The 52,128-nt window shown below is 45.9% G+C and carries 57 protein-coding genes; 47 read left to right on the plus strand and 10 right to left on the minus strand.

The annotated features are described in order from the left end of the window. Positions 1-185 precede the first annotated feature (185 nt). Complete coding sequence (locus ICN40_RS04710; protein WP_216242497.1) at positions 186-1,178, plus strand: site-specific integrase; 993 nt, start codon at positions 186-188, stop codon at positions 1,176-1,178. A 77-nt stretch (positions 1,179-1,255) separates the two neighbouring features. Here ICN40_RS04710 and ICN40_RS04715 read toward each other — a convergent pair whose 3' ends face one another. Both ICN40_RS04715 and ICN40_RS04720 read right to left on the minus strand, forming a co-directional pair. Then, positions 1,256-1,393: a hypothetical protein gene (locus ICN40_RS04715; protein ID WP_216242498.1), complete on the minus strand. Its 138-nt coding sequence runs from the start codon at positions 1,391-1,393 to the stop codon at positions 1,256-1,258. Between the two features lie 455 nt (positions 1,394-1,848). Beyond that, entirely contained in the window at positions 1,849-2,250 is a 402-nt protein-coding gene (locus ICN40_RS04720; protein ID WP_216242499.1) for a hypothetical protein, read from the minus strand. 87 nt (positions 2,251-2,337) lie between these two features. Here ICN40_RS04720 and ICN40_RS04725 point away from each other — a divergent pair, with 87 nt between their 5' ends. The 9 genes from ICN40_RS04725 to ICN40_RS04765 all read left to right on the plus strand — a co-directional run bounded on the left by ICN40_RS04725 (position 2,338) and on the right by ICN40_RS04765 (position 7,502). After that, positions 2,338-2,784, plus strand: a complete 447-nt coding sequence (locus tag ICN40_RS04725; RefSeq protein WP_216242500.1) for a YdaS family helix-turn-helix protein — start codon at positions 2,338-2,340, stop codon at positions 2,782-2,784. Next, complete coding sequence (locus ICN40_RS04730; RefSeq protein WP_216242501.1) at positions 2,781-3,275, plus strand: hypothetical protein; 495 nt, start codon at positions 2,781-2,783, stop codon at positions 3,273-3,275. The genes ICN40_RS04725 and ICN40_RS04730 overlap by 4 nt, the downstream gene beginning before the upstream one ends. A gap of 207 nt (positions 3,276-3,482) precedes the next feature. Next, complete coding sequence (locus ICN40_RS04735; protein ID WP_216242502.1) at positions 3,483-3,719, plus strand: hypothetical protein; 237 nt, start codon at positions 3,483-3,485, stop codon at positions 3,717-3,719. Beyond that, positions 3,712-3,930 (plus strand): sigma factor-like helix-turn-helix DNA-binding protein, encoded by a 219-nt coding sequence (locus ICN40_RS04740; protein WP_216242504.1) that lies wholly within the window; start codon positions 3,712-3,714, stop codon positions 3,928-3,930. Before ICN40_RS04735 ends, ICN40_RS04740 begins: the two co-directional genes overlap by 8 nt. A 40-nt stretch (positions 3,931-3,970) precedes the next feature. Then, positions 3,971-4,645, plus strand: a complete 675-nt coding sequence (locus ICN40_RS04745; RefSeq protein ID WP_216242505.1) for an adenylosuccinate synthase — start codon at positions 3,971-3,973, stop codon at positions 4,643-4,645. Then, entirely contained in the window at positions 4,646-5,887 is a 1,242-nt protein-coding gene (locus ICN40_RS04750; RefSeq protein WP_216242506.1) for a replication initiation protein, read from the plus strand. It abuts the gene before it with no gap. Positions 5,888-6,289: 402 nt separating this feature from the next. Beyond that, a complete protein-coding gene (locus ICN40_RS04755; RefSeq protein WP_216242507.1) occupies positions 6,290-6,607 on the plus strand; it encodes a hypothetical protein in 318 nt (105 codons plus the stop codon). Beyond that, entirely contained in the window at positions 6,604-7,218 is a 615-nt protein-coding gene (locus tag ICN40_RS04760) for a DUF6036 family nucleotidyltransferase (protein WP_216242508.1), read from the plus strand. The genes ICN40_RS04755 and ICN40_RS04760 overlap by 4 nt, the downstream gene beginning before the upstream one ends. A gap of 86 nt (positions 7,219-7,304) precedes the next feature. Next, the gene (locus tag ICN40_RS04765) at positions 7,305-7,502 is read left to right on the plus strand and encodes a YqaE/Pmp3 family membrane protein (RefSeq protein ID WP_216242509.1); all 198 of its coding nucleotides are present in this window, start codon (positions 7,305-7,307) and stop codon (positions 7,500-7,502) included. A gap of 18 nt (positions 7,503-7,520) precedes the next feature. Here the strand turns inward: ICN40_RS04765 and ICN40_RS04770 are convergent, their stop codons facing one another. The 3 genes from ICN40_RS04770 to ICN40_RS04780 are packed head-to-tail and all read right to left on the minus strand — an operon-like array spanning position 7,521 to position 9,811. Continuing rightward, on the minus strand, positions 7,521-9,044 hold the full coding sequence (locus tag ICN40_RS04770) for a PcfJ domain-containing protein (protein WP_216242510.1): 1,524 nt from the start codon (positions 9,042-9,044) through the stop codon (positions 7,521-7,523). A 4-nt stretch (positions 9,045-9,048) separates the two neighbouring features. Next, positions 9,049-9,285: a hypothetical protein gene (locus ICN40_RS04775; RefSeq protein WP_216242511.1), complete on the minus strand. Its 237-nt coding sequence runs from the start codon at positions 9,283-9,285 to the stop codon at positions 9,049-9,051. Further along, positions 9,278-9,811 (minus strand): lytic transglycosylase domain-containing protein, encoded by a 534-nt coding sequence (locus ICN40_RS04780; RefSeq protein ID WP_216242513.1) that lies wholly within the window; start codon positions 9,809-9,811, stop codon positions 9,278-9,280. The genes ICN40_RS04775 and ICN40_RS04780 overlap by 8 nt, the downstream gene beginning before the upstream one ends. Positions 9,812-9,908: 97 nt before the next feature. Here ICN40_RS04780 and ICN40_RS04785 point away from each other — a divergent pair, with 97 nt between their 5' ends. The 20 genes from ICN40_RS04785 to ICN40_RS04880 all read left to right on the plus strand — a co-directional run bounded on the left by ICN40_RS04785 (position 9,909) and on the right by ICN40_RS04880 (position 31,103). Continuing rightward, the gene (locus ICN40_RS04785) at positions 9,909-10,190 is read left to right on the plus strand and encodes a hypothetical protein (protein WP_216242515.1); all 282 of its coding nucleotides are present in this window, start codon (positions 9,909-9,911) and stop codon (positions 10,188-10,190) included. 2 nt (positions 10,191-10,192) lie between these two features. Beyond that, entirely contained in the window at positions 10,193-13,375 is a 3,183-nt protein-coding gene (locus ICN40_RS04790; protein ID WP_216242517.1) for a zincin-like metallopeptidase domain-containing protein, read from the plus strand. 58 nt (positions 13,376-13,433) lie between these two features. After that, positions 13,434-13,820, plus strand: coding sequence for a single-stranded DNA-binding protein (locus tag ICN40_RS04795; RefSeq protein WP_216242520.1), 387 nt, complete (start codon positions 13,434-13,436; stop codon positions 13,818-13,820). Next, positions 13,813-14,382 (plus strand): phospholipase D family protein, encoded by a 570-nt coding sequence (locus tag ICN40_RS04800; RefSeq protein ID WP_216242521.1) that lies wholly within the window; start codon positions 13,813-13,815, stop codon positions 14,380-14,382. Before ICN40_RS04795 ends, ICN40_RS04800 begins: the two co-directional genes overlap by 8 nt. A 149-nt stretch (positions 14,383-14,531) precedes the next feature. Next, complete coding sequence (locus ICN40_RS04805; RefSeq protein WP_216242523.1) at positions 14,532-16,727, plus strand: DNA topoisomerase; 2,196 nt, start codon at positions 14,532-14,534, stop codon at positions 16,725-16,727. Positions 16,728-16,732: 5 nt separating this feature from the next. Next, on the plus strand, positions 16,733-17,491 hold the full coding sequence (locus tag ICN40_RS04810) for a toxin co-regulated pilus biosynthesis Q family protein (RefSeq protein WP_216242525.1): 759 nt from the start codon (positions 16,733-16,735) through the stop codon (positions 17,489-17,491). Beyond that, positions 17,488-19,236 (plus strand): type II secretion system protein GspD, encoded by a 1,749-nt coding sequence (locus ICN40_RS04815; RefSeq protein ID WP_216242527.1) that lies wholly within the window; start codon positions 17,488-17,490, stop codon positions 19,234-19,236. Before ICN40_RS04810 ends, ICN40_RS04815 begins: the two co-directional genes overlap by 4 nt. Continuing rightward, on the plus strand, positions 19,236-20,063 hold the full coding sequence (gene pilP, locus ICN40_RS04820) for a type IV pilus biogenesis protein PilP (RefSeq protein ID WP_216242529.1): 828 nt from the start codon (positions 19,236-19,238) through the stop codon (positions 20,061-20,063). The genes ICN40_RS04815 and pilP overlap by 1 nt, the downstream gene beginning before the upstream one ends. Before the next feature lie 2 nt (positions 20,064-20,065). Beyond that, positions 20,066-20,668 carry a hypothetical protein gene (locus ICN40_RS04825; RefSeq protein ID WP_216242531.1) on the plus strand — a complete coding sequence of 201 codons (603 nt, stop codon included), beginning with the start codon at positions 20,066-20,068 and terminating at the stop codon, positions 20,666-20,668. A 28-nt stretch (positions 20,669-20,696) separates the two neighbouring features. Next, entirely contained in the window at positions 20,697-21,257 is a 561-nt protein-coding gene (locus tag ICN40_RS04830) for a hypothetical protein (protein WP_216242534.1), read from the plus strand. Then, the gene (pilO2, locus tag ICN40_RS04835) at positions 21,254-22,519 is read left to right on the plus strand and encodes a type 4b pilus protein PilO2 (protein WP_216242535.1); all 1,266 of its coding nucleotides are present in this window, start codon (positions 21,254-21,256) and stop codon (positions 22,517-22,519) included. The genes ICN40_RS04830 and pilO2 overlap by 4 nt, the downstream gene beginning before the upstream one ends. After that, positions 22,509-24,146 carry a GspE/PulE family protein gene (locus ICN40_RS04840; RefSeq protein ID WP_216242537.1) on the plus strand — a complete coding sequence of 546 codons (1,638 nt, stop codon included), beginning with the start codon at positions 22,509-22,511 and terminating at the stop codon, positions 24,144-24,146. The genes pilO2 and ICN40_RS04840 overlap by 11 nt, the downstream gene beginning before the upstream one ends. Further along, positions 24,146-25,357 carry a type II secretion system F family protein gene (locus tag ICN40_RS04845; protein WP_216242539.1) on the plus strand — a complete coding sequence of 404 codons (1,212 nt, stop codon included), beginning with the start codon at positions 24,146-24,148 and terminating at the stop codon, positions 25,355-25,357. The genes ICN40_RS04840 and ICN40_RS04845 overlap by 1 nt, the downstream gene beginning before the upstream one ends. A gap of 117 nt (positions 25,358-25,474) precedes the next feature. Further along, positions 25,475-25,954 carry a type 4 pilus major pilin gene (locus tag ICN40_RS04850; RefSeq protein ID WP_216242541.1) on the plus strand — a complete coding sequence of 160 codons (480 nt, stop codon included), beginning with the start codon at positions 25,475-25,477 and terminating at the stop codon, positions 25,952-25,954. A gap of 30 nt (positions 25,955-25,984) precedes the next feature. Further along, the gene (locus tag ICN40_RS04855; RefSeq protein ID WP_216242543.1) at positions 25,985-27,025 is read left to right on the plus strand and encodes an ATPase, T2SS/T4P/T4SS family; all 1,041 of its coding nucleotides are present in this window, start codon (positions 25,985-25,987) and stop codon (positions 27,023-27,025) included. A 9-nt stretch (positions 27,026-27,034) separates the two neighbouring features. Then, positions 27,035-27,523: a hypothetical protein gene (locus ICN40_RS04860; protein ID WP_216242544.1), complete on the plus strand. Its 489-nt coding sequence runs from the start codon at positions 27,035-27,037 to the stop codon at positions 27,521-27,523. An 80-nt stretch (positions 27,524-27,603) separates the two neighbouring features. After that, complete coding sequence (pilV, locus tag ICN40_RS04865; protein WP_216242545.1) at positions 27,604-28,893, plus strand: shufflon system plasmid conjugative transfer pilus tip adhesin PilV; 1,290 nt, start codon at positions 27,604-27,606, stop codon at positions 28,891-28,893. A 256-nt stretch (positions 28,894-29,149) separates the two neighbouring features. Further along, positions 29,150-29,686, plus strand: coding sequence for a lytic transglycosylase domain-containing protein (locus ICN40_RS04870; protein ID WP_216242546.1), 537 nt, complete (start codon positions 29,150-29,152; stop codon positions 29,684-29,686). 126 nt (positions 29,687-29,812) lie between these two features. Further along, the gene (locus tag ICN40_RS04875) at positions 29,813-30,838 is read left to right on the plus strand and encodes a hypothetical protein (RefSeq protein WP_216242547.1); all 1,026 of its coding nucleotides are present in this window, start codon (positions 29,813-29,815) and stop codon (positions 30,836-30,838) included. 67 nt (positions 30,839-30,905) lie between these two features. Then, the gene (locus ICN40_RS04880) at positions 30,906-31,103 is read left to right on the plus strand and encodes a hypothetical protein (protein ID WP_216242548.1); all 198 of its coding nucleotides are present in this window, start codon (positions 30,906-30,908) and stop codon (positions 31,101-31,103) included. Positions 31,104-31,144: 41 nt separating this feature from the next. Here ICN40_RS04880 and ICN40_RS04885 read toward each other — a convergent pair whose 3' ends face one another. From ICN40_RS04885 to ICN40_RS04900, 4 genes are all read right to left on the minus strand, one after another. Further along, a complete protein-coding gene (locus ICN40_RS04885; protein ID WP_216242549.1) occupies positions 31,145-31,594 on the minus strand; it encodes a hypothetical protein in 450 nt (149 codons plus the stop codon). Between the two features lie 151 nt (positions 31,595-31,745). Further along, a complete protein-coding gene (locus tag ICN40_RS04890) occupies positions 31,746-32,504 on the minus strand; it encodes a hypothetical protein (protein WP_216242550.1) in 759 nt (252 codons plus the stop codon). Between the two features lie 16 nt (positions 32,505-32,520). After that, positions 32,521-32,883 (minus strand): hypothetical protein, encoded by a 363-nt coding sequence (locus ICN40_RS04895; protein ID WP_216242552.1) that lies wholly within the window; start codon positions 32,881-32,883, stop codon positions 32,521-32,523. 54 nt (positions 32,884-32,937) lie between these two features. Next, positions 32,938-33,531, minus strand: coding sequence for a hypothetical protein (locus ICN40_RS04900; protein WP_216242554.1), 594 nt, complete (start codon positions 33,529-33,531; stop codon positions 32,938-32,940). Positions 33,532-33,985: 454 nt separating this feature from the next. Here ICN40_RS04900 and ICN40_RS04905 point away from each other — a divergent pair, with 454 nt between their 5' ends. From ICN40_RS04905 to ICN40_RS04985, 17 genes are all read left to right on the plus strand, one after another. Next, positions 33,986-34,378: a hypothetical protein gene (locus tag ICN40_RS04905; RefSeq protein WP_216242557.1), complete on the plus strand. Its 393-nt coding sequence runs from the start codon at positions 33,986-33,988 to the stop codon at positions 34,376-34,378. Continuing rightward, entirely contained in the window at positions 34,368-36,239 is a 1,872-nt protein-coding gene (gene traI / locus ICN40_RS04910) for a TraI/MobA(P) family conjugative relaxase (protein ID WP_216242559.1), read from the plus strand. The genes ICN40_RS04905 and traI overlap by 11 nt, the downstream gene beginning before the upstream one ends. Before the next feature lie 114 nt (positions 36,240-36,353). Beyond that, on the plus strand, positions 36,354-37,271 hold the full coding sequence (trbB, locus tag ICN40_RS04915; protein ID WP_216242582.1) for a P-type conjugative transfer ATPase TrbB: 918 nt from the start codon (positions 36,354-36,356) through the stop codon (positions 37,269-37,271). Further along, positions 37,252-37,569 carry a hypothetical protein gene (locus ICN40_RS04920; RefSeq protein ID WP_216242560.1) on the plus strand — a complete coding sequence of 106 codons (318 nt, stop codon included), beginning with the start codon at positions 37,252-37,254 and terminating at the stop codon, positions 37,567-37,569. Before trbB ends, ICN40_RS04920 begins: the two co-directional genes overlap by 20 nt. Positions 37,570-37,602: 33 nt before the next feature. Continuing rightward, positions 37,603-38,136, plus strand: coding sequence for a hypothetical protein (locus ICN40_RS04925; RefSeq protein WP_216242562.1), 534 nt, complete (start codon positions 37,603-37,605; stop codon positions 38,134-38,136). Between the two features lie 21 nt (positions 38,137-38,157). After that, complete coding sequence (locus tag ICN40_RS04930) at positions 38,158-40,086, plus strand: type IV secretory system conjugative DNA transfer family protein (protein WP_216242564.1); 1,929 nt, start codon at positions 38,158-38,160, stop codon at positions 40,084-40,086. 2 nt (positions 40,087-40,088) lie between these two features. Next, positions 40,089-40,622 (plus strand): S26 family signal peptidase, encoded by a 534-nt coding sequence (locus ICN40_RS11900; protein WP_374222780.1) that lies wholly within the window; start codon positions 40,089-40,091, stop codon positions 40,620-40,622. An 85-nt stretch (positions 40,623-40,707) separates the two neighbouring features. After that, on the plus strand, positions 40,708-41,040 hold the full coding sequence (locus tag ICN40_RS04940) for a TrbC/VirB2 family protein (RefSeq protein WP_216242568.1): 333 nt from the start codon (positions 40,708-40,710) through the stop codon (positions 41,038-41,040). Next, positions 41,040-41,348, plus strand: a complete 309-nt coding sequence (locus ICN40_RS04945; RefSeq protein WP_216242570.1) for a hypothetical protein — start codon at positions 41,040-41,042, stop codon at positions 41,346-41,348. Before ICN40_RS04940 ends, ICN40_RS04945 begins: the two co-directional genes overlap by 1 nt. Next, on the plus strand, positions 41,338-41,661 hold the full coding sequence (gene trbD / locus ICN40_RS04950) for a conjugal transfer protein TrbD (RefSeq protein ID WP_216242571.1): 324 nt from the start codon (positions 41,338-41,340) through the stop codon (positions 41,659-41,661). The genes ICN40_RS04945 and trbD overlap by 11 nt, the downstream gene beginning before the upstream one ends. Beyond that, positions 41,661-44,120: a transporter gene (locus ICN40_RS04955; protein WP_216242572.1), complete on the plus strand. Its 2,460-nt coding sequence runs from the start codon at positions 41,661-41,663 to the stop codon at positions 44,118-44,120. The genes trbD and ICN40_RS04955 overlap by 1 nt, the downstream gene beginning before the upstream one ends. A gap of 129 nt (positions 44,121-44,249) precedes the next feature. Continuing rightward, positions 44,250-44,960, plus strand: coding sequence for a hypothetical protein (locus tag ICN40_RS04960; RefSeq protein WP_216242573.1), 711 nt, complete (start codon positions 44,250-44,252; stop codon positions 44,958-44,960). A gap of 2 nt (positions 44,961-44,962) precedes the next feature. Then, positions 44,963-46,336, plus strand: a complete 1,374-nt coding sequence (gene trbL, locus ICN40_RS04965) for a P-type conjugative transfer protein TrbL (protein WP_216242574.1) — start codon at positions 44,963-44,965, stop codon at positions 46,334-46,336. A gap of 1 nt (position 46,337) precedes the next feature. After that, positions 46,338-46,619, plus strand: coding sequence for a hypothetical protein (locus ICN40_RS04970; protein WP_216242575.1), 282 nt, complete (start codon positions 46,338-46,340; stop codon positions 46,617-46,619). Between the two features lie 8 nt (positions 46,620-46,627). Next, positions 46,628-47,305: a VirB8/TrbF family protein gene (locus tag ICN40_RS04975; RefSeq protein WP_216242577.1), complete on the plus strand. Its 678-nt coding sequence runs from the start codon at positions 46,628-46,630 to the stop codon at positions 47,303-47,305. Positions 47,306-47,310: 5 nt separating this feature from the next. Continuing rightward, complete coding sequence (locus ICN40_RS04980) at positions 47,311-48,249, plus strand: TrbG/VirB9 family P-type conjugative transfer protein (RefSeq protein WP_216242578.1); 939 nt, start codon at positions 47,311-47,313, stop codon at positions 48,247-48,249. 56 nt (positions 48,250-48,305) lie between these two features. Continuing rightward, the gene (locus ICN40_RS04985) at positions 48,306-49,670 is read left to right on the plus strand and encodes a TrbI/VirB10 family protein (protein ID WP_216242580.1); all 1,365 of its coding nucleotides are present in this window, start codon (positions 48,306-48,308) and stop codon (positions 49,668-49,670) included. A 285-nt stretch (positions 49,671-49,955) separates the two neighbouring features. Here the strand turns inward: ICN40_RS04985 and ICN40_RS04990 are convergent, their stop codons facing one another. Further along, the gene (locus ICN40_RS04990) at positions 49,956-51,824 is read right to left on the minus strand and encodes an acyltransferase family protein (RefSeq protein ID WP_216242581.1); all 1,869 of its coding nucleotides are present in this window, start codon (positions 51,822-51,824) and stop codon (positions 49,956-49,958) included. Positions 51,825-52,128: the final 304 nt, after the last annotated feature.

The following is a 52,128-nucleotide window of genomic DNA, read 5'->3' on the forward strand; positions in this document are numbered from 1 at the left end:
TTCGAGTCCGCCCCGAGGCACCACAAAAACTAAATAGTTGGGAAACAAATTGCCAACTATTCGTGTTTATAAGCCTATCAGGCTAAAATACAAATAAAATACGAAACAGATTAGTAACTTTTCGTAACTTGACTGCTAAAAAATTACTAAATTTTTTACTAAGTCACAAAACACACATCAAGGCAATGGCCACTCCAAAAAAGACTTCTAACGGGAAATGGCATATTCAATTTATGGTCGGCGCGTGTAGAGAATCTGGCACCTTCGACACTAAGTCCGAGGCAGCCATTTGGGCCGCTAGAAGGTCTACCGAGTTAAGACTTTTGGGCCGAGGTAAAGGCGGTGAAATTAAAACTTTAGCCGATGCTTTTGACCGTTATACCAAGGAGGTGTCGGCCAACAAAAAAGGTGAGCGGTGGGAGCGCATTCGGCTGGCCGCATTTCAAACACCACTACATTACCCCTTGAACAGTAATAAAAAGCTTAATTCAATCAATAGCAGCGATATTGCCGCATGGCGTGACGCAAGGCTGCTCAAGGTTAATAAAACGTCTGTAGCGCGTGAAATGACGCTTTTAAGCTCTGTTTTTGAAGTTGCCCGTAAAGAGTGGCTTTGGGTTGATAAAAACCCCTGCATTGACGTACGCAAGCCTCCCAAAGGTCAACACCGTGAGCGAATTATCACGGGGCAGGAGATAAGGGGCATTCTTCGAGCATTGGGGTACCAGCGTCGAGTAACTTCAGTAGGTTGCTCAATAGCGCATTGTTTTTTACTGGCCCTGCAGACGGGAATGCGTGCTGGAGAGTTGTGCGCCTTAAAGTGGCCGGATATTAGTATTGCCGGCGCTAGGCTGCACACAAGTAAAACTGGTGCCGGTCGGACGGTGCCATTAACACCGGCAGCTTTTAAAACGATTGAACGTATGCGCGGATTTGATGGTGATAGCATTTTTAGTGTCAGTCCGCAAACTCTAGACGCACTCTTTAGAAGGGCGAGGACAAGGGCAGGGCTTGAGGGGTTTACTTTTCATGACAGTCGCCACACGGCGGCCACCAGACTTGCACAAAAGCTTCACGTCCTAGATCTTTGCAAGGTTTTTGGGTGGGCTAGCACCACCAGGGCTTTGACCTATTACAACCCAAATTCCGAAGACTTGGCATTAAGAATGTCGCGCTAGTAGACTGCTTTGACTTTGGAGATTCCATCATTCCGTTAGATGTTATTTCCTATGCCTTATTTGCTGGAAAGGGCGGGTTAAAAACCACCCTTAGTCAAGGGTCCGCGACCTAATTGCTGCTGCGCTTGCTTTTGTTTTTCTTCATCTGATTTTCCGCAGGCTGATAAGCCTACAAAAATACTAATCAACAAAAAACAAGATAGTAATTTTTTCACTCAACTTCTCCTCTTTAGTTTTTACCTGCTTCTTTAACGCTTTAACGGATATATCGGTTTACAGAAAGCACTACATAGAGCCATATAACATAAGGCTTAGCGGGACCTTTCCCACTCCAATATATCTGAAATACACCACTTTCCTTTTATCGATTTTGGAAATGCTGGATCTTTTTCAAGTTTAGTTAAGGTTGATCTACTCACTTCAAATCGCTCCATTAGCTGAGTTCTATTTAACCTGGCGCCAGTTAGTTGCGCAAGATAGGTAACGGCACTCGTTAACTGTTCTAGCCTTTGGAGTACTAATTTATCAATCTCTTGATTTTGTGTAACCGCTTGAGTTCTCATTTCTTCATTTCCGTGGGACGATGAAGAAATGTAGCATTTAACTATAGATAAAACAATAGCTATTAACTATACAAATTAAAAATTCACAAAATAAATATTTCCTTTGACTATGCAGCGTTCCTCGACTTTTCTTTTTCCTTACTCGGCGCTCCGATCATAGCCTCTATTAATTGGATCATCGTTGCCTTAATTACCCCCTTTTGCTCTATGGAGAGCATTTCGTATCTCTGCAGGGTCTCTGTAAGCGGTTCTAAGCTTTGTTTTGCAATTTCATGGTCATTGTCCATGTGCCCCCGTTCAAGGCCCAAGGCCTCTTCTATCTCCCTGGCCAACTTATTGCCCATGTGCTTTTGCATTCCTGTCGTACTACTTGGTGACTTATTAAGTAGTTGATTTAGGGTGTTGTCGCGGGTAGATCTTCCAAGGGCCCTGGTTAGGTTGGTTACACCCCCATACTTTTTGACCAATTCAACGAGGTTGGCCAATCGCATTTCATCTGAAGTTTTCATATAAACATTTCACTTTATATAGCCTTTTGCATGGTGTAGCAAAAAACTATTGCATTAACCATAGTCAATGACTACACTATGGAAACTATGAAACTAAATGAATATCTTTCGAGTCAAGGTCATGGGGCTATTTCTGCTTTGGCAAAAGCAATAAATGGCTATCCGTCGGACATTTCTTCCTACATACGCGAAGCAGCCCCTAAACCTATACCAACTAAAACCTGCGTGGCAATTGAAAAAGTAACTCAGCGCGTGGTAACAAGGCAGGAGTTAAGACCCAATGATTACTGGTTACATTGGCCTGATTTGGCTCCTCCCGAGATCAGTATCCCTCCAATTCCAGAGGCCTGCAAAGATTCTCTTCCCGTATTAAGAAGTCTGGGCCGCCTGCAAGACGATCGCGCTATTGCCCACTTTCTAAATCTTCCAAAATCAGTTCGATGCCAACTGTTTAACAAAACCCCTCTTTCTCAGCAGATAACCGAAGAAATGTGCCTAAAAGCAGGGCAGGCATTTGCGGGGGCTGCGAAATGAGCTATGGATACCTAGAGCTTTATCAATCCCTTTCTCAACTCGATTTATCCCGTGTAGCAAGAAAGGCTCGTACTGATATTGATGATGTGCGCCAGGAGGCTAGGCTGTTATGTTGGTCTATAGCTTCAGGCACAAGTAGTTTCTGTCGGGAAAAAGGGTCTCAAAAGCAGTACATCATGGGCTGCTTATGGGGGCTTGCAAAACATGAGCATTTTCAATCACAGCAGGCCGCAAATGAGACAACAGATTTTATTTTGGAGACTCTTGAGGATGTGAGTCCCACGCCTTTGGAAAAGCTTCTAGAGCTTGAAGATATAAAGGCGGGATGTTATTTGCCGGAAACCGCGCAATTAACGGCAAATATGAGTCTTGAGGAATCACTTTGGTTTTCAGGAATGTCTTTTGCAGCCATCAGTAAGTACACAGGTATTGGCAAAACGACTCTTCACAAGCGGATTACTCAGAAATTTCAGCCGAAAGGTTTGAAGTGATTTTTTTCAATCCTGCAAAAGAAGAAAACCCGCCTAAGCGGGTTCTGTTACTGCGAGCAAGTAAAACAAAAACTAATAGCCTGGACAGCTTGGTTCAAATTTTACTGCTCGTAGTTTCTCTTTGCAAATCTTTTTTGCACAAAAGGAAACTATGGCCACTACATCGAGCGTAATAACCCCTAATTTAGCCGCGGAAGGGGGCTTGAAATGAAAGTTCAAGTCACCGTAACCGGCTTAAATCAAAAACAAACCTTCACCGGTGTGTATCCATCGACTTGTGATGCGATTTTGAGCGCAATGGATGCTCACTCCTGGGCGTTATCCGCCAGCGCCAAAACGGTTCAATCGAAAGATGACTTTCCATTAAGCCCTAAAAAGGCATGGCACGTCCTGCCACTAAATTCTCCCGCAATTCATTTTATGGAGGAAAGCAGTAATGACTAAACCTCAAAGCTCCAAACAATTTATTTCCCCGGCTCATGGCATCAATGATGCGGTTTGTTGCCCTGGTGGTGCAACTGTCAGAGAGGTTGCAAAGGCTCTCGGCGTTAGCAGGGGGACTGTACTCAATCTTGAAAAGTCGGGCATCGCCAAGATCAAAAAAGCTATCAAGTCTCATCTGCCAATTGGTGCAGATCTTTCGGATTTTTATTAATGCTACACGCATTCTTTCTAGTTGGAGATAAATAATGGAATTGAATCATGGAGAGCTTTGCGCGGTAGCTGTTGCTTGGCTTCAACGCCCAGCAAGTCGCACCGGTCCCGGCTGCACTGTTGCCATTTCGGAAACAGCGAACTGGATCAACAGTGAAATCCCGGATGCTATTGGCTGGAGACCATATATACATTCGCATGGTGGATCGGTGGTTGTCGAAGTTAAAACTTCCCGTGCCGATTTTCTGGCTGACAGGCGCAAACCGCACCGCATCGACGGTGCAATTGGAATGGGAACTTATCGTTATTTTCTTGCTCCAGAAGGCATCATTCAAACGGGTGAGTTGCCTTTGAAATGGGGGTTGGTGGAGATCAACACGCGTGGCCACCTTAAGGTGCGCGCCGGGCATCTTCTGCGTGACTTACAAAAAGAAGATGTGTGGCGGCACGACCATAACCAATACGCTGAAATTTGTACGTTAGCAATGACCCTGAACCGTATTGGCAATCCCCAAAAGTTCCAAAATCAGATGAGGGAAATGAGTAGTCAGGTAAGTAAGCTAGCTAAGCGAAACGACGACCTAATCAAGCGCAATCGAGATCTTTCGCGTGAGATTAATCTGCTTAGAAGCGAAGGGTGTGAGTGTGGGCCCACGCGAACAGGAAGTACTTATTGTGGTGAAGGCGTTCTGCAAGATATTTTGCGTGGCAACTAATTGACACGCTTCTCAGCCCTCGCTGACGCTTACCAATCTGGTAACGAGCGCTTTCTTGAACAAGGGGGCGCTCTGAATCGTGTATTGGTTGAAGCACCGTTTTATCCACGGGTTTCAGATAATAAAACGGCTACGCTTACGCGTCCCAGACATCTTGCAGTGCGATTTCCGTACATGCAAATTAATCGCCGGGACATGGTTAGTTGGCTGATCTTTGACCTTGATCATGCCAACCCCTCTATCTGGGAAGACTCAGGCCTTCCGGCCCCTAATCTGATTGTCCAGAATCGCAAGTCACGGGGCGCTCATTTGTATTACGCAATCAAACCGGTTTGCACTTCACTAGAAGCTAGAACCAAGCCGATTGATTACATGAAGTCGATTTACTCAGCTATGGCCACAAAGCTAAAGGCTGATATTGATTTTCATAGTGGGCCAGTAGCGAAAACGCCAGGGCATCCTTGGTGGGCTACAACAGAGTTGCATAACCACGAATATGAACTTGGTCAATTGGCTGATTACGTGGATCTTCCGCTACTTTCTCCCTGGGCGAAAAATCCTAACATTGATTTGGTTTCGCATTCACGCCACTGCATCATGTTTGAGTGGCTTCGTCACTATGCCTACAGCATTGTGAAGCACGAGCAAGCGCAAGGAACCTTTGAGGGCTTTACCAGAATGCTGGAAGCCTTTGCCCACAATAAGAATAGTTTTTATGGCCTTGGCTTTTGCCAAAACCTTTCTCAGTCTTCTCTAAAGGCTACTGTTAAGTCAGTAGCTAGGTGGACATGGGAGCGTTATACCGGCTCCGGTCGCTGTCATAGAGGAGTTATGCGCCTAGACCCCGCGCTGCCATTAGAAGAGCGTAAACGTCTCTCAGCACTACGTACGCATGAGCAAAGGCGTAAGGCTACCGAGGCCAAGATCAGAGCAACTGTGCGGCATTTACAGCGTGAAGGGGTAGCAGTTACTCAAGCAGCTATTAGCCGTTTTAGTAAGTTGGCCAGACAGACGATCGCCAACTACGCGGCAGTTATCACAGAGGCACTTAAACCTACTTCAATCTCTTTTTTAAAGCCGCTGAAGGAGATATTGCTCAGACCTAAAACAGTTAAATATGGTGTACATCAGGTAACTGGCTTTTCCCAAAAGCGGCAAACCGCAGAGCATGGGGTGGAGGGGTGCTTTAAACATGTCCCAGATGTTCCGCCAAAGTTCCAAGCGCCACTTCCTGACGATTGATTTCAAACTGAACTTTGGTGTTGTTTGCTGGCATAAATGCGAAAGTTGCAGAATTGGCAAACTGAACGGCTTTGCATTGAAGGCTTTAGGTTAAAGTTTGTAAGGCAAGCAGGGCGGTGGTTAACGGTCTCATCGTTATCCACGGCACGCGCGTCAGGTGTCGATGAGCGGTGGGCATACTTTGGTATCGGCTTGCCGATTGTCCATCACCCTTTATGGGTGTGGGCAACAAAGTTGTCCAGGGCGAACGTGATTTACTAATGTGGTTAGTTGACGAGTTTTTGCGGATTTTTTTATTTTCGTCCATTAAGCTCGTAAGACTTTGATTTACTTAGACTCTTTAATTGCCTAAATCGGACTACTTTTTTGATGATTACCTTTTTATTCATGTAGGATTGCACTATGAATGCGTTAACGAATACCTCCCCAAGAGATCAAGAAGACTTGATCTTAAATAAGTGTGTCGCTGTTTCACTTGGACGGCTGGATAAGGCTGCGGATGCCCAAGAGGCTAATGTATTTCGGGTGGCGAGTTTAGTCTTGCAATCGACCTACCCAAATCACGCGACAAAATTAGCTAAAGTGGCCACGGTTTATTTTGATAGCCATCCAGGCGAGCTGGTTCAGAGCGCTCAAGTAATACGCAATCGCTGGGTAGTGAGCCTTCCCCGTTTACGGGATATGTTGTCTAGCAAATTTAAGTATGGGGTTCATGCGTGAGTAATAAACCTATTATCTTGCATACTGACACCCCGCTTGCAAAAGGTGTAGTGACACTATTGCATGAATTGGAAACCCGTCTAGAGCTCTCTAAACCACTTGGCGTATTTGTTGCTGGTGGGGTTGCAGCACACTTTTATACCGCCGCCCGATCAACCTATGATGTGGATGCTGAATTTAGTTCTCGCGTACTCATCCCGCAGGATTTGGCGGTAGAGGTCGACATGGGTGAGAAGGGTGTGCAAACCCTATTTTTTGACACCAACTACAACTCAACTTTTGCATTGATGCATGAAGATTATTTGAAGGACTCAGTACCACTGGATATGGGCCTTGAATTTATTAAGGTTCATCTGTTATCACCCGTGGATTTGGCCGTGAGTAAGATTTCTCGCTTGTCCGATAATGATAAGCAGGACATTGTTGATTTAGTACGCTCTGGTTGCACGAATGCCTCCGCGATTGAAAAACGCGCCAATGAGGCTGTCGGTGGTTACATCGGCAATATGACGGCCGTGCAACATAATATTAATAGTGCTGTAAGCCTTGCAAAGCAGTCTGAGCCTAAGATTTATAAGGCTCCAAAGAAGGATTTGGATTTCGGTCGGTAGAAGCCCTAGGTACCGAATTGACAAAGCATAATCTTTGGTTGTTGGGCCTTGGCCCTTGTTGTTTTACAACTTAGGAGATTCTTTCTATGCGCTTGATTATTGCCCTTTTTCTTCCTTGGCTCACCTTCTTTACGATAGGTAGACCGATTGCGGGGATTTTTTGTTTGCTACTGCAAATTAGCCTCATCGGCTGGCTCCCAGCAACCATCTGGGCCGTATATGCTTTGAGCCAATTTAAGACTGATCAGAAAATAGAAAAAGCGCTTGGTCAAAGGGCTTCTTAAAGTTGCCGCGCTTAGTGGTCACGCAAAACCCAGAATTTTTTGCTCATATAGACGCATTAGCTTCACGCAGGCTCTTTCGGTATTGGCGTCAACAAGTGCATTGCAGTGGCCACGAATCTGCCTCACGGAAATAGCACCAACTCTTTTATCAAGATGCAACTCTAAGGTTGCCCGTTCTTTACCGTCGATACTAAAGATAAGGCTGCTTCCGCTTTTTGCAGATGGTGCATACGTTGAGACGCAGTGATGCAAGGCCTTTCCTTCATCATAAAGGTCAAGCTCACTTTCTAGCGCAGTAAATTGATAGCCATCAATGGCTACTGACTTAATTAAGGCATTGTCCCATTTGTCGGCAGCCATCTCCTCACGTTTTGCTTGGTTTAATTGTTCATGCCATTGGTCGGTACGAGTTCTCATGGTTTGCAGAGTCATGTCTTTTGATAGCAGCCTGTCTTCCGGTAAATTCAAAACCCAGTCTAAGATGATTTGAAATTCGTTGATTTTTTGCTTCTGTTTTCTTGGATCCTCAATTAAAGCCTTGAGCAGCCTAATCATGTGCTTCTCATGCCTAGGCGCAAGACAGCAATTGATCCCATTGTCATATTCATCTATAAGTGCCTCATTTAGAATTGGAGCGTCATTTAGCATTCGAATGACTGGATGCAGCAACCCAAACGGCAGTCGTATAGTTGCCTTGGCCATTAAATTGATCAAAGGGATTGCTGGGTAAATAGTATGGCCACGAAATGTAAAGCATTCGTTGTACCTTGCCGTTTGATTCACTAAATAACGCCAACCACCAGGGGACAGGCCATGACCAATTAGCTTTTCCTTAAGCATGGCTGAGGCGTTATCGGTGTACTTGCTATCGACAACGTAACGCAAGAGCGGTGCTAGCTGCGGGAGTTCTTTATAGGCCGCCGCTATTGCGCGGTGATGGGAGATGGCGCTTAGGTTTGCCAGCGTGACATTGCTATAGCCAAAAATCCGATTAGCCAACGTCACTTCTTCTATTGGGTATAAAAAGCGATTTAAGGCGTAGTAATGCGAAATATTTGCTTTCTTTGTCCTAAATTTATAACTGGCACACTCAGAAAGCGCATGCGCTGGGCTCCTACGACCATCTTCTTTAAGGCTCTGAATTCTATTCAATGGAAAACCCCCAAACATCCCACTCCTTCCGGGTGCTTCTAACTCCAAAATAACTAAGTCATAAATGAGCGAGTAGTAGTCATAAAAATTGCCGCTACCCCAGCTGTTGAGAGCAAAGTTTCTGCGTTGCCAGCCAACCTTTTCCTTAAATGTGAGTGTGACGACATCAAATTCCAATCCTTTGTACTTACCCGTTCTTTTATTGACGCGGATCTTGCAACCCCCATTTTTATAGTATTTATATTGATCGTCTTCCCAGTAGTCGGTACCAATCAGATTATTCGGAACAAGGATTTCCTCGAATATCTTTCGATACACCAATCCTATTTCCGTATCGTCACCAAACTGAGGGATTGGCTTAAAGAGCAGAGTTGTGGCCGCTTTTGACATGCTGCTATTTTTTCAAGCAGGTGGATGATCGCCATAAGCCTATTACGCTAGTGGCCATAAAGACCACTTGCTGAGTCAGGATCCCATAAAGACCGCTTTCTACCGCAAAGCCAATCATGACCATGTTGGCCATTAAAAAACAGATCCATCCATAACTGGCGTACCTACCATTGATGGCGACTAAAAATGCCCCACCAATTCCAAGGATGGAGCCTATCCATTCAAAACTAATATCACTCATCTTTTGCCCTTGTAAATAAGCTAAATCCTTTTGGAGTCAAGCTGCTCACCATAGGTGTTTGCGCTGCGTAGGCTATGCCTGGGCGAGCCACGAAATTTAGGTTGCCAGCCTGGGCAAAGACCTCCCTGGCGTATTTAAGACCTTTGATGCTATTGACCTGACCAGTGTTATAGGCAGAAAGAGTGCCCATCAGGCTACCCCCTGAACTCTTCCATCCGCTCAATAAGATGTCCTGAGCAATTTTGAGGTTCGTGCACGGGTCAAGGACTTGCTCAACCGTGAGCTGGTATTTGGCCAAGTGCTGGCTATTGACTTGACCTAGCCCCATATCGACTGATTGCCCAGCCTTGATCATTTGGGTGGCTAGCACGACCGCCTCTTCTTTGGAGGCTGGTTGGATGGATTTGCCCAAGGTGTTGTTATGAAGGGCATGCGGGTTCCCGCCGGACTCGTGTTTGATGATCGCCGCCATGGTCGAGGTAGCCACATAGGGGGCGCAGGTCTGCATTAGGTCGATTAAAGCCATGCCTGTAATGCGCGTCTCGTTCAGGGGGTGAACGCCCCGCGCATTACTTATAAGCCCGCTAAGCGGCTCAAAACCCTCAATCTTTAAAGGAGCCTTTATGGCCAATGATTTAGAGAATCAGTCCGCAGATACCCCGGAGGACGTATTGCCGTATGCATTTATCGAAGACGCCATTAGTGAAGGAGATGCTTTGGAGTCTGTTGGGCAGGAGGATCCTGATGCTGACGGCGGTGCGGGGATGTCCGCTCTTGTAGTTTCCCCCGCTTCGATGGAAAGCTTTAAAGCCCTCACCGATGAAATGTCAAAGGCAATAATGGCTAATGCCAATGTAAAAATGATATTGGCAAATCCACTTGTTAACGCACGAGTTGGGGGTTAGTCATGGCTACAGATAATCAGATCGAAGTCCGGCCAGAAATTACAGGCGGAGACCTTTTGGAGTTTGGCACGCAACTTCTGGCCATTCACAATCTAGAGAATGAGTTAAACACCAGCGTTCGTGTATTTTCGGTAGCTGGAATTAGTGAAAATGGTGAAAAGCCATTTGAGATAACAAGCATTGAAGTTTTGAGGAATTACACGGCAGACCAATTAATCACGATTCCAATTGATCTGGATCCAGTCAAAGAAAGGGTGACTGGCTTGAGTGCTGACAATGCCGCTCCAGCACTCCAGCAGCCTTTAAAGGAAGATTTCCGCACCAGACTAACCAATAAACTCATTGATCAACTTGAAGCGGGCATTGCCCCATGGCAAAAACCATGGGATGCAAGAGTGGATTTAATGCCTCAAAACCCAATTACGGGCAACCCATATAGAGGAATCAATAATCTAGCCCTTACGCTAGAAGGGCGCACCGATCCAAGATGGATGACCTATAAACAGGCTTTAGCAGCGGGCTACCAAGTCAATAAGGGCGAAAAAGGCTCTCAAATTGAATATTGGAAGCATTCAGAGCAGCGGCCAAAGCTTGATGCTTCCGGAGCGCCTGTCATTGGTTCTGACGGAAAACCTGAGACTATTAATGTCACCTTGCCTCGGCCTAAGGTATTTTCCGCAGTGGTTTTTAATGCGGAGCAAATGAGTGGTGTGCCTGAGTTGGTTCGAACGGAGCGCACTTATCAATGGGTCCCGGAAGAGCGTGCGGAGCAAATTCTTAAAGCCTCTGGCGCAACAATCACCCATGAACAAGCTGATAGGGCTTTTTATCGTCCTAGCAATGATTCAATACATATGCCAGGGCGGGATCAGTTTCCAACTGGCGAGGCTTATTACGGTACCGCCTTGCATGAGCTTGGGCATTGGACTGGGCACAGCAGTCGGCTAGATCGTGATTTAACTGGCGCTTACGGTAGCGTAAGCTACGCTAAAGAAGAACTGCGAGCAGAGATTGCAAGCTACTTCTTAGCCGATCGTCTAGGTATTCCTCATGACCCCGGGCACCATGCTTCGTATGTTGCTTCTTGGGTTGAGGTTCTTAAGCAAGACAAGAATGAAATTTTTAAGGCTGCAGCTGCAGCGGAGAAGATCACGGAGTATGTGATTGGACTTGAGCAAGAGCGTGAAGTCACCCAGGAGCAGGGTATTGCTAATGAGGTGGCAAAACAGCCCCATGAGTTAACGCTTGAGGAATTTTCAGAAATTGCTCAAGTCACTGCATTAGAAAATCATGGCAGAAAATTTGAAGTCACTGCTTTAGGTGGCCATGCCCTCTCTGATGCCTCTGATGCTTTAGGGGCGGTTTTCGATGTGCATGCAATGCACGTTAACAACGCCCTATATCAAAATGACTTAGAGCGTGGCCAAGGCATTACAGATGCCTCACAACGTACTATTAGCATGCCTCCAGAAACTGTTTTATCTCAATATCCAAATCTCCAAGAAAAGTTCCCCGCGCTGTTTGCTGGCGATAAAAATGCCTTACCGATCGCTCCAAAAGCATTCTTTAAGGAAGGTGGTAAGGCCGCTGCACAAGGGTTAAGGTATTCTGAAAATCCTTACGAGAAAGGCTCTGAGGAGCATTTGAGTTGGTCCCAGGGCCACAATGATATGCGGGCAAAAAATGCCTCTATTAGGGAAAAAACCTCTGGCTTGGTGTCGCCTAACAATGAATTGCCTAGCAATCCTCAATCAAACAATATCGCCTCAGAAAACACCGTTTTAGCCGTTAGCTTTAAAGACAAAGAAGCGGCAAAGGAAGCGGGTGCTCGTTGGGATAAAGAGCATAAATTTTGGTACGCCCCTAAAGGAGTTGATTTAAGTAAGCTAGAAAAGTGGCTGCCAAAACAAGATGCGGTACCTCCTGTTGGAGCGTCAAACCCGGAAGTTGAGTTTGGTGACGCATTACGGGCTAATGGTTTGGTTCTCGATGGTCTGCCAATCATGGATGGCAAGATGCATCGTGTGCCAGTTGAGGGCAAGGGACCCCAATCAAAAGATGGCGCTTACGTTGGTTACTTGGATGGCAAGCCCAGCGGTTTTATCCAAAATCATTCGACAGGGGTAACGCAAAAGTGGACCCAGAAAGGAGTTGCTATGACTCCTGAGCAACGTGCACACTTACAAGCGCAAACCCAAATCAACAAAGAGCTACGCGCTCAAGAATTGATTGCTGAGCACGCTAAGGCTGCTGATTACTCTAAATATAAGTGGAATAAGCTAAGTCCTCCCTCTCCTTCGGAAGAGTTAACCCCTTATCTTGTACGTAAGGCTGTCCCAGCCTTCGGCATAAAGTTTGACGGCGACAAGGCAATTGTTCCAGTACGTGATTTTTCAGGAAACCTGAGGTCCTTGCAAACGCTTCCAGCGGTAGAGGGTGAGCATAAATTATTCGTTAAAGGGGGTGAAAAGAAGGGTAATTTCCATGCAATTATTCCTACTCTTACACCAGAAATCAAAGACTTTTCAGCCAACTATGATGCATTAAAAGAAATCCCTAAGGGCGAAACGATTTTCGTGGCCGAAGGCTATGCCACTGGAGCTAGTGTTGCCTTGGCGACAAACAAGCCGGTTGTTATTGCTTTTGATTGCGGAAACCTTGATCCAGTCGTAGCGGGTCTAAAGGGGAGGTTCCCAACTAATCCCATTTTTATTGCTGCAGATAACGATAGAGGTAAAGAGCACAACGTAGGCTTAGAGCATGCCGCTATTGCTGCGGAAAAGCATCAGGTCGGAGTGATCTACCCGGACATGTTGGGCGCAAAGGGATCTGACTTTAATGATCTTGCCGCCGTCCATGGGTTGTCCGAAGTTAAAAACCAAGTCGAAGCAGGCATTGCTAAAACTATGGGTGTGAGCCGACATGATGTGGAAGGTCTTGTTAAGGCGCACATGGGCGATAAGGCACAAGCCGTTGAGCCAAAAGAGAACGGTAAATATAGTGGGACCTCCCTTGGCAACATCGGATACCACTCTGCTCAACAAACGGGAAAGTCGCAAGCGGTAATTCATAAGGTAGCGGATCTCAATCAAGTTCCTAAATCAAATAAAGATATTTCCGTGAATTACCACCAGGGCAAAGGGGTAGTCAGACCTGCAGCCAAGGATTTAGATTTGGGTCGATAGCTATACGCCAGCCCATAAAGGCTGGTTTTTTTGTTTAATTTATTAAAAGGAGTTTTTCATGGCAATTTCCGCAGAAATTAAAGGCAATTTATTGCAAGATCCAGAGCAGCGTCTAGTTCAGGTTAAAGGGGAGGGTAGAAAAATTACCGAATTACGTGTCTGGGCTGATGTTTATAAAAAAGAGGGCGATTCTCTTATTCAGGATGAAGATAAATCTGAGCCAGTAAACGTCACGATTTGGCAAGAGCATTTGGGAGAAGATGCAATGCGACTACTCTCAAAGGGTATGCGAGTTGTTGTCAAGGGTGCGCTCCACATTCAAACTTGGCAGGATAAGGAGAATCAATCCAATAAGTATCAGGTTCATGTTGAGGCTGAATCCGTGTCATTGGCGCTTAATCGCGTTGAAGAAATCAAGATGCGCCAAAAGGAAGTTAATGCTTAAGTTTCGGCAGCTTTTTTTAATTTCCGCGCTAGCAGCTTGCAGCTTTTCGCAAGCTGCCTTTAGCCAGGCTTTCAATGTCCCTGCCCAGGGCCAGCTAGAGGTTGCCTTTAGTCCTAACGAGGGAAGTGAAGCCTTAGTAATCAAGGCGATTAATTCTGCTCAGAAAGAGGTCTTGGTGATGGCGTATTCTTTTACGTCAGCGCCAATTACCCATGCTCTTTTGAGTGCACAAAAAAGGGGTGCGCAAGTTCGCATGGTCGTCGATTACAGGGACAACGTAACTGAGGACCGTTCCGGTAAATCTAGGGCTGCACTGTCTGCTTTGGCAACCGCTGGCGCGGATGTGCGCACTATTTCAATCTATCCAATTGCGCACGACAAGGTTTTAATCGTGGATCGCAATACGGTAGAGCTCGGTTCTTTTAACTACAGTGCTGCAGCAGCTTCTAGGAACTCTGAAAACGTATTGGTGAACTGGAACAACCCTCAGTTAGCAACAGTGTTTTTAAAGCACTTTGAACGCAATTATGGCCAGTCTCAGGTTTTCAAGGTTGGGTATTAGTACTTAATGAAATTTTCACAGTACTAAGTAATTTAAAAAGAAGGATGGGAAAGGGGGTTCACCCCCTTCCTTTTGGTCGTAATTAAGTTTAAAAAGTGGGGTGAACGCCCTGCGCATTATAGGTATAGCCACTTTTGGAATATACCTATATGCGTCTCATCATTGCCGAAAAACCTTCTGTAGCCGCTGCCATTGCCGATGCTTTGGGTGGCGGCAAAAAAGGCCCGGGTTTCTACGATCTACCATCAGTTAATACCAAGGTTACTTGGTGTTATGGCCACTTGCTTGAGCAAGAGTTGCCAGAATATTACGTAGAAGGTGGAAAAGTATTGTCAAGCCACCTTCCGGTAATTCCTGACACTTTTAAGCTTTCACCTAGACCTAAGGCATCCGACCAAGTGAAGGTCATAAAAGGTCTTCTCAAAGAGGCTGACGAAGTTGTTAATGCGGGTGATGCAGACCGAGAGGGGCAGCTTCTGGTTGATGAGCTTTTCCCTTTCTTGGGCTGGAATGGCAAAACAACGCGACTTTGGCTTTCTAGTCTTGATGCTGAGAGCGTTAAGTTGGCTTTAGCCAAAATCAAGCCCAATAGCGATTACAGCCGACTATATGATTCTGCACTTGCTCGGCAGCGTGCTGACTGGCTTATTTCACTCAATGCTTCCATAGCCCTTTCCCGTAATTTGCAGGCCATGGGTGAACAAAGTGCTTGGAGCGTTGGAAGAGTGCAAACGCCAACTTTAGCCCTGATTGTTGATCGAGACATAGCTATTCGGAACTTCACAAAGCAAGATCATTACTTATTGGATGTGTCTTTAAGTGGCGATGTTGGCAATGTCACTGCAGGGTGGCAAATTCCAGAGGATTTGCTTAATGAAAATGGTTTGCTATTGGATCGCACTATTGCCCAATCTGTTGGCCTGCAAGCTACTGGTGCCAATTTAGAGCTTACTGAATTTACAGCTAAATCTGGGACGCGTAGCGCTCCATTGCCTTATAGCCTGGGGACATTGCAAACTGCTGCCAGTAATGTTTATGGCTTATCTGCATCCCAAACACTGGCTGCTGCCCAAGCCCTTTACGAGGCCAAGCTAACAACTTATCCAAGAACAGACTGCTCTTATTTGCCGGGTGAGATGTTCTCCAAAGCCGCTGAAATCCTAGGCTCTTTAGGCCTTATTAATGCTGGCGTAGATCCCAAAAGAAAGCATGCGGCATGGAATACCGAAAAGGTTGAAGCGCACCATGGAATTGTTCCAACAGGCCTCTCGCCAGAAGATGTTGCGCTAGATCCTGCTGCCTTAAAAGTATTTGAACTTATTAAGAAGTCCTTTACACGTCTTTTTATGGCTCCAGAAGCCTTTGAGACCAGACAAGCAGTTTTTGCACTAGTCTCCGACTCTTCAAAAGTCTTTGCTGCGAACTCCCGTCATGTTATTGAGGCTGGTTGGACTAAGTTAGAGCAAGAAAATAGTGACGAAGGCGAAGATCCACTCGCTTCTAAGGGTGGCGCTCTGCCGTTAATGACAAAAGGTCAAATATTTACTTGCACCAAAGCTGAAGTTCTCAGTAAAGAGACTGCACCGCTTAAGCATTACACCGATGGCACGTTAATTGCTGCCATGAAGTCAGTCCATAAGTTGATTTCTGATGCCAAGCTCAAGGCTCGGCTAAAAGAAACCTCTGGGCTCGGAACAGAGGCGACACGGGCATCCATGTTAGAGACTCTAATTCTAAAAGAGTATGTTGATCGTAGAGGCAAGAATCTCATTGCCAGCCCTAAAGGCTTGCAGTTAATCGAATGGTTGCGAAAAAGTAGTGAGACAGCCATTTTTGCTCAGGCAGCTACTACTGCCTTGCAAGAAGATGCATTGGCCGACATCGCCGTGGGCCGCCTTACTTTAGATTCATTCATGGAAGGTGTAAAGCAAACTGCAACAACTTTATGCGGTGCGCTACTAAACTCATCGTTTATAGATCCTTCAACTGTTAGCTTTAGCGCATGCCCGGCTTGCGGCGGCAGTAAGTGCGTAAAACGCACAAGCAAGGCCGGGAATGCTTATCACGCGTGCATAGAGTGTCAAGCACGATTTGCTAATGACACCGGTAAGCCTGGCCAGCGATTCGAAGATAAACCTCAGGGCGCAACCTCCCAGCCATCTAAAGCTACCAAGCCAGCCCCTAAGGGCCCAAGCTGTGATTCTTGCAAGACGCCTACGGCCACCTTAAAGACTAAGGCCGATAAGCCGTATTTCCGCTGTGCGACCTGCAAAAGTGCTTGGTGGCCCAATTCTAAGAATCAAAAATCCCTGGGCACTAAATGGCCTCAACGCGAAGGAGTCTGAAGGTAATGAGTTCACCAATCAAATCACGCCGTAAAAACGGATTTGGTATTTCTATGGTCCTGTTGGCAGCATTGAGTGCGCTCGGCAGCTCTAATGTTGTTTTTGCTGGATCCAATAGCAAGCCTGCGGCAATATCGAAAGCGCCAGAGCCAACGCTTGATATGGCTCCCTATACTGGTTCTGGCAAGTTGCCGGTCGGCATGGCCCTTGAAAAATTATTGCCTACGGTTAGCGCAATTTATCTAAACAACAACTTAAGCATGACTAAGGTTGTTAACTGGAAAGTGGTCAATGGAACCGTCGGGCAGGCTCTCGATGAGATTTTCCACCCATTACAGCTCGAATGGTATTTATCGGCTGATAACTCCCTAACAATCACCAAAGCAGCCATTGGTTCGGAGCAAATAATTACCACGATTCGTACTGATGGCAGTTCTACGTTGGTTAGCGAGAAGGTAAAGGCATTTATTGATGGCGCGCCTGCTCCATCAGTTGAGGCCCCGACACCTATCTGGTATCTAAAAGAAGGAGAGACCATTCGCGCTGAACTGGTTCGATGGGCTAAAGAATCGGGTTGGTCGCTAGTGTGGCATCTCGATAAGGATTGGATGGTTCCAGCTAATTCAGAGTTCGTTGGTAATTTTGACATTGCTGCTGCCAAGGTCATTGAAACACTTTCTTCTAATGGCGTTCTGATACATGCCAGCTTCTACACCGCTAACAAAACGCTAGTCATTACTGGCCCAGGAGTAACCCCTCAATGAACAATCCAATGAAAAATATCCTTTTATCTGTTAAAAAAGCGAGGCTTTGGCTTAGCCTGCTTTCGTTATGTGTTTTGGTATCCGCTTGCTCTGGCTTTGTTGGGGCAAAAAATAATCAAAACCAAGCGCAGTACGAAGCAGAGATTGCAAAGCAATCAGCGGTTGACCCAGCAAGACCAGTTATTAGCAAATCTAATAACGCTTACCTTGCCGGCGAGAAGATTACAGTTGCTGAACAGCTCTCCCCAATTCTTAAAAAGAAGGTGGTTTATAAGCCTAGTCGCGCTGTATTGCTGCCTGATGTTGCCCATTGGGTTAGTGAAGAATTTGGACTGGCCGTAGATTTAACGGGCCTGCAAATTAATACCACAAGTACGGCTGGCCAAGGCATGACAATGCCAAGTGCTATTCCCAGCACAATTGGATTGGCTGGCTCTGGAGCAGGCAGTGCAAGCGCAATGGGTTTGCCTGCGCCTTTGGGGGCTCCTAGTGCTGGCGCACCTGTGGCTCTAGCTAATCAAAACTTTGGCGCAGGCAATGCCATGCAATCGGCAGTGCGATTGCCGCTTCAGATTCCTATGAATTTGACATACGAGGGAACATTAAATGGTCTTTTGGATCAGATGGCTCAAAAGACTGGAGTTTGGTGGAAATTCTCTGATGGCAAGGCTGTCTTTTTCCGTAGCGAGTCTAAAACCTTTTATTTGCCAACGATTGCCAGCACCTTTGGCGGTAAATCAACTATTACCACCAACTCTACAAGTGCTAGCGGCTCTGGCTCGGGCAGCGCATCTAGCGCCTCCGCCTCTGCAACAAGCTCATCAGGCGCTGATAGCGTAACGCACTACGACGTTAATCTTTGGAAGGATATAGAGACCACAGCTAAAACCGTTGGCAAAGGAGCGGACGTGGCCGTTAATGCGGCAGCAAGCTCTATTACGGTTACCGGATCGCCAGCTGAAGTGCGTCATATGGAGCAGTGGGTTAAGACGCTTTCCGATCAGCTGTCACAACAAATTCAAATTGACATCGATATTTATACGGTTGCAGTCGATAGTGAAGAAAACTATAGCTGGAACCCGAACGTCATTTTTAAATCAGCTGGTAATTTAGGGTTTAACGTCGCAGGCATTTCAGCCCCAACTGTCCTTGGTGCCGCTACCGCGATGAACATCGGGGCTAGCGTGATTAACTCTTCTAATTATGCTGGCTCGACTGCCGCAGTAAAGGCTTTGTCAACTATTGGTAAGGTCACTCAAAAATTGCATCAGCAAGCGATTGCCATGAATGGTCAACCAACCCCCATTCAAGATGCGAAGCAGCAAAGCTATTTGGCGCAGAGCGGCACCACCAACACAGCAAATGTGGGCTCAACTACAACACTGACTCCAGGAAGTTTTACGGTCGGATTTACCGCGATGTTTGTTCCTAGAATCATTAACGGTAAGGTGGTCTTGGGTATGTCGATGACCAACAGCGTGCTTAACAGCCTTAAAACCATCACCAGCGGTTCTGGATCAAATCAATCCTCTATCCAAACCCCGGACATTGGCACAACGACGATTCAAAACACAGTGACATTAACCCCTGGTGATGCATTGCTGTTGACAAGTCTTGCTAATGACACTGGTTCTAATCAAAACAACGGTGTTTTGTCCCCATTCTTTTATTTGCTAGGCGGTGGTTTTGATAGCGCCTCAGGCAAAAAGATTGTGGCCATTGTTGTTACTGCGAAGGTACTGTAATGAAATTAACTTCTATTTCCAAAAATAAAATCATTGGGTTTACGCTTGTTATGGTGGTGGCTACCAGTCTTGGTGCCGTCATGTATTTTTTTAGTAGCGCTGATAAGCCTGCTCAAAAGATGCCTCAGAGCGTTATTCAGTCGGGTGGACTTACCCCCACTGAAGCGCAAACTGATGCTAAGGCGGTCATGGATTTAGCCCCTGGTACTTCAGCTAGCCCGCCGGCTACAGCCAAACCTGAAGTTTCAGGGTTGGCTAAGAATGAAGAGGTTGTAAAGCCCGTAGCACAGCCTGGTCGCGATGGCACAGCAACGGTAGCGAATAAAAAACCCTCTGCATCTACAGATACTCCAGACGTTAAACCATCCGTACCGGTGGCTAGCAATACGCCCGAAGTTACTAGTCCTCAAAAGCCTGTCGATTGGGCCGCCCCAACATTGGGGGATCTGGAAAAAATGCGTTCTGAAAATGCCATGCTTGCTGAGCAGTTAAAGAATGCAGAACTGAAAGAAAAAATTACTAAAGTGGGTGGCGTTCCAGGCATTCCTGGAACAACAAATCCGAATGCGGCGCAAACCACAGGCGCAACTCACGCGGCGGGAGGTCCTCGCGTACTAATGATTGCCGGTGGTGAGAATAACTACCGCGCCAATGTCTTAATGCCAAATGGTCAGACTATTACAGCATCAGTAGGAACTGTTATTGATGGCTATGGCGTAGTTAGCGCCATCACACCAAATGAAGTGCTGTTTGGCTCGGGTAAGGCTAAACGATCTATACCCTTGGTTGGTAATAGCGCCAACTCTGATTTTGTCATGGGGCAATAAGAATGATTAAAAAATTACGCTTGGAACATTTTTGTATCGGCATTATTTTTAGCGCTTTGTTTGCTGGACATTCCTATGCCAATTCTTCATCAGAGGAAAGCATTGATATTTATACCGTTGGCATTTCCATCCATCAGGATGGAAAAGAGCGAATAGCTTATTCAGAGACAAGGCTTGCAGATGGACGTGCCAGCCTCGTTGAAAATAGCACCACCCCGCATTACCTTACGGGCTTTACCACAACCATTAGGCCTGACGGTAGCATCCAAAATGATGCTATTGCCCAAAAAGTTTTTCTTGGGGATCGGGTTTTGCTTAGCCTTGGACCCGCTAGCACTTCTCCATCTCAATTCATGGTTCTGGATGTTGACTACACGCTTTCAGAATTAAAAAGCTTGGGCGAATTTCATGGGGGCGATGGGGTAATTCAATTGCCAGATGTTGAAACATTTCATCATATTTCAAACACGGTTGTTGCTCTAGATAGCACCTATAAATTGGGGTCTATAAAAAAAGCGAATGGTTCTTTAGTCGAAATATCGGCAAAAGTGCATCAGGAAGCTAACCCTAAAGCACCTCTTGAGCAACCCTCAATCTTTCACTAACTTTGATTTTCTTATCAACAAGGGAAAAATGAACCAAGAAATTTGCCAACCAGAATCTCAGGACTTTTCGCCTGAAGAGCAGGCCTTTATGGAAAAAGAGTATGCCAATCAACCACGAATAGAAGATGCTGAGCGTTGCCGTCTTCCTGCTAGCGGTTTTACAGAAACTTTAAGTCCCGTTTACGACTGGGCGAAAACAGTCGTCCGTGATTTACAGGCTAAAACCAATGGTCAAAAGATTGCAGCCCGACTATGGGCATATCGAGAGCAATATAGCGAATGGCTTGCTCTTGATTTCTTTGATGGGATTGAGGCAAATATTACTTTTCTTATTGGCGAGCCTCATAACTACTACGCAGATCTTGACGGTGGCGGAACTGTGAATGTTCCTGATATGACTGAAGCACTTCATATGGTCGGAATTATCTGCCATGCCATAAATGTAGAGCCTATAGATATAGTGCTATCTATAGGCAACCGCCAAAATGAAGTCAATCCTTATTGCACGCCAAGCCAACGGGTTCCTGGGCAAACGAGTGCGCCACTCAAAATAGTGGGTCAAGCGACTAATGAGAGTTTACTTAAATGATTCTCCAACTTGGAAAAACTCGTTGGTATCTTGGCATGCAGTGGAATGCTTTTGATACAGCGCCCAACTTTAGCGAAATCAAGACAGAAGCGCAGCATTATGGCGCCAATCTTTACGCATTGCGGATTAGCGAACTCGCAGTGCAAGCCGGGTTTGCTTATGATGGTGACGGAAAATTAGCCAAACAATCGAATAAGACTTACTCCCTTGCTGCGCGCCTGGCAAGCGCCGTAGCTGAGCCTTGGTTTGGCATGTTTCATCTGGGTGATGGAGTGTATTGGTACATTGCCGTTCGAGATGGTTATTCCATCTTGCCTGATGGCGACATCATTGGTACCGCACAAGAGATAGATGAAGTGCGCTCAGCGCATGCAGGCTTTAAAGACTGGAAGAGTGTAGAAGGGGATTTGAGCGCTCTCAATGAATTGCTTGGCAATATTGCCCAGCGCGAAGCTAGCGGTGTTATTGCTAAAAGTAAGCTTGTGCCAGTTAACGCCATTGGGGTTAGTAGGGCGTTGCCCTGGAAGGGCATTACGCTTGGGCTCTTTTGCGCTGGCCTCGTGGGTGGTGGCTTTTATTGGCACGCACTGCAAAAAGAGGAGCAAGCACGCATTCATGCTGCTCAAGTGCAGGCCGCTCAACTGCAAAAAATGGCTGACCAAGCATTAGCGCCTTTATATGCGCCCATGCCCAATACCTGGCTTACTGCTTGCAAAGATACGGTATACGCATTACCTCTGACGAAATTGGGTTGGAAGCTAGTGGGAATTGATTGCCAGAATAATGAAGCGCTAGCTCAGTGGAAATTAGCGCCTGGTGCCACAGTAAAAAATCGTCCAGAAGGAGCGCTTAGCAATGATGGCGCCAACATTTCACAAACACTGCCCCTGTCTTTTGGGGTAGGTACTATGCCTGGCGCTGGTCAGAATAACTCTTCTACCCCTCCACCTGGCACCCTACAAAGCAATCTTTTGGCATTGCGATTTATTGCCCAAAGCACGGGCATGAGCTTAGAGCTGACAACTCCTACTGATGCGCCGGCTAACAGCTTACCAGGGCAGATTTCTCAAGTGGCGCAACAAGTCAGTAACGCCGCCTCTCAAGTTAAGCAGCTGCAAAAGCAAAGCTTTACTTTGGTGAGTGCTACAGCGCCATTTGCTATTGATTTTTCTAGCGTACCGGGAATGCGAATGAGTCATCTTTCTAGCGGTTTGGTTGATAGCGCAGGTTACAAATTAGAGGGCATGGTTTATGGATACTAGACACTCAGTTTTAAATTCTTTTAATGGCCAAAGACCTTCCATGGGCTTTAAGTTTGAGCTATTACCTCTTCGACTTTTGGACAAGGTTGCGCTAGATGTGAAGACTAAAACCGTCTTTACGGATCTGCGCACCTCAGGCCACCCATACTTTATGAGCTGGCTTGAGAAAACCAAGCGCAATGATGGCTCCATCACGGTAGAACTTTGTGAAATCGCTCAGATCGCTCAATTGCGCGAACAAGGTTTTGTGCAAAAGGCGATTGGTGGCGACAAGAGTGAGTTATTGGTGCGCAACTATGCGCTCGATCTAATCGCCCAGGCTAGCAAATATGGGGCATCTGATATTCATATCATGATGCGCGGTACCCATGCGGATGTGCAGTTTGAAATTGGCGGCGATCTGTACCACTTTTTGACAGTGTTTCACAATGAAGGTGGCGCTATTGCCAGGGCAATTTTTCAAGGCATAGCGCAAACCAAGGCGGCAATGTATGAAGAGCTCACTTATCAAAATGCGCAAATCTCGGGCTCTGAATTCCCGCCAGAGTGCAAGCTATCGTCTTGCCGCATTTTTAGGGGCCCCGCGTTTTCGTTAGGAGCGCAGGGCGGCGGCTTTATGACCATCCGCTTACAGTATCTAGCGGGCCACAAAAAAGAAGATAACCTTCCACCTCTGGCTTACCCAGAAAGGCCTGCTGGCCAATTTATCTTAGCGGAGATGGGTTACTCGGCAGCGCAAATAGCCAAAATAGATATTTTGATGAATACCCCGGCGGGGGTTGTCCTGTTTACGGGGCCAACGGGATCTGGCAAAACCACCACTTTATTTCAGATCTTGCAACACCTAGCCAGAATCAAGCCCTATAACCGCCAGGTTACCGTTGAAGACCCAGTTGAAAACCCGATGCCTTGGGCGGTGCAGATGGTGATTACCAACGCCAAAAACGATGAAGAGGTAGGCATTGAATATGCCAACTTGGTTCGCGGTGCGTTGCGCATGGCCCCGAAGATTTTATTTTTAGGAGAAATTCGCGGACCTGCAGTTGCTGCCTCCGTTATTGAGGCAGCCTTAACGGGTCACCAAGCTTGGTCAACCTTGCATACCCCCGATCCATTTGCGGCGATCGATCGCATCGAAACAATGGACCCAGTTTTATTGCCTCGTAAACGGTTTTGTGATCACACCATTATTCGCGGATTGATCGCGCAGCGATTAATCCCAAGGGCTTGCCCCAACTGCAAGATTCATTTAAAGGCTGCGGCAGATACTGGCCTGACATTAGAGCCACGCCTTCTGTCTGCATTAACAACTTGGGGTGATCTGAACCAGGTTTACCTTGAGAAAGAAGGTGGATGCCAGCATTGCAATTACACCGGCAAAGCCAAAAGGGTGGCAATTGCGGAAGTGGTTTTATGCGACGAAGCCTTGATGGACGATTTTGTCAATCATGGCACAAGCGTTGCGCGTAAAAATTACCGCGCTAGAGTCGATTCCGATCGGCCTTTGTTGGAGCAAGCATTGAGTCTGGTTTTTGCCGGGGAGGTTGATCCTCGCGCAGTAGAAAAAACCGTTGACTTAGTTAAGCCTAACCCCGTTAGCTCCAAAGCTCTTGAATTGGCTGCTTAATGGACAATTCTCCGGACAACTCACCAATGGGAATCTTTAAGCGTGGTCAAGCTTATTTAACTGGGTCGGCAGCGGCATCCCTTGCAGCTGAACATTTCGAAGGCTTGAGAGGGCTCTTGCCCCAGCAATTGCAGGGGACATTTAGTCGGCTTGGTAAAAAAAGTAAATTAGACTGGAAAATCAGGGCACCGTTTTATCAGCACTTAGTTGACCAGGTAGGCAATGAGATTGCTTTAGAAAAAGCCTTAGTGCATTTTAGAGATCGTATGCTGCGCACCAAAAAGCATGCGTATGCCAGAATCATTTTGCTGATTATTCAAAAACTACAAAACGGTAAAAAATTCTCTGAAAGCCTAGAGGGTTTAGTGGGTAGCGAAGAACTCGCAATCATTAGCGCGGGTGAGCTAGGCGGCAAATTGCCTTTTGCACTCTCACTGATTTTGGAGCAGCGTGAACGCAGTGTTCGCTTAAAACAGACGTTACGTCAAGGACTCTCAAGCACTGTGGGGCATTTACTCATTGCTTGCGTGGTGCTGTGGTATCTGGCAAGCGCTGTGATACCAGGCTTAGAGTCTGCCGTGCCAAGAGCTAAAGCCCAGGGCTTAGTCCATTTCTTGTACGCTATTAGCGGCTTTGTGAATTCCGCCTGGATTTTCTTAATCCCCGTATTAATTGGCTCTGCATTAGTGGCTTTGCTGTGGTCGTTGCCCCGTTGGATTGGGCCAACACGCCTCATTGCTGAGCGCCACTTTCCTTATAGCTACTACCGTGATTTAGTGGGCTACCAATGGCTAATGGTCTTCGCTACGCTTCTAGCGTCTGGCATTTCTGATGTGCAAATTCTACAAATGCAGGCTAAAGGCGCAAGCCCTTATCTTTCAGAGCGTCTTTCACTCTTATTTCATCGCTTGCGTAGTGGCGGCATGAGTTTGCCAGAAGCCTTAATTTCACCCACGCGGCACGGTGGGTTAGCGATGAATTTTCCATCGCCAGAAATTAATGAATCAATTATTGCTCTTTATGGATTTGCTAATTTTCCGGAGCGCATTACCAAACTTGTGACGACGTGGGCTTCTCAAATTGAGGCTCGTACATTGGCCTTAGCCAATACCACTTCCAAATTCTTTGAATATTCAATGATGTTCGGAATGGCAATACTCATTTTGGCAGTTCAAGATCTATCAAATCAAGTTGGCACCGTAGTGAAGTAATGCGGTGAAGTAATGATGTGAATATTTCAGTGAAGTAGTGCGGTAGGGAAGCTTTAAAAATGCAGTTCAAACCTTTTAATCAGTAGTCGGCAGTAACAACCTTTTAGGAGAAACAAAATGCGTGATCTTATTGGCGGTCTTTTTGCCGCTTTAGTAACCATCATTGGTATTGTGGCTTTAATCGCCCTTTACAACAACGTCACCAGTAGCAATAAGTCTAGTCAAGCGTTAACGGACTTAACCTCAATGGTTGGATCAGTCCAGGCGACTTATATCAGCCATCCGTCTTATACCAATCTCTCAGCGACCGTTGTTGTCAACGGCAATTTAGCGCCAGCTACGATGATCTCTGGCGCAGCTCTCATTAACCCATGGGGCGGTAATGTGACTGTGGCACCTGCAGCTAATACTAGCTTTTTTACCGTTACCGAACCTTCAGTTCCTAATGATGCCTGCGTAAAAATGGCGACCGCCATTAGCAACTTAGGCGCTCTTTCTATTAACGGTACCAGCGTGACTCTGCCAGCAGACCCTAGCGTGGTTTCAGGTACCTGCACAGGCAATAACAACTCGCTCGTATTTACGTTTGGGCACTAATTTCACTTTATTTTTGAGAGTCAAATTCGCATGCCTAAAACCCTCCTAGATCTGGTGTTCTCAGACATTTATTTGCTTGAGAATCCCAGGGACTGCCGCTACAAAGAATCAAGCGATTCATTGCGTTTGCGCGAATTCGAAGCGCCATTGCACGAAGAGCTCTCAAAGCTCTACCGTTATCTTGGTGAGCAGTGTGATGCTAGTACGCCGGGGAGCATGACGGCCTTATGGCCCGCCGCCACTCAAAGCGCTATGCGTCTTCGGGTAACTAATTTAGTGGGCAGTAATGACCAGACTGTTTTTTATATTCGGCGCTATCGACAGGGAGTGGCCACCTTAGCGGATTTGGGAGTTCCTAAGCCCATCATTGAGCGCCTTTTAAGCCCAACATTAACGCAAGGTTTGTGCATGCTGGGTGGCAAAGCAGGCTCTGGTAAAACGACCTTAGCCAATAGCATGATTGTGGCGCGTCTAACTGCTTTGGGGGGTGTTTGTGTTACCGCAGAAAATCCCGTAGAGCTTCAAATTGCCGGCCGCCATGGTGATGGCATGTGTTTTTCGCATGAGGTTAATAGCGATCAAGAGATGGCTACAGCGGTAATCAATTTTCTGAGGACTTCTCCTAATATTATTTTTCTTGGAGAAATCAGAGATGCTTTCGTGGCCAAAGAAGCTGTGCTAGCAGCGCTTTCTGGCCATTTAGTTATCACTACGTTTCATGGCCCTTCATTAGTAGGCGCTTTAGCGCGCTTTGCAGGCTTTATTGGGGATAACAATTTGTTGGCCGACGCACTTTCTGCAGTGGCCTACCTTGAGCTATGTGAGACCAAAGACCAAACAGAGCTTTTTTCATTAAAGTCTGCAAGCGCTTTAAGCGATAGGCGGGGAGAAGGACAAGGACAAAATGCGCCCGCTAGCATTAGAAATAGTAAAAAACTCACTATTGATTTTTTATGGTTCCTAGGACCAGAAGGCACCGCATTATCTTCGGTTGTGCGCAGTGGTAATTTTCCAATGCTTTCTTCAGAGATTTCTCGCCAGCGCAATCACATGTTGCAGAGTCGATCTTAAGGGGCAAAATTGGGATTTTTTGCACCGCTTATTTTTTCAGTCATGTTATTGGGATTTTTGGCTATCTTTGGCCAAGAGTCCAAGTTTGCAGCGATCAACACGACTTCGGCTCAGATGCAAAGTAATGGTCAATCCTTTTTAGCCTATCGCAATGCGGTGATGACTTATCAGCAGAATAATCCTGGCTTTGCCGGAGTCGTACCCGTAGCGCAGATCACCTCTATTGGCGGTGCTTTTTCCAGCAGCTTTTTAGGGCAGGTAAACAATGTGGTCATTGCAACTGGAGTGCGCAATACACGGGTGGTTATTTGTTATGGGCCTTTTACCCAAAGCGTAGCTGAGCAAGCCTCGATCGCTGCCAATAACGATGCCTCCTTTGGAATCTCCAATGGAACGACCTGGACAAGTGCGGCAGTAGGGGCTTCTAGAGTTTCAATGCCGCTGGCCACCACAATTACAAGCGGAAATATTGTTTCCGTTATTGAACTGGATTTGTAATGAATGGCCATTGTGAATGCCCTGCGCATTACCGATATGACGCTAAATCAGCCATATCAACAACACGTGAGAGAATGTAAATGAGAGATCTACTAGGGTCGCTTTTGGCTGGTGTATTAACGGTGACAGCTGTCATCTTGTTTATGAATTATCAAAAACAAGGTAATTTAAATATGCAGGTTGCCGCCACAGCGCAGCAAGCAACGCAATTTAATACTGCAGTTCAATCCTACATCACGCAATACAGCAGCAACATTTCTGCCGTTGCCACAGCTTCAACACCGGCGACTATTACAGTAGCAATGCTCCAAGCCCCTGCTGTAGGATTGCTGCCAAGCTCCTTTAGCACTACAAACCCCTTCGGTCAAACTTGGCAAGCGCAAGTATTGCAGCCTACCGCCGGAAACCTTAACGCGTTAGCGCTAGGTACTGGAGGTACCCAATTAACTGACCAGGTGGCTTCACGAGTAGCCGCCCTTATTGGTGCTTCAGGGGGGTTTATCCCGCTGAATGACTCGGGCACATGGCCCACTGGCACTGCAACAGCACAAGGTGCATATGCTGGCTGGAGCTTACCTACGGCAGGTTTTACTGGAATTGCAGGAGGCAATATTGCCTCGCTTCTTACTTTTAGTAACGGTCAATTTGTTAGCAACTACCTGTATCGAAATAATGTAGGCAACGCTAGTCTTAATACGATGACAACGCCAATCATTATGGCGTCCACACAAACTAATGGTGGTGCTTGCACCACTAATGGCTCGATTGCGCAAGATGGCACCGGTTTGGCCTTAACGTGCCAAAGCAATGTTTGGGTAAGCAATACAGCTTGTCCTCAATACTCTGGTGATCTTAATGTGCTAGAAGGTCTACCTGGCACCAAGAGCTGTGTAAATGGTGCCAACATGGCTAATGCCCCTACGGCCGATTGGTATTTTATTGATACCTATCGCCACGTAAACGGTGGCAATTACTACGCGGTGCAAACCGCCAACGCGATGACGGGTGCTAATGTCGGAATTCCATATATCAGGGTACAGCAATCAGGATCTTCTGGATCCGGCTGGGGAGCCTGGAAAACTACCACCGTCACCGGGCTTGGTTGGGGAGGCACAACTTGGCATGACGTTACTGGAAGTAGATCTCAGGGCACCGTGTATTACAACCCATACCCATACCCAATCTCTGTGTCGATTAGCTTCGGCACAAATAATGATCAAGGTTGGTCATTTTATATAAACGGATTACAGGTTGGCTACCTACATGAGCATCAAGATTTTAACGGTGCATGGGAGGGCGGCATCGTACCCGTGGGTGGCAATTATGTTTTCTACGGTAATTATGTTTTTTCATGGGCCGAGCTGTATTAATTTAAGAAAACTTTTTTACAATGTGCAACTTGGTGTGGGCTACCACTCAGATTTATGAATACCATTACTTCGCGAAAGTTTTGCCGTCCTGCATGATGACTAAAGATGTTGATCAAATACGTTTGATTGCATGCGGGTATCGAAGTAAGTGGCGTTGCATTTCTTGTATTTCAAGATCATCAAAATCACAAACCAATGCGCAAGTTACCATCAATCAAAGTCCTTTGAAAAGCTAATCATGCGATTGGCATTTTTAATGCTCCTCTCTTTTCTTAATTTCTATTGCATTACTGCTGCTCAAGCCCAAAGCCCAGGTATTGATGGTTTGGTGCGATGCCTTCAAAGTGATGCAAGATACCGTGGCAGCAATTGCAATGCTACTGTGGGGCGCTATTGGGCTATAGAGCCATTAATAACGCAAGTGGCAAAAGATCAGGGTTTGGAGCCAGCATTATTAAAAGCCCTTGTCGCCGTTGAATCCGCTTACAACCCCATGGCCTTAAGCAAGGCTGGTGCTAGAGGTCTTACCCAAGTTATACCGAGTACGGCATTGTCTTTGGGGCAGCACCCGGACACACTTTGGGACTCACGGCAAAGCTTGGCTACGGGGGCTTATTACTTGGCGTCCCAGTGGTACACCTTTCGCAGTTGGCCGCTGGCGATTGCTGCCTATAACGCCGGACCAGGTGCAATCAAAAAATACGGAGGCATTCCTCCGTATGCCGAGACTCAGGCTTATGTAAACAACGTTCTTTACCTTTATGGGCTTTTCAGGGATGTAGAGAAGATCTGAATTGGTTTCAAGCTTCCCGCATAAAAATAACGATTAAACCTCTAAAAAAGAAGTTGCAAGGCTTTCTAAATCAATTTAATATAAAAAACTACTGAAAAGCAACTCACATTTAATACAAAAAACACTATGAAGATAAACTTAGAGCAATTAATCCAAGCCTTGATTCTTAAGGGTAAAAATATAGAAAAGGCGTCCCCGCCATCAAAAGGCCCGTCTGTTCCAACTTCCATTCGCCTTAAGCCATTAACAAAACTTTTCTTAGAATCTCAAGCTGAGGCGCTAAATACCTCAATGCAAAGTTTAATTTCAACAATATTGGATGGTGTTGCTGAAACGACGCTAAATAACCCTTCCAGAATCGTAAGAACCATTCGTGAGAGATTTTTCTTTCTTTTTGAAGCGCATGACATTGATTTTCCGGGCATTGTGAGCGTGCTAAAGAATTATGGATTTACGCTTTCGGTGCTTGAGGACCCAATTAGATTGGTTGACCATTTGAAGCAAGATGTCATTGAGCATTTGGCCAATACTTTTTTTGTGCGGCCAAATTGGGTAAGCGGGGCTGATGACCGGGTAATAGAGTTAGGTACAAATGTTCGCTGGTATAAAAATGTAGCTACGTCAGGCAGAAAGCTATTGACTTATGCGGAGCTTGATATGAAACCACATGTCTTTTTCATCAGAAGGCGGCATGCTGATTTTGAAAGGGCAAGAACAAATAATGATGTCCACAGTGACAGTAGTTTGTATGAGCCCGTTGGTTTAGTGGTGAGGCTGGAAAGAAAGACTGATGATGGGTTTTCTTTTGCAACATATGAAGTTTGGCAATTTGAGCGATGGAACTATTGGCGCTGTCGCCATGAACTTAAGTTATTAATTGCTTTTTGTGATCAGACTTCCGGAAGAGTACGATTTTCCGGTTACGAGTTGCCGGAAGATGAAATCCAAAATCTTTGCGCTGGTCGAGTGATGCCATCAAAGATGATGGATCGACTTGGTCAGGTGGCATGGCACCCATATGACTATGCCACCACGAAACATGAAGTTACAAAAGAAGCGGATGAGTGGCAATCCGTACACGAGGATTACCTAAAAGGGCCTTATGAAAAAATCATCAAGGAATGGTATCAAGATAGATTGCAAGCGATATAAGTAAGCGGCATGAGCATTGCATCGAACACTGCTCATGCCTAACCACGACAACCCACAGGAGTTTTAAATGGCTTTGGATATTATCGACCTAAATCTAAAACTTAAGGCAATTCAGGCCTTAATAAACGTCACGGAAAACAGCTTATCGCTTTGGAATAACGGCGGAATAACGCCAGATGGCTACTTTGCTGAGATTTACACGCTTTCACTTGCCTCAAAGCATCTGAGTGAAATCGTATCTCTTCTTGATGGAGTCGGTCAATAAGCTGAGTCAATCGGCCCAATTCCAGACTGGTCCTCACCGTATTATTTAGTTTGAATTGCCTGTTGCCCGCTTTGCATATAGTGAGCATCAATCTGATGAGTTCCATAAGCAGTGAGAACTAATAATGCCCCCGTTATAGCCAAGGCCGTTCTTGATATAGCGAGAGTCATTGCCTCTACAAAACTTTTCTTAAAAGTTTCAACAAAGTCTAGGTGGATAACCGGTTTGATTTGTTCCCTTAGAATGCCTGCGGTTGTTTCTTTCAAAGCCTGTGAGATTTGATCGGTTGCCACAGCCGCATCAATAGGGCTTGGAGCCCTTGCATAAAAGAATCCAACGATTGTGAGAAAGGCTGCAGAAGTTGGCTCTTCCACTGGCCAGTCAGCGTCACTCATCGCCTTTAAAAGCTCCCTTACCTCAATTTCTTGTTCCGAAGTAAGGGGGCTACCAAGGCAACGCTCAAAGATTTTTTCGGCGACCGGGTAGTTCATTTTTTCTCCCATGAAGTAATGATTACCGATTTGGAAAGTGCCTTTCGTAGCGCATTTAAAAGAAACAATAGGCCGCTAGCGAGTGATAGCAAGCATGTCGCTGGAGCTACGGTAAGCCAAAGATAACTAATCATTTTCTTTCTCCTATTTATTATTCAATACTTTCAAGGCGATCTACTACGGCAGTAGCGGCGGCTGATTTGGTAAGCCACGCTTGTAAAGCTAAGCGATAACCCAACTCAAGCGGCCTGCTATTAATGCCTTTATATAAAACCTCATGGAATGGTTTACGACCAATCATGACGGTTAGAGAGTCATTAAGCTCTGGCAATTCAGTTTCCAACCACTTGCCATCTGCAACAAGCTGGTGAAGCTCATCGCTTTCCCAGAGCATGAATTTTTCTGGGGAGCCAAAGAATAGATTCTTGATAATAAGACCCTGCTCGTAGCGTGCTGGCATATTGCGAATGCGATAAGCCAAAGCACGCAAGCTTTCTTGGGTGCGGCTAAGTAGCCATACAGGCGTTGCATTGGCTTCCCGTAAGACCTCGTTTACGATGGAGATGGAGCCATCAAAAGCCCTGGTGCCAATTTGTGCCGGCATATTCACAATGCAGCGAATTTCTGACATTTGAGCCGCAGCGGTCAACTTGGAAATAAGTCCGGCAAACTCAATCCAGCCGTTTTCAGTGGATAAATCAATCAGGTTGGCTGCAATAATCCCAAGTGAGGAATCCACTGTTAAGCCCCCTTCCCCACAAACGTCTGGATTACTCAAATCAGCGTCATACACTGCAATTTTTGGCCGCTCTTCCTCGGATTTACTGATGAAGTGATGCACCAAAGCTCTTGCAGCCAAGCTTTTCCCAACGCCGCCTTTGTCGCCGTCAATGATGTAAGTTTTAAGCATTTTTTGTCCTTTTAGATTATTGGTTTGTTTTGGCTACTAGAGTTACGGCCCCGATTGATGCTGGAATGAGCTCAATCCCAATTCCGCCATTGGCCGGCATAGGTTGTGTTTGATCAAAAACGTAAATTAATGCTCGCTTTTCGTTTTTGGGTCTGAAAAATACCACTGAGTCAGACGGTGTAATCATTACTTGGCTATCGTCACAAATAACCCCAACCTTTTTGAATGGGGTCAAAAGACGGTTAATACCCTCTTTTGAGACTTGCACTTGGCTTCCATCCTGCACAGAAATGGAATCGTTGGCATGTGCCAAGCCTGCGTTTAAAAGTAAGGCAAAAATTGACGTAATAAATACTGCGGTTTTGTTACTGGCTTTCATTTTGAGATTTCCTTGTTGTTTTGGTGGTTAAAGGTGCTTCTGTTGCATGGGTAATTAATGTTCGCCGATAAACTTCTGGCGACCCTTGGGGTCAGGTTCTAGGCTTTTGCGCAATTGATAGTCGGCATCGCTTTCACCAGGCTGCCGATCGGAACCATCGGCTAAAGTCCCCTCCTCCGCTAGAGCTGGTCCGTTGAGGGAAGACTGTGCGCTATCAGCCCTTCCGTTAATGAAATCGACGGTTTTTGGGTCTCTCAATGGTTCTGATTTGGGTTTTTGGATTACCTTGCCGCCAGTTTTGTGGCCCAAGGACCCTGCATCACCCTTCTGGCGCTCCCTGAGGATTCTGAATCTCAATGCCTCAAGAGCCTTAAATAAGTCCTTTTTCTCAATATCAGGCATCGCTTTTTCAAGATGCTCCAGCACCATGGCCCATTGAGCCCCTTCCGCAATCATTCCCCGGATCAAAGTCTCTTGAATAGCTACCCGGGCTCTTGCCAGCTCACGGTTGGTTTTGGCTTCCTTCGCCTTGCGCATGGCTACTGATAGCTTTACTAAAGCTACATCACCAGCCTGCCAAGATCGGGTTTGTCTCGCATGCTCTTCTGGAGTCAATTGAATCTGATCTTCGTCGTTTGGTTTTTCCATCTAAAACTCCTAGCTACACATTGGTCATACCCTTAATGCGCAAGCCGTTCACCCCACTTTTTTTAGTTTTTAAGGTGAATCACCTTGCGCTTTAAGTCAGGAGTTTTAGGGATTTTTAAACTGCAACAAGCGAAGCGCGGCGCAGTTCTCTTGCGCCATAACCACTTCTCAAGATGGTTACTTAGAAAAATATTATTTTTTGATGGCAAAAGATGGGTGTCGGGCGGAGCCTGACCAAGGGGGTTTGTCCACGTTTCGTAGAAGATCGTTAGCGTAGCGCACGAGCTACGTACGGAATGTCGGACAAACCCATACCTTGTACGAATTACATTCGTTCGGGATTTCGTGCGCAATTCGTGCGTTTTATTACACGAGACACGAAACTGATTGCATTTGCAATCATGGGGGTGAACGGCTTGCGCATTAAGGGTATGACAGCTAACAAGGAATGCCCATGAAAAAGCAAGTTACGGACAAACAAAAGCACGCCAAAGAAAATAAAGTAAAACGAGTCACAGTCAGGTTCACAGAGGCGGCTGCCCAAAGCATTGTTAAAACTAGCGCCAAGGCTGGCCTAGCACCGTCAGCTTTTTTAAGAAATTGTGCGTTGGGTTTACCAGTCCCATCTAAAGCAGACCAGCAGGCCGCTGCCGAATTAAGGCGCATCGGGTCAATGCTTAAGCACTTATATCCCAAGGGCTCTAATTGGACGGCAAGTGAAAAGCGGCAGTATTGGGCCGCCATGCATACCCTTTTGGGGGTAGCCAAGAATTTGGATGGGAAGGGCTTTAAGGGCAATTCAAAAAACCTTTCCGATTCAGATCAGGATTTACCAGATGCTGGCTAAGGTCATCGGGCTTTCAAAAGGCGGGGTAGTTTCAGCTCAAAAGGTTTTAGCCTACTTAGGTAGGGATGGTGCTGACCAGGCGCATGAGCTTGCCGAGTTTGGGGCACCAGAGATGGGGGCAATTAATCTAGATGCCGATCTGGTTACCGCACAAGATCGAAAAGATGTGGCAGAGTTGTGGGATTACATGGTTTCGAATAACCATGGGGTCCGCTCCAACCCTTTTTATCATGTTGCCCTCAATTGGCAAGAAGGGGAGCACCCGGATGCTGAGCATGTTCAAAATGCCTGTAAGCACGTCATGCAAGCTCTAGGCATGCAAGAGTGTGATGCAGTCTGGGCTATTCATCGAGATACCGACAATGATCACGTCCATTTAGTCATTAATAGGGTTCGTTCTGAGGGTTTTCAGCTTGTCCATGTCCCAGCCTGGGATTACCTTAAGTTAGATAAGGCGATGCGGGAGCTTGAGATTGAGCAGGGCTGGGCTCATAGTAATGGCCCCTGGATTGCCCTAGAAGTTGAGGGCAGAACAGAAATTGTCAGGATGAGTCGTAAAGAACGGCGCGCCAAAGGTTTATTAAAAGAGGCGAATCTGGTATCGGATGGAGCCGGCCTTTCTCAATCGGCCATCCGCGCTGAAAAAAATACAGGGGAAGATTCCTTTCAAAGGTGGATTGCTGGAAAGCCAGCAATGCTTTTAAAAGAGGTATTAGCCAAAGAAGACTCCTCCTGGAAAAAGGTTCATGAGTGCTTAGCTATTCAAGGGTTAAAAATCACTCCAAAAGGTAGCGGCATGATCGTAGTGGGTTTGGCTGAAGATGGATCTGAGTTAGCCGCCAAAGCATCACAGCTTGGCCGGTTTGCTACTAAAGCAGCATTAGAGAAAGCGCTAGGTCCTTATGAGCCAGCCAATAGCGGCATTCAAATCAAGGCTAATGCTTACCTTATAGAAAAGAAAGTAATTGAAGCCCCTCAGGATAAATTACCTTCTGATAACCCTATAAATGATCGAGACGTACGCGCTAAAGCGAGGGCAGATGCTAGGGCTGCTTTGATGGAAAGGTTTGATAATGATCAGAAGCAAAAGAAGGCGGATCGCCTTGTTATGCGCTCAGAATTACGAGATTCTCATGCGTTAGAAAAAACAGCGTTTCGAGTTGATTTAAAAGAGCGCAGGCAAGCAGTTCGAAGCCAAGCTAAAGCCAGGGGGCAGGACGTGCGTATTGCATTGTCTCTATTTGCATTTGAGGCGGCAAAGGAACGTGAAGCCCTCCTAGCGCGCCATGCTTCCGAACGCCAGGCTCTTACTAATCAAGTTCCGCGTAATCAAGTGCTACGGAATTGGCTTGAAGGTCAGGCGGTTAATGGAGATACTGCAGCACAGGCGGCACTTCGCGGAATTGCATATCGAGAACAAAGGGAGAAAAAACTTAAAGAAGCCGCAATTGAAGGTGAAGAGCAGGGTGAATTTAAGAGGCTTAGCCTTTCAAAATTGCAAGCAGAAGTTGATGCGAGGCGCAGAAGAATTACCTATAAAAATCTAGCCGGACAAAAACAATTCACTGATACAGGTCCGAGAATTGAGATGCATGCTCAATCAAGCGAAGCCCTTGAAGCAGCGCTTAAAGTTGCCTCACAAAAGTACGGGGGAAAGATAACTTTAACCGGCTCCGGCATCTTTAGAGAGCAAGCGGCTAGAGCAGCAACGCGTCTAGGCATTACTGTTTTGGATAAAGACTTAGCTTCGGTTGTAGCGCATGAAAAACTTGCAATTCAAAGCGTATCTCGCAGACCTAGCTTTACTCCAAAACCATCGATACCAGTCAAACCTAAGAAGGGGTCTGAAAATGAGCGGTAGCCACCTATAGGGGTGAACGCCCTGCGCATTAAGGGTATGCCCGGCAATCTAGCTGGGCTACCTTGCATGGAGAAATAAGTGAGTACAGCAGCTGAGCAGTCTAGAGAGCGCCAAATGGATGCTTTACGCCGTGCGCTTGGAGCAGACATTCTCAAGCATTTAGATGATCCTAGGGTGATCGAAATAATGCTCAATCCAGACGGAAAGCTTTGGATTGACGTGTTGGGTGGCGATATGGAGTGTGTAGGGGAAGTTAGCGCCATTCAAAGCAGGCAAATTGTTAATACTGTTGCCGCCATGTTGGAGACTGTTGTTACTGCAGACCAACCGATTTTGGAGTGTGAATTACCTTTGGATGGCAGTCGGTTTGAAGCGATAATTCCACCCTTGGTTTTGCAAACCACTTTTGCGCTTAGAAAGAAAGCCTTGCTCGTGTTTACTTTGGACGATTATGTTTCCAAAGGAATCATGACTGAAAGCCAAAAAGCAATTATTGAAGAGGCAGCAAAAGCCCGGGAGAATTTTTTAGTCATTGGCGGTACCGGTACCGGGAAAACCACGTTGGCTAATGCCATTATCGACACAATCTCCAAGGTAAGTGCTCAACATCGCGTAGTCGTTATTGAGGATACGCGTGAGCTTCAGGTAAATGCGCCAAATACTGTATTTATGAGAACCAGTGATAACACTGATATGACTCGTTTATTACGGGCTACCATGCGCATGCGACCAGATCGAATTATTGTTGGCGAGGTTCGTGATGGATCTGCATTGGCATTGCTTAAGGCGTGGAACACAGGGCATCCAGGAGGGGTTGGAACCGTACACGCGAACGATGCTAAAGCGGGATTAATTCGTGTTGCGCAACTAATTGCTGAGGTAACCCCGCAACCCCAGTCTGACTTAATTGCAGAGGCCGTTAATTTAATTGTCTCCATAAAACGGACGCCTACTGCCAGAGTTGTTGATGAGATTGTTCGCGTTAATGGTTGGTCAAGTGCCGGAGGCTTCGATGTTACCAACCTTGCTTGATTCATATGAGGTTGATGTTGAGGCAATTCGTCCTGCAGACCTACCTAATGGCTGCAACTTTATCGGTACCCTTAATTCTGACACGTTAGGTACTGGAACTTTAGTGCAGGTAATAAGCAGTGGTAGGTATGCATTGTTATCTGGCAACACCATTATTTTGTTAGATCAAATGGCTGTAGAAAAAGAATTAAATAAATTAAATGGTATTGAAGATGAATTGGATGAAGAAAAACCATTTCTGTTCGATGGGAAGAAAGGCTTATTCAGAAATACCGACGATGAGATTGATCTTAATTAAAACAGGAGACACCTTCACTTGGTGCGATAAAAAATGAGCGATAAATTCCCCCTTAAGACGCCTGGCAACTTGGAAGGCCTGGATGTTGGCCAACGTCATATGAGAGTAGAGGCTGCACTTTCAAAATTAGTGCAAGACTTTCCAAACTCTGGATATAAAGCGCTATTTGACGCGCAAAAGAAAGTCGCCACCCCGACCCAAATCGATATTTTGTCTCACCCGGATCGTGCCATGGCAACACCTGATGGACAGTTAACCGAGCTTGGTGCTGAGGCATTTGATTCAGCACAAAAGAAGATTAATGACATCCTTAATACAGATTTTCAAAAAGCACTTATACGTCGAAATATTGAGATTGATAGAGAGCTTGAGTCAGCTAATAAACCAAGCCATGACCAGAACCAAGAAAGCGCTATCGAGCAGGTAGGTTCGAATTCAGAGCTTTCTAAGGCGAACATAAAGCTGCCGATTGCCCCTTCAAAAACCATAGATCCATCGCCCAACCCTCAAAAGCAATTGCCTATTCTTAATAAGTCAGTAAAAAAAGCTGGCCCAGAAATTGAATAGCAGTCCTACATAAGGAAATATATGAGTACCGATAACCTTTATAACATTCCCAAAGCAGATCAAGATGTGACCCGTTTTATGTGGTCTGCCATGGGTTTATTTTTGATGATCATTTTTGTTAGCTGCGGTATAGCAACCCAATACATTGCTTACGAATTTGGTTATGACCCCGCATTAGGCAAGCCGATGCTACCGGGGCAAATTTATTTCCCTTTTTCAGTTTTGATCTGGATTTGGAATCTTGGTAATCCTAAATATGGAGTCGCAGTAAATCACATTATTAATAATGGACAACTCATCCTTGCCGTAGGTGCAATTGCGTCATTACTAATCCCTGTGACATATGCATATCGGCGTTCACGCAAGATGCGCAGCGCTAAGAATGATCTACATGGATCTGCGCATTGGGCTACAACTGAGGAGGCGTATGCAGCAGGCGTTGTAGCTTCTGAAAAAAATCAAGGCGGCGTTCTCTTCGGGGCATTAAACGAAAAAGGGAAGGTCAACTATTTAAGACACAAGGGGCCTGAACATATGATGGTCTTTGCTCCAACCAGATCCGGCAAGGGTGTTGGCATTGTTATACCAACACTCTTAAGCTGGGATGAGTCAGTCTTGATTCACGATATTAAAGGTGAAAACTGGGCTTTAACTTCTGGTTTTCGCCAAAAAATATTAGGTCAACGCGTAATCAAGTTTGACCCAACTGATCCAGGGTCTGCACGATTTAATCCGCTTGACGAAATTCGTATGGACGGCAACCTCGTAAAGGATGTTCAAAATATTAGTACGATGATTGTTGATCCAGACGGCAAGGGTCTAGTCGATCACTGGGCAAAAACAGGATTTGACTTGATGACTGGCGTATTGCTTTTTATCTTGCTCTATTACCCCAAAGGCGATCCAAATCGCTGCCTCCAAACAGTCCAGGCGATTTTGTCTGATGGCGGCCCCATTCGAAAAATTGCTGATGAACAAGCAAAAATACATAATGATCAAGGCGGAGAGGAAATCCAAGAAGGTGCCGCTGCCGTCATGACCTATATTAGAGATACCGCTAATGAAAAATTGGAGGATGGCTCTACCTCTGCGTTTTATAGGGTAGGGTGGGGTGCAGTGGCTCAGGCGTCTCAGTCTTATTTAAATAAAGCTTCCAATGAAGCTTCTGGAGTCTTGTCTACAGCCCTTTCTTTCTTGTCGCTATACCGTGACCCTATTGTTGCCGATAACACACGCTTCTCTGATTTTTCATTGGAGTCATTAATGGGGGGTTCAGTTATTGATGGTGTACCCCAGTTTCCCAAAACGTCCCTTTATCTCGTGGTGCCTCCTAGCGATAAAGATCGCTTAAAACCTCTTTTACGCTTAGTCATTAATCAAGTAGTCCGCCGCCTAACCGAGGGCATGGAGTTCAATTCCGATGGTTCTGGTAAGAGTAAGTTCCCGCATAAATTACTACTATTAATTGATGAGTTCCCCAGCCTTGGAAAGCTTGACATTTTTCAAGAGGCCCTTGCATTCATTGCGGGATATGGACTCAAAGCCCTGCTGATTATTCAAGATCTTTCTCAACTAAATGCCGCTTACGGTAGAGATGAATCCATTATTAGTAACTGCCATATTCGTATTGCCTACGCCCCCAATAAAGTAGAAACAGCGGAGGTATTGTCAAAAATGGCTGGTCAATCGACTGTGAGCCATACCCAACGCCAATATTCTGGCAATCGACTTTCTATTATGTTGGGCCACGTTAATACCAATGAGCAAATTGTCCAGAGACCATTGCTGACGCCCGATGAGTGTATGCGCCTCCCCGAGCCAGACGAAATTGTTTTTGCCGCTGGCCATGCCCCTATTTACTGTCAGAAGATTAAATATTATCAAGATGCTAATTTTGTAGCGCGCGTTAAATTGGGTGTTGCTGATAGCACTGGACGTGGGTCCGTTTGAAGGTGAGACTTATTTTCTCCAGGCGCCGGTTTATTTTTGGAGTTGTTTTTCCATTAAGCCTTCTTTGCCTCTTTTACCTCTTGATTGGGTTTGCTTATAGCTCTGGCTGGCGACTGAATTTAAGTAGAAGTATGCCTTTAGGCTTATATCAAATTGAGCCAAACTTTAGTCGATTGCAGAGAGGGGATTTAGTGGTTTTTTGCTTGCCAAAAAACTTACTTCCTACAACCGTTGATTTTCTACAAAATGGGCAATGCTCTTCTGGCGCCGCCCCTTTTTTTAAATCTATTGTTGGTATTCCTGGCGATCATATTGAAACAGGAATTTTAGGCGTTAAGGTCAATGGGGTATTGCTCACCAATAGCGCTTGCCTAGAGAGTGTCGATCTAAAGTGTGCCTATTTCAATGACGCTTTACCTACTTCTGAATATTGGGTTTTTGGTTATGGATCAAACCCCTCCTTAGCATCCCATAGTTTTGATTCTAGGTACTTTGGAGCTATACCAGCATCGTCAATATTAGGGGTTGCAAGGTAACTCCGCCATTGTTTAAAAAGGGTGAACGCCCTGCGCATTAAGGATAAGGAAGCTTTTTCCTTTACCCAACCTAATAGGAGCTTTTATGCGCACAAAACGATTTCTCACACCCTTTATTTCGGAAAAAAGTGTAGTAACTACCGCCTTGCTGGCAGCCGCAGGTATTGCTCAGGCTAGCACTTCTGGGGGCTTGCCATGGGACTCTGCTATTACGACTTTGCAAAATGACTTAACCGGCCCAGTTGCAACAGGCATCAGCACCATTGCATTTTTGGCGGCCGGATCTGCCTTGGTCTTTGGAGAAGAAATGGGCGGTATCGCTAAGAAAGCCCTTTACGTTGTATTGGGCGTCTCTTTCATCGTCATGGGTAATAAATTTTTGGCGGTTCTTGGGCTAACAGGTGCATTGGTTGCCTAATGAACCAGCAGTCAAAAGTAGAAGAGTTTACGCATGTCACTCTGATTGGCGAGGCGCGGTTTTTTCTTCAAAAATTAGTCAATGCGGGTTATCCAGAGGAGCAGATATTGTCCACACTCAAACAAATGGCTCATTGGATTACAGAGGGGCCCGTGAAGATCACTCATGAGCTCGATTTGACAAAGGACACGCGCGACTTTGTTGAGCGCCTGCTTAGTAGTGGGATTGGAGAGGATCGAATTTTAGATGCTCTAAATCAGGTTGCTATTTTATTAATTAAGGGTCGAAGAATAAATCATGAGCACTAATTCAAACGAACGAAATGAGGTTGATCCAAGTTGCGAAATCCATGAGTCGCTAAACCGCCCGATTTTGCTGCTGGGTGGTGAGCGTCAATTGGTTTTATTCCTCATGGTGATTTCAGGGGTTTTTATTATCTCTCTCGCTAAACTTTGGGCTGCTGCCCTGGGAATTACCATTTGGTTACTAGGGCAGTGGGGGCTTTCAAAAGCAGCCTCCTTCGATCCACAGCTTTCCAAGACGGGTCGAAGGTCCCTGAATTACCGTCCTCATTATCCAGCTCAGGCCACTCCTTTTGCCCCAGATAGAGAGGTGAAGTAATGAGTGGATTTAACCTCAAAGAATTTCGCTCCCGGTTATTTGGCTATCCCGACCTACTCCCATGGGCTAGTTTGGTTGATAACGGGGTCGTGCTTACAAAAAGCGGTGGGCTAATTGCGGGCTGGGAGTATCACGGCCCTGACCTAGACTCGGCCACTAAATCAGAGCTCATGGCAATGTCCGCGAGAGTTAATAGCGCATTGCGTCTTGGGGATGGTTGGGTGGTGCATTGTGATGCCATTCGAGCGCAAGCGCCGGGCTATGCCCCAGAGGGAGCATTTCCAGACCCCACAACGCGTTTGATTGATGACGCCAGAAGACAGTCTTACACAGGGGTTCGCTCTGGCTATTCCAGTCGTTTTATTTTGACTGTGACCTGGTGGCCAATGCCTGATAACGCAAACAAAGCCGCCGCTATGTTTGTAGAGGGACGTGCAACTGGTACCGCCGCACGCAACCTAGAACGCTTTAATGAGCAGATTAACGTTATTGAAGGTCGCTTAAAAGATTTATTGCGGATTAAGCGACTGTTGGACTCGCAGGATGAGGTTACCGGAATTACAACTAGCCCATTGCTAGGTCACTTGAATCTTTGCGCTTCCTTTGCCGATGACTTTGTGCCAATGCAGTTGCCAGAAATACCGATGTACTTAGATTCGGTCATTGGCAATCAAGAGCTTGTTACTGGTTTTGTGCCTCGCATTGGTAGGAAGTATGTTGCAGCTGTTGCAATTACTGGTTTCCCCGCAAGAAGCAGCCCTGGAATATTAGATTTTCTATCAAGACTTCCAGTCACATATCGTTGGAGTAATCGCTTTATCTATGTTGATCAAGGCCAAGCGGAAGGGATAATCGGAAAATACCGTAGTAAGTGGGCTCAAAAACGCAAGAGCATGCTTAACGTGATGCGCGAGAATTCGGGTGGAGCAGCGACGCACGTTAATGCGGATGCTGATCGTATGGCCAATGATGCGGTCAATGCAATGTCAGAGGCCAGTAGCGGTCAGGTTTTATATGGCTATTACACCAGCGTTATTTTCTTATCTAGCGAAGATACTACGCAGTTAGATGAGACGGCGCGCGAAGTTGTACGAATGATCAGCAATAAAGGTTTTACCGCGCGCATTGAAGACGTGAATGCGGTCGAGGCGATCTTAGGCTCTATGCCGGGCAATACGGCTGCTAATGTCCGTAGGCCGATGATTCACACATTAAACCTAGCGCATCTGCTACCAACCACGGCATTGTGGGCTGGCCCCACTACCAATCCTTGTCCTTATTATCCCGAAAATAGCCCCCCATTGTTTTATGCCAAGACCGATGGAAACACGCCACTGCGAGTTTGTCTTCATGAGGGGGATTTAGGGCATACGGCAATCCTTGGGCCACCTGGCTCCGGTAAATCTACGTTACTGGGCTTGATGATTGCGCAGCACTTTCGCTATCCCAATGCGCAGGCATTTTGTTTTGATAAGGGATATTCCTTATTCCCCTTGGTTAATGCTAAGAAGGATGGAGAGCACTACGATATTGCTGGCGAAGATGCTGAACTTGCTTTTTGTCCTTTGGGGATGGTTGATAACCCGAATGAGCAGCCCTGGGCTGCAGAATGGGTTGAGAACTGCTGTGAATTACAAGGTGTCGTGATTACGCCAGCGCATCGCAAGGAAATCTACCGTGCAATTGTTCAACTGGGTCAATCAACTGACCAAATGAGTCAGCGCACAGTTTCTAATTTTTTACTGACTCTGCAAGACCAATCCTTGCGAGAGGCTATGGCGGCCTATTCGCTATCAGGCGCTGCCGGACGGCTTCTTGATTCTGAATCCGATAGTCTTGGAAGCAAACCATTTCAAGTTTTTGAAATGGAGCACATCCTTAATAAAGGCGATAAGATCGCACTGCCAACATTAGCCTATCTCTTTCATCGTATCGAGCAAAGATTTAAAGGGCGGCCAACACTATTGGTGCTTGACGAAGCATGGATTATGTTGGGCCACCCTGTCTTTAGGGCGAAGATTCGAGAGTGGTTAAAGGTTTTACGTAAAGCTAATGTTGCCGTGGTTTTTGCAACCCAAAGCTTAAGTGATTTGGAAAAATCGGGCATTGCGGATGTTATTTATGAAAGCTGCCCAACAAAAATATTACTTCCAAATCCTGAGGCGCTAACTGACAACTCCAGACCATTCTATGAAAGGATGGGTTTGAATGAGAAGCAGATTCAAATTCTAGCTATGGCCACTCCAAAAAGACAGTATTACCTCATGCAACCAGGTGGGCGCAGGCTTTTTGAGCTCGGACTATCTGGCGTTGAACTTGCTTTTATAGGGGCTGGTGGAAAAGAGGACATTCTTCGCGTGAGGGACCTCAAATCGCAATATGGCTCTAATTGGCCAGCACAATGGTTAAGTGAGCGAGGTTTAGGGGCTGCTTCTGCGCGTTGGCAGTCCTACCAATAAAACCATAACCAAAAAGCAAAAGACGAGTTTCCAGTCTTTTGCTTTTTAAGCGAACAATGTTGTTTGCACAAATAAATAGGGGTGAACGCCCTGCGCATTATAGGTATAGCCACTTTTATGGAGATACCAATGATGATCAAAAATACTCGTAGGATTCTGATTCACTCCGCCATCCTCTTTGGATTGACAGGATGTTTGTCTATTGGTGAGGCATTTGCTTATGGCGATGCCTCATTAGGCGAACAAATTGTTCAGCAGATCACCTTATCTCAGCAGCTTGAACAGCAGATGCAACAAGTGCAGCAACAAATATCGCTGGTTCAACAGGGCGCTCAAAACTTGCAAGGGCTAACGCAGCAAGCTTGGAACAGTGTTTCTGCGCCATTAATGCAAATGACTTCATTGGTTGGTCAGGCACAAGGACTTGCTTACAAAGCAATTAGCACGGCCTCACAAGTCAAATCTGTATTTGGAGATCCAACAGGAACCATCACCAACTATCAACAAAAGCTACAGGGCTGGGTAGGTAACAACCAGCAGCAAATGGCTAATGTCATGCAAGGCTACAACCAAAGCGCTACAGGGTTTCAGCTGACACAATCCGGTTTAGCAATGACTCAAGCAGCTAGCCAATCCGCAGTTGGCCAGCTCCAGGCTTTGCAGGCAGGAAATCAAATCGCAGGTATGCAAGTTAACGCCTTGCAAACTTTGCACTCCGACATCATCGCGGGAAATCAGGTTTTATTAAATACGATTGCCGCGAACGATGCCGACAAAGTAAATACCGTTAACGTACTCAATCAGATTCACAATGCGCCTCTTGTTAAGGGAGGGTTTTGAAAATGATTTCCTCAATAAGCCGTAGGGCTTTGACTGGAGCATTTCTCTTATTAATTTCAATCAATGCTTTTGCTCAAGGTGCCCCTGGTTCCGGTGGCGTGCTAGATAGCGTCTTAGCTCAATATGTAACCAGTACGGCATCGTGGATGAAACTTTCCCAAGGATTTGCTAATCATATCTTTATGGCGCTTGGTGGGCTGGATATTGCTTGGTGGGGCATTAAAAATCTTCTTAAGAAAAATGACCTAGTTGATTACATAGCGGGCTTCACTTTAAAAATCCTTTCCATTTTTTTCTTTTACGGAATCATTGTGAACTCCCCAACGTGGATTCCAATGATTACCAATACCTTTATGTTTATGGGTGGCCAAATAGCAGGAGGGGGAGCTACCAACTCGACACCCTCATCGGTCATGTGGCTGGGTGCGCAAACCGCAGATGCAATCATCCGAATTTATGACACAGCGCAAGGCACTAGCGCAGTAACTGCGGTCTTGGGAAACCCTTTTTTAGCTTTGGCAACATTAGCCGCCGCACTTTTCACCCTCATTGGTTTTGCTTTCATATCGCTACAACTATTGATGACGCAAATTGAACTTTCTGTTGTGTCAGGCATTGGCTTGGTCATGCTTGGCTTTACTGGGAGCTCTCTAACTTCGACCTTTGGCGAAAAATACATTGGTTACATTGTTTCGGTTGGCATTAAATTAATGCTCATTTTTGCAATTGCCTCCCTAGGGCCAATGATTGCTGCGCAGCAAGCAGCCTTTTTAAATTCTCAAGCGTCCCTTCCTGGTGGCCCCAATGCAGCTAATTTGTTGGTAGTAGGCATTGCAATGCTGATTTACGGGCTATTGGGCTTGATGGTCCCGGGCATCGCTGGTTCCTTGATGAACGGCTCACCAAGCATGTCTTTAGGATCGGTAGCTGGCGCTGGCGCCGCTGCAGCTGGTGCAGTTGCCGGTGTTGGTATGGCCGGTCTCGGAGCTGCTGCAGGAGCAGCTAGTGCAGGAGCGGCGGGTGTAGGGCACTTAGCTAGCCTTGCAGGAGCCGGCAACCTTGTATCAGGCGGGCTAACAGGCGCGGGGCAGGCGCTTGGCTCAGCCTTAGGTTCAATGGCGCCTTCAACTTCTGGGGTCTCGGGTTTGCCAGCGGCTAGCACTGACCCATTTGCAGGAACTGCAACCCCTCCTAGCGCGCCAGCTTCAGGCGGCTCCAATGCCATTGGAGGCAGCAATGCAAGCGCTACGCCAGCGGCAGATTCTCAAAGCACGCTAAGCAAGGGTATGGATAAATTAGGTCAAGCACATTCGCTTGCAGGGGCCGAAGGAAATTCCGGTGGCGTCAGCGTCAATCTCGGACATGCTGGAGACTAATATGCGACACGATAAATTTCGTTTTATAAATTCATGGGCCTCAGATCAGTTTCAAAACCGGCCAATCAACGTCCTCCTATTGGCCATCAAAGTAATCACGGCCTTTTGGCTTGTTTGGGTATGGGTAAATACCTCAGGAATTTATCGCCCTCTCGGCCTTTTCCTTGGATTATTTGTAGTTTTTTTAGGCGCATGGGTGGACGCTAAATTACCTGAGCGCACTAAAAAAATGTGGCCAGAGAAGGTGACTCCAGACGCCAAAACCACTTCTGAAAACGAATAAAACTTTCTATGAATAATCAATCAAGCAACCAATCTAAAAATACCATCGCCAATCCATACTTAAACGGTCGCCGAGAATGGGACGAGCGCTACGGAGACTTTATTTCTAGAGCGCACAATTGGCGCCTTTTTGCACTGCTTTCTGTAGGCGTCACGCTGTGCGCAGTTCTTGGCGTGGTTTATATGGGTTCGCGTTCCCGAATAGAGCCCATGGTCGTCGCTCTGGATTCTTTAGGGAGTCCAATTGCTCTGGCGCAGCCCTCGAAAAATGCAGTTGAGCAACGCGTATTGGTGGCGCAAGTTGCTAATTGGCTTTGGAACGCCAGAACTGTCTTGCCCGATTCGGCAGCTCAAAAAACCTTAATCAATCGTACCTATGCCATGGCCAGCAGTAATGTTGCCCAATTTCTGACAACTGAATATTCGGCAAACCCTCCTTTTGGCGGAAAGACGGTAAGCGTACACATCACTAGTGTTTTGCCAATCAGCAAAGATACTTTTCAGGTTAACTGGGATGAGACGGCTACCTTAGATGGGCAACCACAGCCACCAACTCACTGGAAGGCAAATATCACCACAGGCATTGATCCTAGCTTAACCAAAACCCCCGAAGTGATTCTTTCAAATCCGCTAGGCATTTTTTTACAAACCGTTTCTTGGACTCAAATCTTGAGCGCTAAAAGCTAATCACTATGACATTAACTATCAATATAAATAAACGCAGCGCCATCGCGATGGCCTGCATAGCATTGGTCTGCGCAGTTACCTCAGCTTCCGCAATAGATGTTGCCAAACCAACAGTGCCCCCTATAAACCCGCAGAGTGCTTCAGGTGTAGCCACCACCACTAAACCCCAACCAAGCGCCAGCGCAGCTGCTCCAGCCCCTACAGCGCCAATTGAGACTGGTTTAAAGGCTAAGCCCCTCAATAGTTCCGCTAAGGCACCACAAGGCCTTGCCGCAGGGGAGGGGAGGGTTTTGTATGCCTATGGACAATCACAGCCTACTGTAACTTGCGCACCCTTGCACGTATGCGTTGTTAGCTTAATGCCTGGGGAGCAGATTAATGATTTAAGTATTGGCGACTCCGTACGGTGGCTTGTTCAAACTTCAAAGGCGGGTGATAGTCCGGTGGTTATTCTTAAGCCAACTGAGGCTGGCATTGGAACCAATTTAGTGGTGAGCACCAATCGCCAACGTGTTTACTACCTCATCCTAGAAAGCAGTGCTACTAAATATCAGCCACAAGTAGGTTTTTACGATGCTGCTGACATGACCACTCATTTTGAGCATCACGAGGAAGAGGAGTTGTCGAAGCAACTTGCCCCAGGCAAGATAGATCCCTCCAGTCTTGATTTCGGTTTTAGTTGTGATAGCAGCGGCGGTGATGACTTTAAGCCAACCCGAGTTTTTTCTGGCGATGGCCACTTGTATTTACAAATGCCGCCAAATATTAAGAGCGGGGATTTGCCAGCATTATTCAATGTGAGCAGTAGTAATACTGAGATGATTAACAGTCGCTTTGACCCCCTCAAGGGCTATCTGGTAGCCGATGGCATTCCCAGTAAGGTCAAGCTTGTTGTTGGGGATAAAGATGGCAACCGCTCAGTAACGTGTTCACGAACTAAATAAAAAACCACATTAGTCGCAATCAAGACCTCAGATTATCTCGTTAACTTAAAGTAAATATGTCAAATTCCGATACCAATCCATTTGGCGATAGCCATCTCACTGCGGATGTAAGTGGGCCCTCAAAAGCGCCTTTATTGCGCAGTCCAGTTTCTGAAGGCGGCGCTCGCCTTTCAAAGAAATTTAAAGGAGCCGCTTTTCTTGTTGTGGGCGGATTAATTGCTGCAGTGATGGTTGGCATCATGACGTCAGGCAATGATGGCTCTACGCCAGACGCCAAAACAAACCCAGAGGGCAATACTATTGGTAGTGTTAGTCCTGATACTGGGGCTTTTGAAAGAGCGGCCGAAGCTAATAGACAAAAAGACATCACAGACGCTTCTTTAAATAGCGTTGAAGGCGCAGGCGGGAGCGTACCAAAACCAAGAGCAGGCGTTGCAGTGCCGTCTTCTGCAGGCATGGTTTCGGCGCAAGGTACAGGTGGCGTTAAAACACCTGCAGAGAACTTTCAAAGCTGGCAGGAAGAGCAGCGATATAAAGCTGAAGAGGCCCGCTTTACATCGTCTCAAAGCGCCAAAAATTCCGGGACTCAAGTTAGCCTTACCAATCAAACTTCAAAGCCAACGTCTGCTGATATTCAAGCCCCAACAAGACCAACTGCAGGTACTACGGACGATCCAACAAGGCTTAATAATTTAGCCGCCGAAGTCGCTAGGGCTTCATCAAATGGGGCTAATGGAGGTGCTGGTCCCAATGGTGTTTTTCCACAAACTCAAAACACCGCTTTTTTAAATGATCAAAAGAAAGTTGAAAGTGGTTATTTAAATAGCGCAGTAAATGCTCCCCTGGGTAAAACGGAATTATTTGCCGGCAGCGTAATTCCAGCAGTTACAACAGTTGGTATCAATAGTGATTTACCGGGTCAGGTCAATGCTGTTGTACGCCAAACCGTCTATGACAGTCGCAATGAGAATCTTGTCTTAATTCCTCAGGGCACTAAAGTTGTTGGTCAATACAGTAGCTCAGTTTCTTATGGCCAGCAAAGGATTCTGGTGGCTTGGAATCAATTAATTTTCCCCAACGGAAAAACAATTGATTTGCAGGGGATGCTAGGTGCCGATGGCCTTGGTCAATCTGGGCTTTACGATTCTGTAGATAACCATTATTTCCGCATATTTGGTAGCGCTCTACTAGTAAGTATGCTTGGCGTAGCAGCTCAGCTGTCCCAGCCACAAAACAGCAGCTTATTGGCGGCACCATCAATTAGTAGTCAGGCTACAGGAAGTGCAGCGGCGCAATTTAATACCGTTGGCACAAACCTTGTAAATAAGAACCTGAATATTGCCCCAACGTTAGTAATTCAGCCTGGTTTTGCCTTCAATATTATGGTTAACAAAACTATGATCTTGCCGGCCTATAAATAACTTTGATTAAAGCGCTGACTGATGGGGCAATCAAATTACTTTAATTATTTTGAAAGATTCAATGTTCGATTTTCTGAAAAATCTAATAGGCCAATGGGATGCCTGGGGAATGGAATCACCTTTTCTTGCTTTAATGGCAGGGCTCTTGGTGCTCTCGGGTATTTTTGCTACTCTCACCCTTTTGCTGTTGGCTGTCATTGGGTATCTCCGCAAAAAATTCGATGCCTGAATGTGAAAGAATGAGTTCTGTCAGCAATAAAGAAGTCATGATGACTTTAGGCGCTATTAATTTCCCAATATCTGGACAATGTCTGGCATAAGCAGTAAGGCACCATCAGTTGATAGGTGTGTGCCATTATAGTAATTAGATGTCGCATCTTTAATTACCTGGCATCCACCATCCTTGCATAACTTTTGATGGGGGTAAATGAAAAAAACATTTCTTGGTAAATCTAGATCCCTAGAAACTTTGAGAAAAGTTTCGTTTAACTCAGATGAGCGCATATCAAAACCACAAGGCTTTCTTCTGCTTCCAATGTAGTAATTGGCAAACTCACAATCCGTGTCAATCCTTTCAACATCGCCAGAGATAATTACCTTTTGCGGGTGAAACCTTTCGGCATCAGTTACCGCAGATAATAGGTAATCTTTAATTTCACCCGCATTATGCGCCCCATATCTTGATAGGCTATGCGAGCGTATTACGGCAAATACGTTTTTATCTCTATATTTATATAATTCACTTCTTAGAATCTCACAGTGATTGCTATCATCATATTTCTTTAAGAAGCATGATGTATGCCCAAAATAGATAAACCTATATTGGCTGCCAAGCGCTTCATTGAGAGCATTTGTTAAATGACCAGAAACACTATCTCCATAAATTAGAATGGTTTTAGTGGAGCTTGGATTTCCAAATTCGCAAGGATAACCATCGACATCAGCCGGTCTGCATATGTTTTCTCCGAGCCTTACTTTTAATGGTGCAATATGAAATCTGGAGGGGATTCCATCAAGCTTAAAGGCCGAATAGCTAAAAGCGCCACATATAGCCATCAGCATAACTAAGGCACCAAACTTCTTATATGAATTTTCTATTCTTCGAAGTGGTATTTCAATAAATTTATATGTAGCCCATGCCAAACCAATTGAGAAAATTACTAGCGCGACTCTAAATAGTATCGGTGGCGTTTCGCTGGTGTAAATAGTCTGAGTTATTGATAGCAATGGCCAATGCCAAAGATAGAGTGGGAAGCTAATAAGGCCGAACCAAACCAGGCATTTATTGCCTAAAAGGTAAGTGTTTATAAAAGAGCTTGGTTTTGCTGAGATTACAAAAGCTGCTCCTAGCGTTGGAAGTAATGCCCACCAACCGGGAAACTGACTATCTTTATTTAAAAGAGTGAGCGCTAGTAATACCAAGAAAATACCGGAGCCTGATAGTAAATTTGAGTATTCCTGCTGCGCTCTTACAAAAAATCTTGACTGATGAAAATTTATATATGCAAGGGCAGATCCAATCAATAATTCCCAAACACGAGTTCCGGGATGATAAAAAACTGATACTGGATCTCGGACTATGGACGTTATATTTAATGTAAATGATGCAATAAGGGAAGCAAGGATTACAGCAAATAGGTTTAAGCGCAACCTCCAGAAGACCCAAGCAAGAATCGGCCATAGAAGATAAAACTGCTCTTCAATTCCAAGAGACCATAAATGCAAAAGAATTTTTTTAGACGATCCCCCTTCAAAATACCCCCCGCTTTCTCTCCATAGGGTAAAGTTTGATATAAATCCAGCCCCTGAAGAAATGTGTTTTCCAAGTTGGGAAAATTCTATTGGTGTAAAGAAAAACCAGCCAAACAAAAAGCAAGCGGTTAAAACAGTCAGTAGCGCTGGAAATATTCTACTTGTGCGTCTGTAGTAGAAATCTTTAAAGCTAAAGCTATTTAGAGCTAAATTTTCAAAAATAATTGTCGATATTAGATAGCCGGAAATGACAAAGAAAATATCAACCCCAATAAATCCGCCATGGATCCACTCCGGAAGAGCATGAAAACCAAGCACTGATAAAACAGCGATTGCCCGCAACCCATCGATGTCGGGTCGATATTTTGGGTGGCTTGGGCGGAGATCTTTGGTGATGGTCATTAGGCCTACATAATACAATTTACACTTGGGGTCGATAATGCCTGCTCTCTTCCAATCAAAAGGTACCAAAATAGACGTGGGAAAGGCTGGTAGATGTTCGTAGGTCGCTTTGGTTGGATTGGTAGGCGGCTTTTAAAGCGCTCCATTCTTATTCCGCTTGGTTTTAGTTGTTGACTTCCCGGGTCCCGATTCGAGTCCTGGTTAAGATTTATTGCCTTGCATTTGGTTTGATCACTAAAAAATTACTAAAAAATAAGCTTTAGCAAATATATACATGGATTTTCGAGTCCGCCCCGAGGCACCA

The organism is Polynucleobacter sp. Fuers-14 (genome assembly GCF_018882045.1).
Taxonomy (GTDB): Bacteria; Pseudomonadota; Gammaproteobacteria; order Burkholderiales; family Burkholderiaceae; genus Polynucleobacter.

Excerpts from the sequence above, each read along its gene's own strand:
- ICN40_RS04710 (WP_216242497.1), top strand. The coding sequence starts at position 186 with ATGGCCACTCCAAAAAAGACTTCTAACGGGAAATGGCATATTCAATTT.
- ICN40_RS04720 (WP_216242499.1), bottom strand. The coding sequence starts at position 2,250 with ATGAAAACTTCAGATGAAATGCGATTGGCCAACCTCGTTGAATTGGTC.
- ICN40_RS04725 (WP_216242500.1), top strand. The coding sequence starts at position 2,338 with ATGAAACTAAATGAATATCTTTCGAGTCAAGGTCATGGGGCTATTTCT.
- ICN40_RS04730 (WP_216242501.1), top strand. The coding sequence starts at position 2,781 with ATGAGCTATGGATACCTAGAGCTTTATCAATCCCTTTCTCAACTCGAT.
- ICN40_RS04735 (WP_216242502.1), top strand. The coding sequence starts at position 3,483 with ATGAAAGTTCAAGTCACCGTAACCGGCTTAAATCAAAAACAAACCTTC.
- ICN40_RS04740 (WP_216242504.1), top strand. The coding sequence starts at position 3,712 with ATGACTAAACCTCAAAGCTCCAAACAATTTATTTCCCCGGCTCATGGC.
- ICN40_RS04755 (WP_216242507.1), top strand. The coding sequence starts at position 6,290 with ATGAATGCGTTAACGAATACCTCCCCAAGAGATCAAGAAGACTTGATC.
- ICN40_RS04765 (WP_216242509.1), top strand. The coding sequence starts at position 7,305 with ATGCGCTTGATTATTGCCCTTTTTCTTCCTTGGCTCACCTTCTTTACG.
- ICN40_RS04770 (WP_216242510.1), bottom strand. The coding sequence starts at position 9,044 with ATGTCAAAAGCGGCCACAACTCTGCTCTTTAAGCCAATCCCTCAGTTT.
- ICN40_RS04775 (WP_216242511.1), bottom strand. The coding sequence starts at position 9,285 with ATGAGTGATATTAGTTTTGAATGGATAGGCTCCATCCTTGGAATTGGT.
- ICN40_RS04780 (WP_216242513.1), bottom strand. The coding sequence starts at position 9,811 with ATGGCTTTAATCGACCTAATGCAGACCTGCGCCCCCTATGTGGCTACC.
- ICN40_RS04785 (WP_216242515.1), top strand. The coding sequence starts at position 9,909 with ATGGCCAATGATTTAGAGAATCAGTCCGCAGATACCCCGGAGGACGTA.
- ICN40_RS04790 (WP_216242517.1), top strand. The coding sequence starts at position 10,193 with ATGGCTACAGATAATCAGATCGAAGTCCGGCCAGAAATTACAGGCGGA.
- ICN40_RS04795 (WP_216242520.1), top strand. The coding sequence starts at position 13,434 with ATGGCAATTTCCGCAGAAATTAAAGGCAATTTATTGCAAGATCCAGAG.
- ICN40_RS04800 (WP_216242521.1), top strand. The coding sequence starts at position 13,813 with ATGCTTAAGTTTCGGCAGCTTTTTTTAATTTCCGCGCTAGCAGCTTGC.
- ICN40_RS04805 (WP_216242523.1), top strand. The coding sequence starts at position 14,532 with ATGCGTCTCATCATTGCCGAAAAACCTTCTGTAGCCGCTGCCATTGCC.
- ICN40_RS04810 (WP_216242525.1), top strand. The coding sequence starts at position 16,733 with ATGAGTTCACCAATCAAATCACGCCGTAAAAACGGATTTGGTATTTCT.
- ICN40_RS04815 (WP_216242527.1), top strand. The coding sequence starts at position 17,488 with ATGAACAATCCAATGAAAAATATCCTTTTATCTGTTAAAAAAGCGAGG.
- pilP (WP_216242529.1), top strand. The coding sequence starts at position 19,236 with ATGAAATTAACTTCTATTTCCAAAAATAAAATCATTGGGTTTACGCTT.
- ICN40_RS04825 (WP_216242531.1), top strand. The coding sequence starts at position 20,066 with ATGATTAAAAAATTACGCTTGGAACATTTTTGTATCGGCATTATTTTT.
- ICN40_RS04830 (WP_216242534.1), top strand. The coding sequence starts at position 20,697 with ATGAACCAAGAAATTTGCCAACCAGAATCTCAGGACTTTTCGCCTGAA.
- pilO2 (WP_216242535.1), top strand. The coding sequence starts at position 21,254 with ATGATTCTCCAACTTGGAAAAACTCGTTGGTATCTTGGCATGCAGTGG.
- ICN40_RS04840 (WP_216242537.1), top strand. The coding sequence starts at position 22,509 with ATGGATACTAGACACTCAGTTTTAAATTCTTTTAATGGCCAAAGACCT.
- ICN40_RS04845 (WP_216242539.1), top strand. The coding sequence starts at position 24,146 with ATGGACAATTCTCCGGACAACTCACCAATGGGAATCTTTAAGCGTGGT.
- ICN40_RS04850 (WP_216242541.1), top strand. The coding sequence starts at position 25,475 with ATGCGTGATCTTATTGGCGGTCTTTTTGCCGCTTTAGTAACCATCATT.
- ICN40_RS04855 (WP_216242543.1), top strand. The coding sequence starts at position 25,985 with ATGCCTAAAACCCTCCTAGATCTGGTGTTCTCAGACATTTATTTGCTT.
- pilV (WP_216242545.1), top strand. The coding sequence starts at position 27,604 with ATGAGAGATCTACTAGGGTCGCTTTTGGCTGGTGTATTAACGGTGACA.
- ICN40_RS04870 (WP_216242546.1), top strand. The coding sequence starts at position 29,150 with ATGCTCCTCTCTTTTCTTAATTTCTATTGCATTACTGCTGCTCAAGCC.
- ICN40_RS04875 (WP_216242547.1), top strand. The coding sequence starts at position 29,813 with ATGAAGATAAACTTAGAGCAATTAATCCAAGCCTTGATTCTTAAGGGT.
- ICN40_RS04880 (WP_216242548.1), top strand. The coding sequence starts at position 30,906 with ATGGCTTTGGATATTATCGACCTAAATCTAAAACTTAAGGCAATTCAG.
- ICN40_RS04885 (WP_216242549.1), bottom strand. The coding sequence starts at position 31,594 with ATGAACTACCCGGTCGCCGAAAAAATCTTTGAGCGTTGCCTTGGTAGC.
- ICN40_RS04890 (WP_216242550.1), bottom strand. The coding sequence starts at position 32,504 with ATGCTTAAAACTTACATCATTGACGGCGACAAAGGCGGCGTTGGGAAA.
- ICN40_RS04895 (WP_216242552.1), bottom strand. The coding sequence starts at position 32,883 with ATGAAAGCCAGTAACAAAACCGCAGTATTTATTACGTCAATTTTTGCC.
- ICN40_RS04900 (WP_216242554.1), bottom strand. The coding sequence starts at position 33,531 with ATGGAAAAACCAAACGACGAAGATCAGATTCAATTGACTCCAGAAGAG.
- ICN40_RS04905 (WP_216242557.1), top strand. The coding sequence starts at position 33,986 with ATGAAAAAGCAAGTTACGGACAAACAAAAGCACGCCAAAGAAAATAAA.
- traI (WP_216242559.1), top strand. The coding sequence starts at position 34,368 with ATGCTGGCTAAGGTCATCGGGCTTTCAAAAGGCGGGGTAGTTTCAGCT.
- trbB (WP_216242582.1), top strand. The coding sequence starts at position 36,354 with ATGGATGCTTTACGCCGTGCGCTTGGAGCAGACATTCTCAAGCATTTA.
- ICN40_RS04920 (WP_216242560.1), top strand. The coding sequence starts at position 37,252 with ATGTTACCAACCTTGCTTGATTCATATGAGGTTGATGTTGAGGCAATT.
- ICN40_RS04925 (WP_216242562.1), top strand. The coding sequence starts at position 37,603 with ATGAGCGATAAATTCCCCCTTAAGACGCCTGGCAACTTGGAAGGCCTG.
- ICN40_RS04930 (WP_216242564.1), top strand. The coding sequence starts at position 38,158 with ATGAGTACCGATAACCTTTATAACATTCCCAAAGCAGATCAAGATGTG.
- ICN40_RS04940 (WP_216242568.1), top strand. The coding sequence starts at position 40,708 with ATGCGCACAAAACGATTTCTCACACCCTTTATTTCGGAAAAAAGTGTA.
- ICN40_RS04945 (WP_216242570.1), top strand. The coding sequence starts at position 41,040 with ATGAACCAGCAGTCAAAAGTAGAAGAGTTTACGCATGTCACTCTGATT.
- trbD (WP_216242571.1), top strand. The coding sequence starts at position 41,338 with ATGAGCACTAATTCAAACGAACGAAATGAGGTTGATCCAAGTTGCGAA.
- ICN40_RS04955 (WP_216242572.1), top strand. The coding sequence starts at position 41,661 with ATGAGTGGATTTAACCTCAAAGAATTTCGCTCCCGGTTATTTGGCTAT.
- ICN40_RS04960 (WP_216242573.1), top strand. The coding sequence starts at position 44,250 with ATGATGATCAAAAATACTCGTAGGATTCTGATTCACTCCGCCATCCTC.
- trbL (WP_216242574.1), top strand. The coding sequence starts at position 44,963 with ATGATTTCCTCAATAAGCCGTAGGGCTTTGACTGGAGCATTTCTCTTA.
- ICN40_RS04970 (WP_216242575.1), top strand. The coding sequence starts at position 46,338 with ATGCGACACGATAAATTTCGTTTTATAAATTCATGGGCCTCAGATCAG.
- ICN40_RS04975 (WP_216242577.1), top strand. The coding sequence starts at position 46,628 with ATGAATAATCAATCAAGCAACCAATCTAAAAATACCATCGCCAATCCA.
- ICN40_RS04980 (WP_216242578.1), top strand. The coding sequence starts at position 47,311 with ATGACATTAACTATCAATATAAATAAACGCAGCGCCATCGCGATGGCC.
- ICN40_RS04985 (WP_216242580.1), top strand. The coding sequence starts at position 48,306 with ATGTCAAATTCCGATACCAATCCATTTGGCGATAGCCATCTCACTGCG.
- ICN40_RS04990 (WP_216242581.1), bottom strand. The coding sequence starts at position 51,824 with ATGACCATCACCAAAGATCTCCGCCCAAGCCACCCAAAATATCGACCC.